The organism is Paenibacillus sp. Y859 (assembly GCF_056786405.1).
Genome location: NZ_JBXCIZ010000013.1, coordinates 57672 through 115342 on the forward strand (window position 1 = coordinate 57672; position 57671 = coordinate 115342).

General features: G+C 39.1%; 55 protein-coding genes, 3 pseudogenes and 1 other annotated feature (2 of these 59 cut by a window edge). Of the genes and pseudogenes, 13 read left to right on the forward strand and 45 right to left on the reverse strand.

The window, feature by feature from the left end:
* The 9 genes from argC to AC1TO8_RS19990 all read right to left on the reverse strand — a co-directional run.
* Positions 1-717: the 5' portion of an N-acetyl-gamma-glutamyl-phosphate reductase gene (gene argC / locus AC1TO8_RS19950; protein ID WP_482057374.1), read on the reverse strand. Its footprint begins 237 nt before the window's first position; 717 of the gene's 954 nt are visible here — the first part of the coding sequence; the start codon lies at positions 715-717; its stop codon lies off the left edge, out of view.
* Positions 718-826: 109 nt separating this feature from the next.
* Positions 827-2467 carry a methionine--tRNA ligase gene (gene metG, locus AC1TO8_RS19955; protein WP_482057375.1) on the reverse strand — a complete coding sequence of 547 codons (1641 nt, stop codon included), beginning with the start codon at positions 2465-2467 and terminating at the stop codon, positions 827-829.
* A gap of 41 nt (positions 2468-2508) precedes the next feature.
* Positions 2509-2770, reverse strand: a binding site (T-box leader).
* A gap of 219 nt (positions 2771-2989) precedes the next feature.
* Entirely contained in the window at positions 2990-3811 is an 822-nt protein-coding gene (locus AC1TO8_RS19960) for an alpha/beta fold hydrolase (RefSeq protein WP_482057376.1), read from the reverse strand.
* A gap of 25 nt (positions 3812-3836) precedes the next feature.
* Positions 3837-4808 (reverse strand): hypothetical protein, encoded by a 972-nt coding sequence (locus tag AC1TO8_RS19965; RefSeq protein ID WP_482057377.1) that lies wholly within the window; start codon positions 4806-4808, stop codon positions 3837-3839.
* A 61-nt stretch (positions 4809-4869) separates the two neighbouring features.
* Positions 4870-5316, reverse strand: a complete 447-nt coding sequence (locus AC1TO8_RS19970) for a DinB family protein (RefSeq protein ID WP_482057378.1) — start codon at positions 5314-5316, stop codon at positions 4870-4872.
* A 107-nt stretch (positions 5317-5423) separates the two neighbouring features.
* On the reverse strand, positions 5424-6224 hold the full coding sequence (locus tag AC1TO8_RS19975; RefSeq protein ID WP_482057379.1) for a hypothetical protein: 801 nt from the start codon (positions 6222-6224) through the stop codon (positions 5424-5426).
* An 87-nt stretch (positions 6225-6311) separates the two neighbouring features.
* Positions 6312-6530, reverse strand: coding sequence for a hypothetical protein (locus tag AC1TO8_RS19980; RefSeq protein WP_482057380.1), 219 nt, complete (start codon positions 6528-6530; stop codon positions 6312-6314).
* Positions 6531-6575: 45 nt separating this feature from the next.
* Positions 6576-7481 carry an NAD(P)/FAD-dependent oxidoreductase gene (locus AC1TO8_RS19985; protein WP_482057381.1) on the reverse strand — a complete coding sequence of 302 codons (906 nt, stop codon included), beginning with the start codon at positions 7479-7481 and terminating at the stop codon, positions 6576-6578.
* A gap of 89 nt (positions 7482-7570) precedes the next feature.
* Positions 7571-7969: an RrF2 family transcriptional regulator gene (locus tag AC1TO8_RS19990; RefSeq protein WP_482057382.1), complete on the reverse strand. Its 399-nt coding sequence runs from the start codon at positions 7967-7969 to the stop codon at positions 7571-7573.
* A gap of 129 nt (positions 7970-8098) precedes the next feature.
* On the opposite strand from AC1TO8_RS19990, the pseudogene AC1TO8_RS19995 reads away from it, so the two are divergent.
* Positions 8099-8599, forward strand: a pseudogene (locus AC1TO8_RS19995) (EamA/RhaT family transporter); the annotation flags it as partial.
* Between the two features lie 217 nt (positions 8600-8816).
* On the opposite strand, the gene AC1TO8_RS20000 reads toward AC1TO8_RS19995, so the two are convergent.
* From AC1TO8_RS20000 to AC1TO8_RS20025, 6 genes are all read right to left on the reverse strand, one after another.
* Positions 8817-9758, reverse strand: coding sequence for a stalk domain-containing protein (locus AC1TO8_RS20000; protein ID WP_482057383.1), 942 nt, complete (start codon positions 9756-9758; stop codon positions 8817-8819).
* Between the two features lie 391 nt (positions 9759-10149).
* Positions 10150-12846 carry a hypothetical protein gene (locus AC1TO8_RS20005; RefSeq protein ID WP_482057384.1) on the reverse strand — a complete coding sequence of 899 codons (2697 nt, stop codon included), beginning with the start codon at positions 12844-12846 and terminating at the stop codon, positions 10150-10152.
* Between the two features lie 544 nt (positions 12847-13390).
* Positions 13391-13696 (reverse strand): DUF3889 domain-containing protein, encoded by a 306-nt coding sequence (locus tag AC1TO8_RS20010; protein WP_482057385.1) that lies wholly within the window; start codon positions 13694-13696, stop codon positions 13391-13393.
* 312 nt (positions 13697-14008) lie between these two features.
* Complete coding sequence (locus AC1TO8_RS20015) at positions 14009-14488, reverse strand: GNAT family N-acetyltransferase (protein ID WP_482057386.1); 480 nt, start codon at positions 14486-14488, stop codon at positions 14009-14011.
* 76 nt (positions 14489-14564) lie between these two features.
* Entirely contained in the window at positions 14565-15143 is a 579-nt protein-coding gene (locus AC1TO8_RS20020; protein ID WP_482057387.1) for a DJ-1/PfpI family protein, read from the reverse strand.
* A gap of 168 nt (positions 15144-15311) precedes the next feature.
* Positions 15312-16568, reverse strand: a complete 1257-nt coding sequence (locus AC1TO8_RS20025) for an MFS transporter (RefSeq protein WP_482057388.1) — start codon at positions 16566-16568, stop codon at positions 15312-15314.
* A 226-nt stretch (positions 16569-16794) separates the two neighbouring features.
* Here AC1TO8_RS20025 and AC1TO8_RS20030 point away from each other — a divergent pair, with 226 nt between their 5' ends.
* From AC1TO8_RS20030 to AC1TO8_RS20050, 5 genes are all read left to right on the forward strand, one after another.
* Positions 16795-17289: an RNA polymerase sigma factor gene (locus AC1TO8_RS20030; protein WP_482057389.1), complete on the forward strand. Its 495-nt coding sequence runs from the start codon at positions 16795-16797 to the stop codon at positions 17287-17289.
* Position 17290: 1 nt separating this feature from the next.
* The gene (locus tag AC1TO8_RS20035; protein WP_482057390.1) at positions 17291-18280 is read left to right on the forward strand and encodes an anti sigma factor C-terminal domain-containing protein; all 990 of its coding nucleotides are present in this window, start codon (positions 17291-17293) and stop codon (positions 18278-18280) included.
* Positions 18281-18723: 443 nt separating this feature from the next.
* The gene (locus tag AC1TO8_RS20040) at positions 18724-19899 is read left to right on the forward strand and encodes an MFS transporter (RefSeq protein WP_482057391.1); all 1176 of its coding nucleotides are present in this window, start codon (positions 18724-18726) and stop codon (positions 19897-19899) included.
* Positions 19900-20051: 152 nt separating this feature from the next.
* Positions 20052-20426, forward strand: a complete 375-nt coding sequence (locus AC1TO8_RS20045; RefSeq protein WP_482057392.1) for a DUF3992 domain-containing protein — start codon at positions 20052-20054, stop codon at positions 20424-20426.
* A gap of 53 nt (positions 20427-20479) precedes the next feature.
* Positions 20480-20809 (forward strand): DUF3992 domain-containing protein, encoded by a 330-nt coding sequence (locus tag AC1TO8_RS20050; RefSeq protein WP_482057393.1) that lies wholly within the window; start codon positions 20480-20482, stop codon positions 20807-20809.
* A 107-nt stretch (positions 20810-20916) separates the two neighbouring features.
* Here the strand turns inward: AC1TO8_RS20050 and AC1TO8_RS20055 are convergent, their stop codons facing one another.
* Together AC1TO8_RS20055 and AC1TO8_RS20060 are read right to left on the reverse strand one after the other, a co-directional pair.
* Complete coding sequence (locus AC1TO8_RS20055) at positions 20917-21450, reverse strand: S-Ena type endospore appendage (protein ID WP_482057432.1); 534 nt, start codon at positions 21448-21450, stop codon at positions 20917-20919.
* Between the two features lie 222 nt (positions 21451-21672).
* Complete coding sequence (locus AC1TO8_RS20060) at positions 21673-23160, reverse strand: hypothetical protein (RefSeq protein ID WP_482057394.1); 1488 nt, start codon at positions 23158-23160, stop codon at positions 21673-21675.
* 423 nt (positions 23161-23583) lie between these two features.
* Between AC1TO8_RS20060 and AC1TO8_RS20065 the strand changes: the two genes are divergently transcribed.
* Positions 23584-25392, forward strand: a complete 1809-nt coding sequence (locus AC1TO8_RS20065; RefSeq protein WP_482057395.1) for an LTA synthase family protein — start codon at positions 23584-23586, stop codon at positions 25390-25392.
* A gap of 122 nt (positions 25393-25514) precedes the next feature.
* Here AC1TO8_RS20065 and AC1TO8_RS20070 read toward each other — a convergent pair whose 3' ends face one another.
* The 4 genes from AC1TO8_RS20070 to AC1TO8_RS20085 all read right to left on the reverse strand — a co-directional run bounded on the left by AC1TO8_RS20070 (position 25515) and on the right by AC1TO8_RS20085 (position 29830).
* The gene (locus tag AC1TO8_RS20070) at positions 25515-26639 is read right to left on the reverse strand and encodes a sugar ABC transporter permease (RefSeq protein WP_482057433.1); all 1125 of its coding nucleotides are present in this window, start codon (positions 26637-26639) and stop codon (positions 25515-25517) included.
* Positions 26640-26707: 68 nt separating this feature from the next.
* Positions 26708-28228, reverse strand: coding sequence for an ATP-binding cassette domain-containing protein (locus tag AC1TO8_RS20075; protein ID WP_482057396.1), 1521 nt, complete (start codon positions 28226-28228; stop codon positions 26708-26710).
* A gap of 96 nt (positions 28229-28324) precedes the next feature.
* On the reverse strand, positions 28325-29422 hold the full coding sequence (locus tag AC1TO8_RS20080; protein WP_482057397.1) for a sugar ABC transporter substrate-binding protein: 1098 nt from the start codon (positions 29420-29422) through the stop codon (positions 28325-28327).
* A gap of 201 nt (positions 29423-29623) precedes the next feature.
* Positions 29624-29830, reverse strand: a complete 207-nt coding sequence (locus tag AC1TO8_RS20085) for a PepSY domain-containing protein (RefSeq protein WP_482057398.1) — start codon at positions 29828-29830, stop codon at positions 29624-29626.
* 186 nt (positions 29831-30016) lie between these two features.
* Between AC1TO8_RS20085 and AC1TO8_RS20090 the strand changes: the two genes are divergently transcribed.
* A complete protein-coding gene (locus tag AC1TO8_RS20090) occupies positions 30017-30412 on the forward strand; it encodes a DUF2871 domain-containing protein (RefSeq protein ID WP_482057399.1) in 396 nt (131 codons plus the stop codon).
* Positions 30413-30498: 86 nt separating this feature from the next.
* Here AC1TO8_RS20090 and AC1TO8_RS20095 read toward each other — a convergent pair whose 3' ends face one another.
* Positions 30499-31476 (reverse strand): ring-cleaving dioxygenase, encoded by a 978-nt coding sequence (locus tag AC1TO8_RS20095; protein WP_482057434.1) that lies wholly within the window; start codon positions 31474-31476, stop codon positions 30499-30501.
* 234 nt (positions 31477-31710) lie between these two features.
* Here AC1TO8_RS20095 and AC1TO8_RS20100 point away from each other — a divergent pair, with 234 nt between their 5' ends.
* Together AC1TO8_RS20100 and AC1TO8_RS20105 are read left to right on the forward strand one after the other, a co-directional pair.
* Positions 31711-32190, forward strand: a complete 480-nt coding sequence (locus AC1TO8_RS20100; protein WP_482057400.1) for an RNA polymerase sigma factor — start codon at positions 31711-31713, stop codon at positions 32188-32190.
* 4 nt (positions 32191-32194) lie between these two features.
* A complete protein-coding gene (locus tag AC1TO8_RS20105; RefSeq protein WP_482057401.1) occupies positions 32195-32899 on the forward strand; it encodes a zf-HC2 domain-containing protein in 705 nt (234 codons plus the stop codon).
* 92 nt (positions 32900-32991) lie between these two features.
* Here the strand turns inward: AC1TO8_RS20105 and AC1TO8_RS20110 are convergent, their stop codons facing one another.
* Complete coding sequence (locus tag AC1TO8_RS20110) at positions 32992-33681, reverse strand: Crp/Fnr family transcriptional regulator (protein WP_482057402.1); 690 nt, start codon at positions 33679-33681, stop codon at positions 32992-32994.
* Between the two features lie 327 nt (positions 33682-34008).
* Here AC1TO8_RS20110 and AC1TO8_RS20115 point away from each other — a divergent pair.
* Positions 34009-34440, forward strand: a pseudogene (locus AC1TO8_RS20115) (VOC family protein).
* A gap of 186 nt (positions 34441-34626) precedes the next feature.
* On the forward strand, positions 34627-35427 hold the full coding sequence (locus tag AC1TO8_RS20120) for a lipase family protein (RefSeq protein WP_482057403.1): 801 nt from the start codon (positions 34627-34629) through the stop codon (positions 35425-35427).
* A 95-nt stretch (positions 35428-35522) separates the two neighbouring features.
* On the opposite strand, the gene AC1TO8_RS20125 is transcribed toward AC1TO8_RS20120, so the two are convergent.
* The 18 genes from AC1TO8_RS20125 to AC1TO8_RS20210 form a co-directional block, all read right to left on the reverse strand.
* Entirely contained in the window at positions 35523-36035 is a 513-nt protein-coding gene (locus AC1TO8_RS20125) for a nucleoside deaminase (RefSeq protein WP_482057404.1), read from the reverse strand.
* 516 nt (positions 36036-36551) lie between these two features.
* The gene (locus AC1TO8_RS20130) at positions 36552-37949 is read right to left on the reverse strand and encodes a HAMP domain-containing sensor histidine kinase (protein WP_482057405.1); all 1398 of its coding nucleotides are present in this window, start codon (positions 37947-37949) and stop codon (positions 36552-36554) included.
* Positions 37936-38628 (reverse strand): response regulator transcription factor, encoded by a 693-nt coding sequence (locus tag AC1TO8_RS20135; protein ID WP_482057435.1) that lies wholly within the window; start codon positions 38626-38628, stop codon positions 37936-37938. The genes AC1TO8_RS20130 and AC1TO8_RS20135 overlap by 14 nt, the downstream gene beginning before the upstream one ends.
* Positions 38629-38715: 87 nt before the next feature.
* Positions 38716-40731 (reverse strand): serine hydrolase domain-containing protein, encoded by a 2016-nt coding sequence (locus AC1TO8_RS20140; RefSeq protein WP_482057406.1) that lies wholly within the window; start codon positions 40729-40731, stop codon positions 38716-38718.
* A 244-nt stretch (positions 40732-40975) separates the two neighbouring features.
* Complete coding sequence (locus AC1TO8_RS20145) at positions 40976-42007, reverse strand: serine hydrolase domain-containing protein (protein ID WP_482057407.1); 1032 nt, start codon at positions 42005-42007, stop codon at positions 40976-40978.
* Positions 42008-42197: 190 nt separating this feature from the next.
* Positions 42198-42434, reverse strand: coding sequence for a RidA family protein (locus AC1TO8_RS20150; protein ID WP_482057436.1), 237 nt, complete (start codon positions 42432-42434; stop codon positions 42198-42200).
* 320 nt (positions 42435-42754) lie between these two features.
* On the reverse strand, positions 42755-43255 hold the full coding sequence (locus AC1TO8_RS20155; RefSeq protein WP_482057408.1) for a GNAT family N-acetyltransferase: 501 nt from the start codon (positions 43253-43255) through the stop codon (positions 42755-42757).
* 857 nt (positions 43256-44112) lie between these two features.
* Complete coding sequence (locus AC1TO8_RS20160) at positions 44113-44652, reverse strand: ATP-binding protein (protein ID WP_482057409.1); 540 nt, start codon at positions 44650-44652, stop codon at positions 44113-44115.
* Positions 44653-45008: 356 nt separating this feature from the next.
* Positions 45009-45827 (reverse strand): inositol monophosphatase family protein, encoded by an 819-nt coding sequence (locus AC1TO8_RS20165; RefSeq protein WP_482057410.1) that lies wholly within the window; start codon positions 45825-45827, stop codon positions 45009-45011.
* 161 nt (positions 45828-45988) lie between these two features.
* Positions 45989-46426 (reverse strand): nuclear transport factor 2 family protein, encoded by a 438-nt coding sequence (locus tag AC1TO8_RS20170; RefSeq protein WP_482057411.1) that lies wholly within the window; start codon positions 46424-46426, stop codon positions 45989-45991.
* A 244-nt stretch (positions 46427-46670) separates the two neighbouring features.
* Positions 46671-47000 carry a YobA family protein gene (locus AC1TO8_RS20175; protein WP_482057412.1) on the reverse strand — a complete coding sequence of 110 codons (330 nt, stop codon included), beginning with the start codon at positions 46998-47000 and terminating at the stop codon, positions 46671-46673.
* Between the two features lie 343 nt (positions 47001-47343).
* Positions 47344-47973, reverse strand: coding sequence for a glycoside hydrolase family protein (locus AC1TO8_RS20180; RefSeq protein ID WP_482057413.1), 630 nt, complete (start codon positions 47971-47973; stop codon positions 47344-47346).
* 7 nt (positions 47974-47980) lie between these two features.
* A complete protein-coding gene (locus AC1TO8_RS20185; RefSeq protein WP_482057414.1) occupies positions 47981-48277 on the reverse strand; it encodes a phage holin, LLH family in 297 nt (98 codons plus the stop codon).
* A 24-nt stretch (positions 48278-48301) separates the two neighbouring features.
* Complete coding sequence (locus tag AC1TO8_RS20190) at positions 48302-48439, reverse strand: hypothetical protein (RefSeq protein WP_482057415.1); 138 nt, start codon at positions 48437-48439, stop codon at positions 48302-48304.
* A gap of 950 nt (positions 48440-49389) precedes the next feature.
* Positions 49390-51195 carry a serine hydrolase domain-containing protein gene (locus tag AC1TO8_RS20195; RefSeq protein WP_482057416.1) on the reverse strand — a complete coding sequence of 602 codons (1806 nt, stop codon included), beginning with the start codon at positions 51193-51195 and terminating at the stop codon, positions 49390-49392.
* 3 nt (positions 51196-51198) lie between these two features.
* Positions 51199-51339, reverse strand: a complete 141-nt coding sequence (locus tag AC1TO8_RS20200; RefSeq protein ID WP_482057417.1) for a hypothetical protein — start codon at positions 51337-51339, stop codon at positions 51199-51201.
* Between the two features lie 419 nt (positions 51340-51758).
* Positions 51759-52283: a GNAT family N-acetyltransferase gene (locus AC1TO8_RS20205; protein WP_482057418.1), complete on the reverse strand. Its 525-nt coding sequence runs from the start codon at positions 52281-52283 to the stop codon at positions 51759-51761.
* A gap of 431 nt (positions 52284-52714) precedes the next feature.
* Positions 52715-53455, reverse strand: coding sequence for a cyclase family protein (locus AC1TO8_RS20210; RefSeq protein ID WP_482057419.1), 741 nt, complete (start codon positions 53453-53455; stop codon positions 52715-52717).
* A gap of 185 nt (positions 53456-53640) precedes the next feature.
* On the opposite strand from AC1TO8_RS20210, the pseudogene AC1TO8_RS20215 reads away from it, so the two are divergent.
* Positions 53641-54132 (forward strand): annotated as a pseudogene (locus AC1TO8_RS20215) (transposase); the annotation flags it as partial.
* Positions 54133-54496: 364 nt separating this feature from the next.
* Here the strand turns inward: AC1TO8_RS20215 and AC1TO8_RS20220 are convergent.
* From AC1TO8_RS20220 to AC1TO8_RS20235, 4 genes are all read right to left on the reverse strand, one after another.
* Complete coding sequence (locus AC1TO8_RS20220; protein WP_482057420.1) at positions 54497-54865, reverse strand: VOC family protein; 369 nt, start codon at positions 54863-54865, stop codon at positions 54497-54499.
* A 239-nt stretch (positions 54866-55104) separates the two neighbouring features.
* Positions 55105-56154 (reverse strand): acyltransferase family protein, encoded by a 1050-nt coding sequence (locus tag AC1TO8_RS20225; protein ID WP_482057421.1) that lies wholly within the window; start codon positions 56152-56154, stop codon positions 55105-55107.
* A 255-nt stretch (positions 56155-56409) separates the two neighbouring features.
* Positions 56410-56808 (reverse strand): ribonuclease E inhibitor RraB, encoded by a 399-nt coding sequence (locus AC1TO8_RS20230; RefSeq protein ID WP_482057422.1) that lies wholly within the window; start codon positions 56806-56808, stop codon positions 56410-56412.
* Positions 56809-57012: 204 nt separating this feature from the next.
* On the reverse strand, positions 57013-57671 hold the 3' portion of the coding sequence (locus AC1TO8_RS20235; RefSeq protein ID WP_482057423.1) for a methyltransferase domain-containing protein. 118 nt of this gene lie beyond the right edge of the window; only the last 659 of its 777 coding nucleotides appear in the window; the start codon falls outside the window, past its right edge; the stop codon is at positions 57013-57015.

The window sequence follows — 57671 nt, forward strand, 5'->3', positions numbered from 1 at the left end:
ATGATAATAATCTGTGAGGATAGCATGAATTTCCTGAAGGCTAGGTTGATTAATAAGTAGACGAGTAACCAAAGGAACTGTCACAACCATGCCATTGTAAAAATCGCAAACAGTCGGAAGGAACACAGGCTGAAACTCAAGATCCGTAAATTTCATCATTTCAGGTAAATGCTTATGATCCATGTTTAAACTATAGTGCTGTGGGTTCCTTATGATGTCGTTTACATCACTAAAACTGCCTGTTTCATGCTGTGCAATTAATGCCTTTCCCCCGCCACTATAACCCGTTAATGAGTGGCAACAAACCGGATAATCACGTGGAAGGATTCCCCTTTGGACAAGTGGGTTAATTCCAAGCACAAATGCAGTAGCATGGCAACCTGGCACTGACACACGAGCAGCGTTAGCTATCTCGCCCCTTTGTAAAGCCGATAGTTCTGGCAACCCATAGGCCCACGCATCATTGGTACGAAAAGCCGTACTGCTATCAATAACCCGGGTATTAGGATTTATGATGAGTGTTATGGCCTCTAGAGCACTCTGGTCTGGTAGACACAAGAATACAATATCTGCTTCATTCATTAACTTTATTCGGATCTCCGGATCCTTCTTATACTCCTCAGAAATCGATAGAAGTTCCACATCGATTCGTTGGTTAAGTCTTTCATGTATTTTTAATCCCGTCGTCCCGTACTGGCCATCTACAAATACTTTCATAGCATATACCTCCGTACACATAATGTATAATTATACATTATTACGTTTTTATATACAATTGGTTATTTCCTATGGCCACCCCAAGGATGGCCAGTCTTCCTCGAGTGGGCTACAGCTTTTGTTTCTCCAACAAACTTGTTTCTTCTTCAATTCGACTAAGATCAATACGCTCGAACAATAACTTTAGGTTTTGGATTTTTCGGTTAGCTGGAACTGAAGTCCACCTCCAAACGGGTTGTTCCAGTGTTAGAAACTTTCTTATTTCTTCACAAGAGAACGGAATAAACGGGTCAAGTAAATTGGACAGATTAGCTATAATTTGCACACATGTATTTAGTGAATATCCACACTCTTCTCGGTTTTCCTTCAACTGTACCCATGGCTTTTGTTCATCAAAGTATTTGTTTGCTCGGCGAACGTAAGTGAAAATCAGCTCAATGGCTTCCTTTAGATGACCTTTTTCAATTAAGGCTCCAGACTCAACATATAAATCCTCAATTGTTCTCTTCCATTCTTCACTAAAATTACCTTCTGGAACGCATCCTTCAAAAGACTTGTCGATAAAAGCCAACGTACGATTAACAAAATTTCCAAATGCGCCAAGCAATTCCCCATTGTGGCTATGGATGAACTCCCTCCATGAGAAATCAGTATCCCGGTTCTCAGGACCGTTTGCTATTAAAAAATAACGAATGGAATCCGGTTGATAGCGACTCATAATGTCCGGTACCCATACAGCCCAATGATTACTTGTCGAAAACTTCTTCCCTTCTAAGGTCATGTATTCACATGATATTATTCGATCAGGCAAATGGAGATCCCTTACACCTAAGAGTAGTGCTGGCCAAATTACTGTATGGAAAGGGATATTATCTTTACCATGTACATAATAAGCAGTTATTTCCTCCTTCCCCTCCAACCAGAAGGATTCCCAGCTACCACCTGTCTCTGCAGCCCACTGTTTACTCGCCGATAAGTAGCCGCTGACAGCTTCGATCCAAACGTAGATTTTTTTATCTTCGAACCCTTCAACTGGAACATCTACACCCCAAGTTAAGTCTCTAGTTACAGCACGATCTTGAAGTCCCTCTTTTAAGTATCGTTCAGTTAACTGCACAGCATTTCCCTTCCATCCTTGAGCTTTTGTTGCATACTCGGTTAATTCAGCTTGGAATCGTGAGAGCGCAAGGTAATAATGCTCTGTTGGACGCTCAATCGGGGGATTCCCACAAATCTTGCAAGTCTTGTCAGATAGGTCTGCAGGATCTAACAATGTTGAACAATAGTCACATTGATCACCTCGGGCGCGGTTCCCACAAACAGGACAAATCCCCTCAACGTATCGGTCCGGTAAAAATCGTTGATCTGTTTCACAATAGGTCTGCTGTATTTCTTTCTTGTACAAATATCCATTTTCCAATAAAATCAAAAACAATTCTTTAACGACATGATGATGAAATTCTTGGTCCGTACGCGTGTACAAATCATAAGTAAACCCTAGCTGCTTAAAGCACTCGGCAAATTCCTGATGAAATCGATCTGCAATATCCCCTGGAGTGACACCCTCTTGAATAGCCTGAACGGCGACAGGTGTACCGTGGCAATCACTTCCTGATACATACAATACATGGTCTCCCTTTGAACGAAAATAACGTGCTAGCACATCTCCTGGTAATAAACTTGCTAAACGTCCCAAATGCAATGAACCATTCGCATAAGGCCAAGCTCCGCCAATAAAAATATTTGCCATGATAACTCCTCCTTTTTTGACAAACAAAAAAGCCCTCATCCCGAAGGGACGAGAGCTGTGCTCACGTGTTACCACCCAATTTTATTAATGCCTTACGACATTAACCTTTTCAGGTACGACGCATTCGCGTTTATACCCTAGCACAATAACGGGTGCGGGTTCCGGCGCAGCCTACAACCACATGAGGGTTCGATGCGCAGCTCAGAGACCATATTCCCAAAGTTATTCTTTACCCCTTTTCAGCAACCGGGGCTCTCTGTATAAAGACATCACCATGGTACTCTTTCTCGTCTTAGCTTTTATTCTGAATATTCAAGTTATTGGAGATTATACTGGGAATAATTTCCTAAGTCAAGACTATTTAATGAAGAAGAAATCATTACCCAGAATCGCCTGATTAATCTCCTTGAAGATCCCTCTAAGCGATCAAGGGCGAATACTCGCAGTCGAAATGTGTTGTTAGCCGAAGTCATTGACTTGCCTGAGCTACCTTCAACCAGTACACAACCTGTCAGTCCATTTCTAGAGGACCCTATTTAACCATTCTTTTACGGTCTCTGTAAACAGTGTATCCTGTTCAATTTGCAGATTATGACCAGCTCTATCAAATAAAACAAAGGATGACCTAGGATACATTTCAATAATATTCCATAATGCTTGGTACCCAACAATTGAATCTTGCCTTCCAGTCAACATAAGTGTAGGTTTCATGTACGGCTTTTCAAGGGCATCCACGTTAAAACTAAAAGCAACATGCTGCCCTAGATAGTTTTCCAAGAATGATTGGTCGGCAATTTTTAGACCTGGAAGGATTTCTTCATTAAACCTCTCCCATACCCGTTTGTTTTGTACTGCATTTATCCCCTCACTTACGAAATAATTTCTATCCTCTAGAGTTAGACTGTTCAAAAGAATTTCATCTTTATCAAACACCTGAAAATATGCTCCATTATCTTTTTGTGTTTCTTGTTCTGCGAGAGGACAGATTAACAGAAGTCCATCCACAATCGAAGGACGTTTATTAATTATTCCTCTAGCTAAGTAGCCCCCATAGGATTCTCCTGCTATAACAAATTTCTGATTCGGTATGATGTCATCAATAAAGCCAAGAACCAAATCAAGCATTTGATCAGAACCAGTAATCCATTGTTCTCCTTTGGTCTTCCCCATTCCAGGTAAATCAAAATAAATACGTTTCCACGGTGTATTCATCATTTGGAAGACCGGTTCCATGCACCCTTTCATCAGTCTGTGATCCGGGCCCCATCCATGAATCATTACAATCGGCATACCTTCACCATAAACTTCATAATAAATGTTTACATCCCTAACTGTACACTGCATATCTCTATATCTCCTTTGTGTGTTTTCATAATATCCCCCCATTAACTTGGATTTCAATCGGCTGTATAGAGAGCCTACTGTTTTCAAGTTCAAGAATATGTCCCACCATATTCGCTTCTAGATACGCTTCGTTCCCAACACCTTCTATAAATGCACCGTTAACATCCAGTGTGGTAGTTCTAACTGTAAGTTTTTGCTTCCCTAATTTAGTTACTTTAAATTTATCCTCAACCTTGAACGTTTGACCTGGTTTTAATACAGTTCCATAACCCAAGTCAACATAAGCTCGGCTTTCATTACTACCTGTAAAGGAAAAACGAATGATGGGTCCTCCATGAGAAAATGTAACTGTTTCATCACCAATATACTTTAAAATTCCTTTTACTTTTAGTATCCCGCCATTTCTGATCACAGTAGGTGTTGTCACTTCAAGAACAAAATCTGAAGCTTCGACACTTCTAGTTACTACATTTTCTACTTCCGCACCTTCTAGTTGTATTTCTAAATTCTTTGTTATTTGATCTTGTCGGTATCTTACAGTAATCAATTTACTTTCCATGTCGAAAAAATCTTTGGGTAATATCTTAGTTTGTTTTTCTATACCATTTTTCTTTAATAGCATTGATTCAACTGCTACACATACACCCGTACTCGATGCCAATTTACCATTAGAAATAAGAAGCCCACAATCAAAAACCAGATCTAAAGACTTCCCTGTTTTATTAGTAAATACAATATTGGTCTTATAATTTGTTTTATCTGCGTCAATTTCTGCAAGTATACTCACTCTTAAAGCTTCATCTTCAATGGAACCTTTTAGTGTGCTCGGAACTTCCTCTACTATTATTTCTTCCGAATGTCTCTTTTCTATAGGAGGCGAGGCGATGAAATCTTCTTTAGTATTCAATTCTAATCCATTGTTGTTATCCTGAAGCGAAGTACAACCTGTTAGGGAAATAATGACTATGATTACTCCCAATAAAGACATTCTTCTCATCCAAATCACCTCAACGTTTAGACGAAGAAAACAAGGAAAATGTTCCAAAAAATTTATACATCTATCTCACAAAAGTTATATAATCAATGTTAACTGGTTCAAAACCATTTGCTCGAATTCGTGAGTTAATCTGCCCTCGATGATACTGACCATGAAGTGCTACATGTGTTAGAATATCTCGGGTGGAAGGCTTAAACTCTTGACCTTTACTGTTTGTGTATGATATTAAGTTATCTAGGTCAGCTTTTTCCACTTCAGCGAGAAGTGTTTTGAAGTTATCTTCATTTTGTTGGATAAGCTTTGCACAGGCTTCTAGATCACCATCCGACCAGATGGGCATTTGTGAACTGTCCTTTCCATTAATTCTAGTAATCCATATTTGTTCTGCATATAAAATATGGGAAAATAAACGTACCTGTTGGTCCTCAACTTCATTATTTTGCAAGGTTTCTAGTATGCGTTGATTAGCCCAATTTAGATGTTCATACATCTTTTGGATTGTTTTCAATGGTTCCGCCTCCTACATGATCTATCACTTGTTTTGTATCCATTCTATAAAAAGGAGTTCTTCCCCTTCTTTTACTCAAATATCATTTTCCGTTGGTTTAAGCATTTCTAGCGCATCTCCCTGTTTACCGCGATCATCTGCAACACCTTTCGGTCGTCACCCTTCAGTTTGACCTTACCGGCAAGTAGTTGTGAGGAACCGTCCCCATCTAGAAATATGGCCTCATCCAAATTTCCTACGGCAACATTTCTCTTAATAGCAGTACGAAATTGCTCCGCTGTACATTTGGTAGAAGTGACGACTAGGTAGATTTCTCCAAAGACATCGTAGGCCATTGCACTGCGAAGCCGCTCATCGTCGGGAAACGGTAGCCCTTCTTCTTTGACCGCTGCGTAATACCACCCGCTTTCGTCCTTTAAATTCATACTGACTCCGCCCTGTGCCCAGAAATTTGTCGCATCTGTCATCTGTAGATCGTCGACGCTTGCTTCTCGTTGTACGTCGATCATCCCTGTGATCCGATCATATACGATGGTTCCTCGGGCGTATTTGACGTTAAACCAGCCTGAACCGTATTTGTTAGGGCTTCCGTTTGCGGGCATGCCATCCATAACTGCGATGCTCAACAACTGATTTTCCCAAAAGAATCCACCATTGATTCCGTTCGTTCCCGATCGCACAACATTATCTTTTATGCTATAAAGCGAAATACTACTCGGTTCCGTACGCAGCATATGTAGAACAACCCCATTATCAGCGGTTATTTGAGAGTACTTAACGGCTTCTGGAATACCGTCTTTATTTAAGAGCCATCCAGATACGACCCCAAAAATTAGAATGAAAGCACATAAGTAAATTGGAAAAGAACGCCTTATAACAGCTAACCTTTCATTCCCTTTTCCTTTCAAATCCGTTCGTCCCCCCTAATTGTTAAGCACTTTTATATTTACGCTAATATTGGGTAATTGTTCCGTTAGTTAAACTTTTAAAGCAAATCATTCCGCATGGAAAATCCATCCTGCCAACAGCCCCTCGTTTTTTTCAAGTAGGAGAAAAAGCTTCGTAATGTCGCCGCTTACCCTCTCGTACAATTCCGCTAATTCTTGTCCGACATCTATCCAGAAGCTTTTCCTTACATTTAACCGGTCTTGAAGTTCGGAATCATTCACGTCTCCGTACGCGCTTATTTGATGGTCCCCACGCAGAGAGTTCATTGCCCCTTCCCGCACCGATCACGATCAAGGATGCAACTTTTTCGCCTAATATTTGTTCCAAACCTCTTCGTTCAGTTCATTGTTAATGCCCACAGCGGCCAATGAACCCATAGAAGCTGCTATAATGGCTTGATGAAGTTGTGATGCTGCATCTCCGGCACTAAAGACACCTGGAACGTTCGTTTTGCCGAAATTATCGACGATGACAGTTCCTGCTTCTGTGATCTCGCAACCTATTGCTTGCGGCAAGTCTGATCCGGAATTAAGCTTCGGTCTGAAAAATATCCCAGTACATGTGATTCTTGTACCGTCCTTCAGAACAACTTGCTGCACCATACCGTCGTTAGATTCAACAGACTCAATCGGTGAGTCAAATACAGGAATATGATGTTGACTTAATTCGTCACGTTGTCCATCCGTCAATTCGTCAGGTCCATGGGTACAGATTGTAATATGGTTCGTCCATCCAGATATCGTTTTGGCCATGTGCAGTGCATCCGCTCCCTTGATAATTAAGACAAGCGGCTGATCTCTTAGTTCCCAGCCATCACAATACGGGCAGATAAAGGCGCTTTTACCATATACATCTGCCAACCCCTTAATATCCACCGGGAGGTCCTTCATCCCTACTGTAAAGAGGAGCTTTTTGCTTCGATAGCTCTGTCCCTGTAAAGTCGTAATTTGAAAATCACCATCGGTTCCCGTAATCGATATGACAGCATCCTCCACAAAGGTAACGGATGGATATGAACTAATCTGTTCCTTTGCAATTCGTCTAAATTCGCTTGGACTTATATGATCTCTAGTAAGAAATCCGTGGGTCTCGCGAGTAAGCCTATTACGCGGACGTCCTTCGTCAATTACAACTACCTTTTTTCTTGCCCTGCCTAGCACAAGAGCAGCATTTAGACCTGCCGGTCCTCCGCCGATAATAACACAATCGTGAGTCATCCTGATTCACCCTTTCGCTTTTCAATATTAATATTAAAGATATAATAGACTCGTTATATCTCTAATGATTTCAAAAAAAGAACGGATCTTCACTCCGTCTTTAATAATTTCGGTAAATCTGCTATTTTCTTATTTTCCAGATACTGCTCCATCTGTCGCTCAGCGTCGATAACAACCTGCTGGATCACACATTCGCTTCCATGATTCAGGCTACATTCGAATAAGGAAGCGGTTCCCTCGATCGCATGGATAATATCCAGAAAAGAGATATCTTCCTGCTTCCGTCTGAGCCAGTATCCCCCGTTTGCACCGGACGCAGATTGAATCAATCCAGCCTTGACAAGTTTGGTCATCATCTTGGACAGATAGGTCTTCGAAACGCCTAGCTTTTCAGCAAGCAATTGAACACCAACAGGCTTATCGGGCGATGCCGTCACAAGAAAGAGCATCGCATGAAGCGCATAGTCTGTCGCTTGGGAATATTTCATTTAGCACCTCCATTAACGACTTCATGGATCTATAATAACTCCAATATTTCTAAAAAGCAAGCATGTATTCTTGTACAAGCGCTCATTGACCCAATAAACAAGCAGCGTTGTCATTGCGCTATCCCGCCCATTGCTAGAGTCTTAGCGGGAGTGCTTCTCCTCATCTTCCGGCAACAACGGCCTGTCCGAAGCGACATCGTTCCGCTATTGTTAGTAGCACTCTGCGTGGTAGTAGGTTTCCCACTGCTGTCAGCCTTGGCGCTTCAGTATGTCACATATTCGCACGTCGATGATTCGTTAATGCTGGCTTCTATCATCGTGTGCGGTTACGGTTATGCGGAAGGGGCACGACTCTCAAAGAGGCTAGGGGGCTGGCAGGTGATCTCTTGGGCACTCGACCTTTCTCTTCCCGTTATGTCAGTACTCTCGTTTTACTACTGGCCAGTTTCGTGGGCCGGTATCAGTGGTTCCGCACTCTGGAGCCTTGCTTATGTCTCCCTGTTCAGTATGCTCATCGGCCTGCTACTTTCGGCTTTCGTTCTGCACGAGTCGATAGGTTGGCCTATCTTTATAGTAAATGTAGGTGTCGCACTGTGCGTGGCGATCGCACGACGACTTGCATCACATTAGTTTTCAACGTCAGCTCCGATTCATAGAGCTATCATAAGATTGAAGGCATCTTTCAGACTTGCTTAACATTTCAGGTTAGTTCAAGACTAAGTGCGTAGTTTCGTCCCAATGCGACAGAAAAAGTCAACAATGAATTTGTTGCCTGACTCCTGTAATTTCTTATTCACCAATCGTGTCACGTTAGATCTCTCCGTAACGACACCTCAGAAAACCTCAGCTAATTTTTAATCTTAAAAGTAGTTTTTATTGTGTTTATGTAGTCCCACATAGAAGCATATTCTGCCTTCAGCTTCTCATCGCTTTCATTATAATTTACATCTGATGGAGTGCTTAATGAGAAGATTTTGTCATCCTTTTCTCCGATCTTAGATATTTGAATATTCTGTTTAGCTATTAGCCCGTCTGTACTCCATTTATCTTTAGACCATATATGGATAGTAAATAATACTCCCCCCCAACCTGCTTCTTTATTTGCTATGTCAATAAAATAAATAACATCTGTACCTTCAACTACATCATATTTCCCTTCCCAACTTGTAGGGAGTTTAAGAGTGATATTGTATTTCGTATTTTCGTAAAGCATGCTTGGGGCTTCAGGAATAATATGATTATTTACAGATCCGATATGAAGGTTGACTGTCGAATACGTTCTGAAATCCCCCAAACCTTCCAAAACGAAGGTTTGGGATTCGACTCCAAAATCATTTCCTTTTATGGCAACATCGCCAATTTTTTCACTTTTATCATTGTAAAAAGATAAGTTTGCTCCAATCATATTTTTCGAGCTCCCTACACCGTCCATTCTTAATTGACCCGTCACTTTTGTGTTATTACCCACTTTAGTTAATATTAAATTACCAACAGATATATCTTTGAAGTCTGGATCCGTTAAGTCTAAGTTTCTATTTTTGACAAAAATCTTTTGTGAATCCGAATCATATTCGATGGTTCCGCCCATATTTTCAGCTATAAAGCGAATGGGTACATACGCATGTCCATCTACATTCAGAACCTTGTATTCATTATTTAATGCAATATCGCTACCATTAATTTCAAATCTTGCTGGAAATAATAACGCTTGAATAGTACCCGAAGCAAAAGCAACCGATGAACAGGCAAAAAGTAACACGCAAGTTAGTCCCAATATAAATTTTTTCAAAAGAACACCTCTTTTTCATTATTTATATCTATAGACGTCATGCGTTTCAATTAGTTTCCTAATATAGTGAAATTCCCCAATTGTTCAGCCTGGGAGCTTAATAACTCTGGATTTATATCAAATCAATATATCTTGCATCTCCACCAAATAATTCGTCTGCAATTAAATTGCCATCATACCGATAAAGGTAAACGTCAAATACAGCCTTATCCCAAATTCAGGTAAGGGGCTAATTGACGCTTACCTTATAAACTTGTCGTGATATTCAAAAATGAAGAAACGCCAAAGGGTAATAGGAGAATCGCTTGGTTATTTTATAGTCTTTGTGTAGTGGGGTTAAAGAAAAATTAAGATCGTTATTCTAATGGCGAAATGTTACATTCTTAGCACCTTACCAACCGTCTCCAAAACAATTGATCGTCCCCCTACCAAGTTCAAGATCATAATATTCTGTAAAGGTGAGATCAATGGTGAGCCTTTCTGGATTGGCGCCGTATGCCTCATGTTCTCCATGGGATAGCACCATTACTTCCCCTTGCAATCTCCCTTCGATTTTAGCCATATGTGCTTCAGGACCTTGCTCAAATTGGTGAATCGTTAATGATGCACTTGGCGGAACATTCAAACTAACTAGTTCACCGTTAACTAACATATCCCAAGGAACCCCTTCACCAAATATAACCATCTGATGTTCGCGAGCTACAAACTTTGTTAAGTTGCGATCTATCATTGCCCCGTCCACTTCGACATGAAAAGTTCCCGTTTCGCTAGGTTGTGGCCCATCACCAATAAAGTTGATTGTTACGGAATCGCTTGAATCATTAGATGGATCCGAAAAAATAAATGTCATGCTTTCCAATAAACCCCCGACCTTTTCATCTTTCCAAGTAATAAAACTACTCTCCCCAAGCACTTGTTGTCCTCCAATCGTAATGCCATGGAAACAATAACAATCACCTACCAGCACTTTGGCTTCACCCTTAATCGTAGGTTCCTCCACACTCGTTGCGGTCACAATGATCGGTTCGCTTATATTGCTTTCAGGTGCAGTAAACAGGCCAGACGATGTGATACTGCCATTGCTTGCACTCCAAATCACATCCTGATTAGCAATGCCATGTATGGTCGCTGTGAATAGTTGATTTTCTCCGGGTCCGATGCAGCAAGTTTCCGGCAATATTTCAATCTGGACTTGATCACTGTGCAGGTATCCGTAGGCTTCCCTTGGCGGCGCATTAGGCAAAGCCCTCAGACCAGTCTCGGAAACACTTATTGCCGTTACCCTCACTGGGAAATCATTCGGATCGGAAGAAGTATGAATCGTCAATACAGAAGTTCCATCAGGTTCAATATCGACGTAATATGTGTGAGCACCGAAATCTTCCACTTCCCACAGGATCTCATTGTCGATTGCATTTTTGACTTTAGCTATGAAAATAGCAGCTTCACCAGGCTCAATTCTTTGTTCACTTGGAGTGACCGTTACTTCGATCGGCAACACGTTAATGACTGTATCCTTGGAAAAAAACATTCCATTCGTCTGATAAGCACGGCGGCCAAAACGATCTCCGCGCGGTGCTATTTCCAGCGTAGCTTCGCCTGTAGATCGAACTTGATAATTATAGTGTTCCTGCATATAAACAGGAGCCTGTTCTTCATTAATAATACGCGCAGTGCTCCACGTCTCATCGGAAATATCTGTAGGTCCAAACTTACATGGCGGTATTTCCAACACACCTGATCGGTCTGCTTCTGGGCCATACAATTCATTAGTTAGCGCTCCATATAATCCCCCGCTTACCAGATTCCAAGTCGCCTTTGTCCCTCCGAAATCATCCAGATTATACCTCTTCAGCATTCCATCTGTCACTCTTCCGCTTAATTGATTTAACAATATTTCAAATGCGGACTTATCTCCGCTCCACCCCCTGCTTCGTGCGGTTACCATTGCCTGTTCCCAATGACCGTTCAGCTTTACTTCATCCTCAAAAAACTCTGCGGGATCAACGATAACAGATAACTCTACAAATTCACTCGGTAAAATCCCTTCAAACAATTCATATTGCAACTTCATGCCCGTAATAAGCAAACCAGATGCTCCAGAAGCCTGAATTCCTTGGATGTTTCCCGCGGCGGTCGACAATACGCCAGCCATACCGAATAACGTGGCGGAGCTATCCAGCAATCTTGTATCACTGCCAAAAATCTCATTTCTAATTTGAAAGTTCATCAGGTCGTTAAGAGTGTCCGCATCAGGGATATGCCAGGCGGTATTGCAAGCAGAACGGCTCGTTTCCATACTGCTGACATATACCAACCCTTTTCCTGAAAGCTTAGAAACCCGAGGCGTTTCATTAATAGATATAGTCTCCATTTCCTTCAGGTCTTCAATATTTCGCGCCAAAATAGAGTGTATTTCGCTTCGTTTCACGAGACCATCTAGGACTTCCCAAGTCTCACCAGACAATTCAGTAAAATCTTCCGCTTCATTATTAGCAATGCGCTTAATGGAATTGACATTTTCCTCCCCTTGTACAATATGGTCAATCGCACGCAATGCAGTAGAAAATGGATTTTCTACTTGATCGACAGAACTAGACAATGACTTCGAATTCATTCCGAGTATGCGGGCTTGCTCCTGCCCCAATTCACCAAGTAATTCCGCGGCTTCGCGATAAGCCCCCGGTGCTTTAGGCAAAGGATCTATTGTAAATGGAATGGCCTCACATTGATTATCACTTTTGTCCAATAAAATCATCTTTACCTCTCCGCCACTGCTTTTAAGCGATGGATGAACGGGTACATAAAAACTTCCATCCACTCCTTCCAATCCCCTATCTACAGTCACGAGCAAGCTTTCTGTATCTTCCGCACCAGTTACAATTAACGAAGTTATTTCTTCAAAAAAAGAGGGTATCGCAGAAATTTCAACCCTGTCCATTGGTAAGCCTGAATTCACAGAAAATTGAACGTCTGTACAGTTAAATTCCTCGCTTACTTTTTTTTCGGCCTGACAGGCGGTAAGCAACAACGAAAGAAACACGAGAGAAATTACCATTACATTTTTGCTGCTTCGGAATCGAATCATAAACAAACTCCTCCTTATTAACTAATAGTCATTATAAAACAAGAAGGTAAAGAGTAGGTAAAGTATCAAATCTAGTATATAGAATATGTGCGATTTATGGATGGTAAAGAAAAAGTTAGTAAATTGCTCATTATGGTTCCGCGTTAAATGTTTGCCCTGAATGATGAACATTGAAAGTCTAATGGTTACCACAGGCGTTATTTGCACTAAAATGTGACGATGAAAGTTCTAACGGCCGCGACAGCGGCTATTTGCGTGATATGACCTGTTATTCGAGTGAAATGCTGATATAAGCATCATGGCACCCAACGAAAAATAGACTGCGAAATGACAATAAGGCATCCCAGCCGTTTTCACCAAAATAATTCGCCGTTACTTGTGGTACGGTTCACCGCGCTTGATCTTAAACTATTTTACTGGTAATCCTGACAAGCTATTAGCTGGTATAGCTGAGCGGATTTCCAGCAATGCAAAACAAGCGATGGATCGGTTCCACCGCTGTTCAATCGTGTCCCTTTAGAATTATAAGCGAGATTTATTAATTCTACCGATTAGATTCAGAAAACTGAATCGATTGGATCATTTCAGTTGACGGGTCAAATTGAATTGATACAAAAACCCCAAACTCGTTACCTTCTTTGCTTCTAATCCATAGTTTGAATTTCTCTTCAGACTTTTTTGGTGTTAAATTAGTACGACCAATGTGCTTATAATCAATTATGTCTGCTTTGTAATGTTTTTGTGTTTCCTCTACTGCAATTTCACCCCATTTTGCGTATTCAGGTGCAGCTTCTACTGAAACAGTAGAAATAATTAGAAGAGTTAATAGTGATATTATCATTTTTTTCATAATAACCACCCATCTGGAGAAGTTTTCAATAATATCTCCTACATTATCCAGATATATTCTTAATCAAACCTGCCCGTAGCGGAATGAAGGGCTTCCTTTTTGCAGACTTATGACTTCTATGACTCCGCTACGAACTCCTTTACTTTTGATGCAAAAATATCCCAACTCGTATCATAGTTGACATGAATTATCTAATAATAAAATCCCCAAAACAAAACATTTACACATAGATCCAAATAAGATCCAGAGGACGAGAAAATAACATCCCCAGTTTCCTCTGGCTTTATTAAACTATCGCGTCCCTATACTTTTTTAAGCCATTTTTTTTGTAAATGTAACTCTATGGTAATCCTTCTGAAAGAAATCATTTTCATGGTTAACCATGTCGAATCCTATATTACGATAGAAAGTTATAGTATCTTCATTACCGAGATGACCTAATGTATACAGAATAACCTTCTTCTCGTTAACTTTTTTTACTTCGTTGCAAATCGTGTTGATTAAAGCCTTACCAATACCTTGTCGCTGACAGTCATTTTTCACAGCTACACCAACTATTTCATAAAGGCTTTCTGCGTCATTGAAGATGTATCCAGCATGACCAACAATATTACCACTTTCGTTATATGCTACATAAAACTGACTTTTATTATTTTCAATTGAGGAACCAATAAAGCTACTCCATCGTATCGGATACTTCTCTATAATGAAATTTGGAAATTGGAGCGGATGTTCCTTCATTATATTTACTACTTCTTTTTGGTCCTGGAGTTCAAATGGCCTAATATTCATATTTTCATACCACCTAAATTTTTAATTTTTTATGTACTATTTCAATTATTCCCTTTGTGCTCGATCCTTCGGTTAATCAGCTAAACTTTCCAGTCTGATAGTAAGGGTAATCCATTTTTGTTTGGATTTTTTGTACGAATTCGATATTAGTTAAGTATTCGATTATAAAAAGACCCAGATCAATGGACGAAGAGACACCACCACCTGTAAATATAGTTCCATCCCTTACTATTCTAGATTTAACTACTTCAGAGCAATAGGGTACAAGCAACTCATATGCAGATGGATTTGTTGTAGCTTTTTTACCACTTAAAAATCCACATGCACCTAAAAGAAGTGCTCCCGTACATACGGAAACTTTATATTTCACGTCTTTAGCTGTCTGTAACCATAACAGAAAGTCCTCATCATTTCGTAATTGTCTTGTCGTCATACCACCTGGGACAAATATCAAATCGTATTGGGAAAGATCCACGCGAACATTTTTTAATTTAATTGTCATCCCGCGATCATCGATAATCTCCTCTTTTATGCCACAAAAATCCCATGATACATTCTCTACAGCATTTAAAATCCCAAGCCAAGTTATAGCTTCAGTAAAACCTGTTAAATCAAGCGTTGTCATTCCATCAAATAATATAAATGCCATCTTCATAAACCAACACCTGCCTTTATGTATTTTATAAACAAAAAGCACTTGATCATAGATCAACTCTTGGTTATAGACGTAAATGGAATGACTTGGTTACGACAAACTGTTCGTTAACGAACAAACTGTCGATCCATTGGATTCGGTAATGATAAACAGATGTTTATTGAGCTATTATGTCTCGTTTGCAGCTTCCTTCAATTCCGGCTTCCCCGCTTCGATTAACACCTTATTTCGACCTAAGAAAATAGCTACTATGATTATGAGTAACCCCGTTCCAATAAGCAACCATTCAATTTCGATGTAATCTGCAAGTGGTCCAAAGATGAGCATTCCCATGGGCATCATTGAAGTTGAAATCATTCCAAGTACACCAAAAATTCTCCCTAAATAGTTCTCATCCACTTTCTCCTGAACTAGAACAGTCGTTGGCGTATTGAAAATGGGCATCGCCACTCCGAAGATCGCCATGAATATCAAATAGATCCAGAAGACCGGAACAATACCGAGTAATAACGTACAGGCTCCCATTACAATGCTGGCGAGTGTCATCGTTTGTACTCTATTTTTAAAGCCTCCCCATGTAGCGATGATTCCTCCGCCGATCATCATGCCAATTGAAAACGCAATTTCGATTACTGTTAACCGCCAAACATCACCGCCGAAACTACGTGTAACTTGCAATGGGGTTAAGAACGCAGCAGGTGCCATCAAGACAAAGAAAAAGGCGAAGAAAAAAAACAGTTTCTTCAAAAATTCATGATTTTTAATATAAGTTAGACCTTGTTTAAAATCATTGAGATAGCTTAATTGTTGTTTCTCGGAAGCCTTCTTATGTAGCGGTATTTTTAACAATGTAAGTAATGTTACAATTGCAATCGCTGCGGTAATAACATCGATGAAGAATATTATTTCAATGGAAGTCAATGTCAATAGTGCCGCACTAACCATCGGTGACACGAACATGATGATAGCTTGTAAACTTCCATTGGTTCCGTTCACCTTCGTCAGTTTGTCACTTGGCACGATTTGCGGCAAAATAGCACCGACAGCTGGTGTCTGAATACCTGCTCCAACTGCACGAATTGCAGCCATTAGAAAGAGCAACCAAGTCGCATTATAACCCAACAAAAAAATAACAGCGAGTATCAAAGTTGCAATAGCAGTCAGTGCATCTGCTGCAATAATAAGCAACTTCCTATTATAGCGATCCGCCCATACCCCTGCGATAGGAGATAAAATAAAAGTAGGTATAAACCCACAAATGATATACAACGTCATCATGACACCTGACTGTGTAGTAAGCGTGATATACCACATAATCGCATATTGCACTAAGGACGACCCAAACAGTGATATCGTTTGACTTCCTAAAAAGAGAGTAATATTCCTTTTCCAATGGTGTACTGGATTTTTATTCGTTGACGACATCTAGTTACGATCTTCTCCCCTCTGGTTCTGCTAAGAATATATTAACATTTCCCTCTTGATACGGAAATAGCCTAGAACATCCCAAATAAGAATCCTTTTTACTCCCTCTCTCAACCGTCCCTTATGTTCCGTATACTCCTTAATCAAGGCATTCATACTGGACATGTTTTAATATGCTGTAAACTTATTATAGAGTTGTGCGTTGTATATGTGGGGGAGGGCAGACATGGCCAAAGAAACTATGAATGAATTTCTTCAACAGGTCGGAACCGTATTGTATAAATACTTGAGGAAACGCGGACTTACCCATGAGGATGCTGAAGATATCACGCAAGATACTTGTTATAAATTCTTATTGTATAAAGATGGAATTCAATCAGATAAAGTCATGAGTTGGTTATTCCGTGTAGCTACGAATCAATTTTATGATCTGAAGAGAAAAGATACGCGACATCCCACAATAGATGTCGATGATGTCCCTCTCTTTTCCTTGACTGATATTCCAGAAATCAGCATCCTTCAAAAGGAAAAGTCAAAGAGTATCAGAGATACTCTTGAAACACTTTCTGAATTTCACCAAGAATTGTTAATTCTGAAATTCGAGTTGGAGTTATCATACAAAAATATATCATCTTTACTAAATAAGAATGAGAATACACTGAAAACTCATGTAGCTCGCGCCAAGGAAAGATTCATAAGAAACTTCAAGGAGGACCTTTAATATGGAAGAGGATCTAAATCATTTTTCGTTTGATGAGAAGCAGGCAAACAAATTAATGAAGAAAGCAAAACTATGGTCTACATTAAAAATGATTGGAATTACAGTTATCGTAACCCCCATTCTCTTGGTGTTTTTATGGTATGGGTTCAGGACGTGGTCCCTCAATCAAGCACAAAAAACAATGAACGAAATTGTTATGTTTAATGAAATTAGTGCACCAAATGTTCATATTAGTCATCAAATATACGACAATAATTGGTTTGGAGGTACAATAAAAACGAAAACTTTTAAATGGATTGGGAATGCCCCTTATATTTGGGAGTCCGTCGAAAGGAAATACACATTATGGGGTCGCTCTTCACGAATATATGGTTCGTTTGGAGCCATCCCGTTAGATCTACCGGCAGAATCGAATCAATTTAACCGATATAATGCTGATACAGCTGATAGAGAAATGATCTTTTTCCACCCTGAGGTTTCGTATGATACCTATAAAGACAGTATTAGCGATCTGAATCAAGTTGACGATAATACGATGGTGGAGCTGGGATTATCATTTGATAAAGCATATTCGTATGATGAGATCCAAAGGGTACTTCCTTCTGAGGTGCAATCCGTCTGGTGGTGGGTCGACACCTATACAAAAGATTATTTAAAATATATGCAGCAGGTAAAGCTCCTATTTTCTGCGGATAGTACGCTTATTTATGGATTTCATGCAGAACAATTTGAAGTAACCGGCGGCATAGATACTTTTATTACAAGTGTTGAACAATTACGTGGCAGTCGAAGTCATAGTTTCCAATGGGCTGCAGACGAAATTCATAAAGGTTTAGCAGGGGATAATAACATGTTAGAACAAAGTGATGTGAAAATCATTGGTGCCGTTATAACAGGAACATCCAAACAATTAGAAGTGTTACAGGGGCAGCCCTTCATAAGAGCCTCTACTTTCGGAGTGATCTCTGACAAAAAAGTCATACCTAATTAAATTCCTCTGCATAAAGAAAACATAATCAACAATAAGAAAGGATTCCTTTCTTATTGTTGATTTATTCGTATATACAGTCATATTTGAACTGCAACTGGGCGCAATAAGCTCACTTCTCGAACAAAGAAAAGCTTCCGATAGTCTCATACATCGGTGAAGTGTTCATATGAGTTCTCATGAGTGTAAAGCGATCTGCTTCCCACTCTATTCCTATTGGAGCAGACTGGAGGGCACTGGAACAAAATTCATGGTCTCCTACAAATCTTCGGGCAAGAGTAATATGTATCTATCCTTTCCCCAACAATAAACTGCAATTCGAAATTTGGGTACCTCCTTAAAAAATGTTATGTATCCACTATTAATTTCAACATAAGGCTGTTATTTCGCGACAATATTTCGTATAATGCAAGATTATAACTATTCCTTCTAAGGTGTGTGTCCTAATGAATAACAGTCAGTCTGTGAAAACCAATTTACGTTACTTCTTATTTTTCTATGTATTTATTTACGCTGGGAATGCCGTCTATGGGACGTTTCTACCTCTTTATTTCCAGGATATTGGCTATTCTGCCTTGCAAATTGGTACTCTACTCAGTCTAGGTCCTTTCGTCGCTATACTAGCTCAGCCACTCTGGGGCGCACTCGGAGATCGTGCCAAAACAAAAAATTCCATTTTACTTTTCTTATTGGCTGGCTGTGGAATTACGATCCTGTTATATCCATTGTCGAACCAGTTTACATATCTATTGCTCATGATTAGTATCTTCACTTTTTTCCAGACTTCCATATTTGCTATAGGTGATACGATTACGCTTGAGGCAATAGACAAACATAAAATAGGTAAGTTCGGACATATTCGTATGGGTGGCACATTCGGGTTCGCTGTCATGTCACTTGTGTTCGGGATTATTTCCAAGGATCATATCAGCTCGATATTTATCGTATACTCTAGCATTATCGTTGTCGCATTCCTACTCGTTCTGAAGTTCCCAGCTGTTGAAGGACATCAAGCACATGGACATAAAGTATCTATTACAGTTCTTTTTAAGAATCGAATGTTGATGATCTATTTCGGATTCAACTTCATACTACAAATTACTCTAGGTTACTATTATGCCTTCTTCCCTATGTATTTCAGAGAGCTTGGCGGAGACAACGTATTGCTAGGCTGGTCCATGGTTATTTCATCATTAAGTGAAGTACCATTCTTATTATTTGCAGATAAAATTTTCAAGCGCGTGAAGATTCCCTATATATTATTAGCCGCGGCTGCATTTACAGCGTTACGTTGGTTTCTCTTTTCGATCATCGATGCGCCTATTTGGGTGCTACCCGTTCAGGCTTTGCATGGCCTCATCTTCATCGTGCTTACTGTGACTATGGCTACCTACATTAACAAAGAAGTACCCAAGGAGCTAAAAGCAAGTGGTCAGACGCTGAATGGTCTTATGAATCTAGGTGTAGCACGTATTATTGGGAGCTTCGTCGGCGGAATCGCAACAACTAGCTTTGGTATTCGTAATGTATTTATGTATAATTCAATCGTCGCATTGGTTAGTATGATTGCATTCGTTCTGTTCTTTTTGAGAACACACTATCGAACTTCAAGGATGAAATGATAGACAATATTCACATCGGAAAATCCGAAACATACCATAAACCCACCATTTTAAAAATGAATAATAACATGTCCAGCAGGCTGATGTCCAAGCAAGCAGCCTCCAATGTGCATTATATAGTTTGAAATCATATATCTAGGAGGTATATAACTATGGCATGTTGCAGTAGTAGTGGGTCAACTTTAAGTTGTTGTCCAGAAAAGAACTTTGTTCAAGATAAAGTGTGTACACCGTGGAGTGGTACAGTTGTAGCCGCTGATGTCTTAATTACCGTCTACACCAATAACATAAACCAGAACATTGTTGGAACAGGATACTTGCAATATGACATCGGCCCAGCAGACATACAATTAGATTTTCTTGATAGTGCAGGTGCACCGATTAATACTGCACCTTTCATTATTGCACCGGGAACAAGTCTCGCCTTTACGTACCGCCGCTTCAATGCTATACAGATAACATTACCAGCCGCTACAGCAGGGACCTACCAAGGTGAATTCTGCATCACTACCCGGTACCCAGTCTAGTATGAAGGATTGAGCTCATTGGACTGTTTCAATACCTTAGGAGGGATAAACATATGTGTGTAACACCACTCAGCTGTTGCCCAGACAAGATCATTGTCCAAGATAAAGTATGTACGAATTGGCAACTAGCAGCTGCAGCCACCCAAATCCTGTATACCGACAATGTATCACCGTCCATCAGCGGTACAGGATATATTAAGTATGAAGTCGGAACTCCTGTCCTAACAGTAAACATATCCAATAATGGGACTGTTATCAAAACATTTATAATCCCAGCAGGAGGCAGCTCAACATTTACTGTCGCTCGTTTTGATACCATTTCAATAACTTCAACAGCGGCAGCACAAGGGGAATTTTGTATCACAGTACGTTATAACTTATAGAACAAGCTATAACGGCTACGACGTCTTTCTGAAGGATCTAATGTAACTCAAACTTTTATATCTTTTAAAGTAGAGTGGTTCTTCTATATACTGAAGAACCACCTTTCTTATTGTTCATTTACAGCTAAAGTTTGATTAGGTAATTGCAGAGTAGTTGAAATCGTATACTTAGCTTCAATAAATGTAGATTTACTTCCCTGGGTAGGAACTACTATAGATTTAATACCTTGACCTACATAATTATTCGTATTTCCCGGTGGTATATACAGTTTTCTCCTGTTTGCACCAATGATCTCTACTTCTAAATTATCCGTACTTACTGGATTAGAATAGACGCTAAGCTGTGCCACCGTCATATTGGAGTTCACATCATTCTCCCATATTTGGAATCCCATCTGATTCCCTTCAATAGATATATTTCCGCAACATTCTTTTTCCACAATGAGATTAGAAGGTCGTTTCCAAGGGACTACAGGGTCTACACAATGACAGATTGGTAATACTCTTTGTTTTGATCGTTTCCTTCGACAATATCTCGGTGGGGATGGGAAGATGGGAGTATATCTACTCTTTCTACGCCTTTGATGTTTAGAACATCTTTTCTTTTTCAACCATTTGGCCTTCCGTTGATTTCTCTGCATATTGGATGAATATACAATTAGAATAGTCATTAATAATAACACTTCTTTTCTTGAACACCGCCTCCTTCTCAGCTCCTCACTCCTTTCTATCCAACAGTCTATTCAGCGTTATACCTATAGTAAATGTTTCATTCAAGTACTTGGTTAAACATTATCCGCATTTATTTCGAGTATCGATTGAGCATTTAGTTCAATCTCAATAATTGCTCCCCACAGCAACGTTCAAGTTAATTCATGCACCGACCAAACAACTCCATTCGTAGCTCCGTTTCCTATGTTAAGTGCGATTGTCAACCCGTTCGCATTATAGAAAAGTCCAATAATATCTCCTGCTGATAAGCTCACCTCTCCCGCCAAAGTTACTGTACCATTCCCTAAAACTGCTCTTAGCGTTAAAAGAGTAATACTTACATTTAGAATAGGAAGGAGTCCATTTATCAAATTGGTAACTGTAGGCGATGTTCTCTGTACTAGAAAAAAGGGATTAACTCCCGCCCCTAGAGAAATACCAATTGCCGCAGTAGTGGAATAATTTATTGTTGCTGCAATTGAATACCTTCCTGTAAACGGAATTGTATAATTCCCCGTAGCCTGATTAAAATTAGGGTTACCATAATAGGGATTAGCTATAGACCAATTTATAAGTTGCCCACTCGCGGACAACGTCAAATTAGATAAAAATGCCGAAAATCCTTGTGCAGCAAAGTTCGGCCCTGTTGCTCCTGTTACACCCGTTACTCCTGTCACGCCCGTTGCGCCTGTCACTCCTGTTGCTCCCGTTACCCCTGTTGCACCCGTCGCTCCCGTTACTCCTGTTACACCCGTTACTCCTGTCACTCCTGTTGCTCCTGTTGCTCCTGTCGCTCCTGTTACTCCTGTCGCTCCTGTTACTCCTGTCACTCCTGTTACTCCTGTCACGCCCGTTGCGCCTGTCACTCCTGTTGCACCCGTTGCTCCTGTCGCTCCCGTTGCACCCGTTGCTCCTGTCGCTCCCGTTGCACCCGTTGCTCCTGTCGCTCCCGTTGCACCCGTTGCGCCTGTCACTCCTGTTGCTCCTGTTTCACCTGTTGCTCCTGTTGCTCCCGTTACTCCTGTTGCTCCCGTTACTCCTGTTGCGCCTGTTTCACCTGTTGCTCCTGTCACACCTGTTGCTCCTGTTTCACCTGTCACTCCTGTTGCACCCGTCGCTCCCGTTGCTCCTGTTGCACCCGTTGCGCCTGTTGCACCCGTTGCGCCTGTTGCTCCTGTTGCTCCTGTTGCTCCTGTTGCTCCTGTTGCGCCTGTTTCGCCTGTTGCGCCTGTTTCGCCTGTTGCGCCTGTTTCGCCTGTTGATCCTGTTGCTCCTGTTGCTCCTGTTGCTCCTGTTGCTCCTGTTGCGCCTGTTGCTCCTGTTGCTCCTGTTGCTCCTGTTGCACCCGTCGCTCCCGTTACTCCTGTTGCTCCTGTTGCACCCGTTACTCCTGTTGCGCCTGTTTCACCTGTTGCTCCTGTTGCTCCTGTTACTCCTGTTGCACCCGTTGCTCCCGTTGCACCCGTTGCACCCGTTGCACCCGTCGCTCCCGTTGCTCCTGTTGCTCCTGTTGCGCCTGTCGCTCCCGTTGCGCCTGTTGCTCCTGTCACACCAGTCTTACGTGATGTCCCATTGCAGCTTAAAGTGCCGGAGCATGAACAATCTGAAATTGATCTATATCGCGTATTGTCATAGTTCATATAATAGACCCTCCTCAACACTTAAGATTAGCATTGTGTGGTAATTAGTGGGATTATCCAGATATCCGAATCGCAACATCTCTATATAACTATTAAATGTATTCCTCAACGATCATGATTGTACTTACGCCTCTTATTCATGAAAGCGATCCGATATACAAGAGGGACTTAGGCTTCCACACCAAAATATGACTACACTCCTCTCAGGGGTCACCATAATCAAACCTATTGAATCGATAATTCCGGGTTCACCTGAATCTGATATTTCACTAAACATAGTACTCATTCCATTACGTCTAGTTGATTTCCAGCATATCTAGTACTAGAATAAAGTAATCTTAACGAAAAGGATGCGCGGTATTAATGTCGTTTAATCTATCACGAATAACTAGTAAAAAGTCCATACTATTTTTCTCTCTTATTATGTTAGTAAAGAGTTATTTCACTTGGTATTTCCTATTCGAGGATGGACCCTCATGGAGTATACTTCTGAAAGAACTCCCTTTTGTTTTACTCGTATTTTGTTTAATTGAATGGTTCGCATCGAAGAAGAAAATTGCAATCTATATGTTCGTCGATCTATTCATTACCACCCTATTCTTTTCCTTGATTCTATATCACAATCATTTTGGTATTATCGCTACCTCTCAAGTATTAGATCAAGCCAAACAAATAGGTGCTGTGAAAAAAAGTGTCTTCTCAGTGATTCAACCACAATATATGCTTATGTTTATGGACATCATTATCATTAGTTTTGTTATGCTGAAACGTCAGAAGGCGCTACATTGGAAAAGATCCATGTCCGTTAAAGCGAACCGTAAAGTCATTACTATTTTATTCTGTCTATCCATTCTCTTATGTTCTTTGAGTATTTTCCCTAATCGTGCAAGTATGAATGAGACTATAAAAGCTGAACAAATGGGGATTCTCAATTATGAAGCATACTCATTACTGGCTACTAAAGATGTTGAACCTATTGATATTCGTAACATTACGCAATCAGTTATTGATCATAAGAAGGGAATTCAATCCCCTGTTGATCCGATCTTGTTCGGAGCTGCTGAAGGTAAGAACCTTATTATGATTCAAATGGAGTCTTTTCAGAACTTCTTAGTAAATCTATCGATTGATGGACAAGAAATAACACCCAATATGAATCAATTAGCGGGAAGCAGTTACTATTTCCCTCATTTCTACCAGCAGGTTGGACAAGGAAATACCTCTGACGCTGAATTTATAGTAAATACTTCATTCTATGTACCACCGGATGGTGCAGCTACACAAATATATGCCCCTAAGGAGCTCCCGAGCTTACCGAAGATATTACAAGGGCAAGGCTATGACACCGCGACATTTCATACTAATGAAGTTGATTTTTGGAACCGTGGGGAACTGTACAGTGCCTTGGGATTTGATCGATACTATGATAAAGCTTACTTTGGTCTTGATGATACCTTATTCTACGGTGCATCTGATGAAGTGCTTTATGAGGAGACTGCTGCCGAACTTGCAAGAATGGATCAGGATGACCAACCATTCTATTCGCATGTCATCTCCATGTCAGCTCACAATCCATTCACTATTCCGGAGGATAAATACCATATGACACTCCCAGAGCGATTCGAAGGAACGTTCGTTGGTGAATATATGCGCGCTCAGAATTATGCTGATTATGCCCTTGGCCTCTTTATTGAAGAACTTAAACATAATGGTGTATGGGATAACAGCTTAGTCGTATTGTATGGAGATCATCGGGGACTTCCTATCTTTTCCCTGGATGAAGTTGATCAAGTATTAATGGAAGAGATGCTTGGCCATCCATATTCAGAACGCGAGTTGATTAATATTCCGTTGATCATTTCATCAAATGGGGTTACGAATGCAACGGTGATGGAACAATTAGGCGGTCAGGTTGATATTATGCCCACTGTGTTGAATTTATTAGGTATTTCACTTGATGATCATATTCACTTTGGACAAGATATATTGAATCAAACATCTTATAATTTACTACCCCAACGTTATTATTTACCAACGGGTTCATTCGTGAACAACGAAGAATTATTCTTATCCGGCAGCGGTTTTGATGACGGACAGCATCATACCTTATATAAAGACGGCGACGAAAGATCACATGCTACAGAGTATGAATTCAATCGTGCCCTTGAACTTCTACAATTATCTGATAGCTACGTCATTCAATTGCCTGACAGAGATGTTCTAGAGGATTGAAGTATGGTTTCCTACTCCAGAACCAGCATCTGTAATAATGGATAATACAATATAGGCACGCAAAAATACGCCAGAGAGCTGTTACTAAGCACTTTGGCGTATTATTAATAATGACTGGGTATTTACTTTTTTGATCTCTGTTTACGTGTCATAACATCGAATATGACAGCCCCAGCCAATACACCACCGCGGATCATATATTGGTACGATATTCCAACCCCGAGTAAATTCATACCACTAGAAAGGGATGCCATGACAATGGCCCCGATAATGGAACCCGTGACTTTACCTACTCCACCAGCAGCGGATACACCGCCAACGTAAGCAGCTGCAATCGCATCAAGTTCGAATAACGTACCTGCAGTCGTTGTAGCCGATGCCATGCGAGCAGTGAACAGGATACCTGAGAGCGCTGATAGCAATCCCATTGATCCAAACACAATATACGTAATTTTCTTAACGCTAATCCCACTTAAATTTGCGGCCTCTGGATTACTTCCGACAGCATAAATATGCCGTCCAATAACAGTTGATGTCGTCAAAAAATGATATATGACAACAACGAACAATACAATAATGACCGTCCAAGAGAATCCATTATAACCCGCTAGAATCCAAGTGATGTATCCAATAATAGCAGAGATGAATATGACCTTTATTGCAAACATACTTTTAGAAATGACTTCAAAATTGTATTTCAGTTTGTTGTTACGCTTTGAGACTTCAAAGTAGATAAATAGAACGATAATTAGTGCGCCAACAATTAGAGACAGCAAATTCAATTGACCTATCTTTGCAATCGCCGGGATGAATCCATTACCAATTGCGTTGAAATGCTCATCCTTTACGATGATTGTTCCTGTTTTTTCAGTTACTCGTAGTAAAGCTCCTCTAAAAATCAACATACCCGCTAAAGATGCCACAAATGAAGGAATCCCCATTTGAGCAACTAAGAAACCGTTGAACATACCCACGACAATTCCTAGCACCAATATGATTGGAATCGTTATGAGAAATGGAACCCCTAGCTGTGTTAGAAGGATAGCTGCAATAGCGCCCATGAATCCTGCAGCAAATCCAACGGATAAATCGATATGCCGAATGACAATAACTAGCGTCATCCCAACGGCTAATACAGCAATATATCCCGTAGCATCAATCAAGTTACTAATATTTCGAGATGACATAAACAGTCCGTCCGTCAAGATCGAGAAAGTCAGCATGATGACAAATAAAGCAATATACATCCCATAATCCCGAATGTTGACTCCTATTAACGATTTAGCTTCCTTAAGTATTTTCACCGGTTTTCCTCCTATTGCGTTGCAAGCTTCATAATTTTTTCTTGATCCGCATCTTCAATGGACAATTCTCCTTTTATTCGCCCCTCGGCCATGACATAGATGCGGTCACTCATTCCTAATACTTCACTAAGCTCAGATGAAATCATAATAATACTCATACCTTCGCTAATCAGCTTATTCATAATGGTATAAATTTCAAATTTAGCACCCACATCAATTCCTCGCGTAGGTTCGTCCAGAATAAGCAATCTTGGATTAACGAATAACCATTTGCCCAAAGATACTTTCTGCTGATTCCCTCCACTTAAATTACCGACCAGTTGTTCCACTGAAGGAGCCTTGATGTTTAATGACTCTTGGTATGCGTTGGATATCTTCACTTCTTCATTCATATTAATAATCCCTTTAGACGAAATACCCTCTAGGTTGGCAACCGTTATATTTTGTTTTATATCCTGAATCAAGAATAAGCCGTCACCTTTGCGATCTTCCGTCACATAAGCGATTCCAGCCTTGATCGCCTCTTTTGGGTTCTTGAATGACTTTTTTGCATCGTCCATTAATAATTCTCCACTTAATTTATAAGCTTTCGGATTACCAAATATACTTAGGGCCAATTCTGTACGTCCTGAGCCCATCAGCCCAGCAATACCGACGATTTCCCCTTTTTTCACATGGAGATTAACGTTCTTTACGACTTCTCGACCTAGATTAGGATCAAATGCTGACCAATTTTGGATCTCAAGCACGTTGCCACCGAATTGTTTATCCGTTCCTTTTGGATAGATATCATCAATTTCACGTCCGACCATATTTTTAATAATGATATTTTCAGAGATTTCATTCTTTGAAGCATCTAACGTACAAATGGTTCGACCATCTCTAAGAACAGTGATTTGATCCGCAATTGCGATGACTTCTTTCAGCTTATGAGAGATCATAATACAAGTTATTCCTTGAGCTTTCAGTTCTCTTAGCAGTTCGAGAAGGTTTTCACTATCATTTTCGTTAAGCGCGGCTGTCGGTTCATCTAGAATGAGTAGTTTCACATCTTTACTCAACGCTTTAGCGATCTCCACAAGTTGCTGCTGACCTACACCTAGATCCTTGATCAGAACTTCAGGGTTAATATCTAACTTCACTTTGTGAAGCAATTCTTTTGCCTTCACAATCGTTTGATTCCAATTAACCAATGCGCCTTTTTTCACTTCGTTCCCTGCGAAAATATTCTCATATACAGGAAGGTCAGGAAACAACGCAAGCTCTTGATAAATAATTGCAATACCTGTTTTTACACTATCGCTAATTCTTGAGAAGCTTTGAACCTTGCCTTCATATACGATATCTCCAGAGTAATTTCCGTAAGGATATACGCCACTAAGGACTTTCATTAAAGTTGATTTCCCAGCACCATTCTCACCAATCAAACAATGAATTTCGCCTTTATTCACCTTGAAATTAACATTGGATAGCGCTTTTACGCCGGTAAATTCCTTTGAAATATTATCCATTTCTAAAATGTATGGATTCATAATTAGATTACGCTCCTTAACAAAACAAGTCGTAGAATAACGGTTGAGTGATAGACATATCTATCACTCAACCGTCCAAACTATGTTTATATGCGATTATAGACCCGTGAATTCTTTTTCTTCGTAATACTTGGAATCAATGAGTGCGGCTTTAACGTTGTCCTTGTCGACTACGATAACATCGGTTTGTTTCGCTTGCACTTCAACTTTTCCGTTATCATAAACGCCAGTTGTCTCAGGCGTTTTACCTTCCAAAATGGAGACTGCCATTCCAATTGAATCTTTAACTAGACTACGAACATCTTTGAATACTGTCATCGATTGTTTATCATCAATAATGTATTGAACTGATGCTTTTTCAGCATCTTGCCCTGACACTACATAGTGAGTAACAGCGGTATCTGAACCGAATACGTCTGCGATCGCACGGGCAGTTCCATCATTTGGAGCCAGAATGGCAACATCACCTTTTTGATCGGCTGAGGCGGCTGTTAAGTGTGTTTGGGCCTTGTTTTTAGCATCACCCGGCTCCCAGTTTGTGGTAACCTGGCTAATAATTTTACTTTGTTGTTCACGGGACAACTCGGCAGTATCTTGCAACATAATAGCTTCGCTGGAGTTAGCGACTTTGAATGTGCCGTCAGCGATTTTAGGTTGCAGAACGGACCAAGCACCTTCAAAGAACAAGAATGCGTTGTTATCAGATGCTGCACCAGCATACAAGTATAATGGCTGACCGTTACCTTTTGCATGATCTACTAAGTATTGACCTTGCGCTTTACCAACTGCAACGCTATCAAAAGTAACATAGTAGTTAATAGCATCTGTGTTCGTGATCAGGCGGTCATAGGAAATGACCTTAATACCTGCATCTTTAGCTGCTTTTACAGCACTCGCGGCGGCATCACCATCTTGAGGGCAAATGATTAGTACTTTGATTCCTTTAGCAATCAGAGCATCTACATTTTCCTTTTCCTTGGCAGAAGATCCTTGGCTGAATAATATTTCTGATGTGTATTTCGTATCCTTCAGAGCATCTTTAAATCTTTGCTCATCTTGAACCCATCTAGGCTCATCTTTCGTTGGCAATACGATCCCCACTTCAACCTTACTACTGTTACCACATGCTGAGACGACTGCTACTAGCATCATTACGACAAGCAAGAATGGAATAACCTTTAAAGCCTTTTTCATTTAGAGACACGCCCCTTTTCTTGGTTAATACTGTTATTACATACATGATGTTATCATCTGATACATCGTCAAAGAATAGAAAATTCTCCTATCATTATTGAAAATTCTCATATGTACCTTCATCGAAAATATACGGCCACAAAGACGGCAAAAAACCAAGTTAACCGCTACTGGTTAACCTGGTTTTAATCTAAATAATATTTAATCAATATCATCTTCTTCAATTTTTAATACTCTTCCATTCTTCGCCATTACCTCTACTTCAAACACTAATACTCCATGTTCTAAAACCATATCGACATGAAGAATTTGTCCGGGCACATGTTTCAGGGCGATTTCTTGTGCTTGTTGCTTAGTAACTCTTTGTCTATATATGGGTGTTGTGTTATTGTAAATACTTCCATACATTAATGTTATCCTCCTTATTCAAAAACCTAGTCCATTATCCATATGTATTTGGCAGGTTATATGTGCAACTTCAAAAATAGGTTATTGACTAACTATATTTTTGTAATGTTCCATTCATATTGCGTTCATACTTGCTTGCTATACTTGGGTTATCCATTCAAGACAATTTTAAAGGAGCGATTAATTTTGAAAAAGCTATATTATACTTCCTTTTTCTATGTAGTTCTTGGTTTATTAGCTGGCATTGCTTATCGCGAAATTACAAAACACAATGATTTCAGTGGAGAAACTGTATTTGTTGCACTTCATACCCACATTCTAGTGTTAGGTTTCTTCTTTTTTATCATTACACTAATCCTAGCCAAGATATTTCATGTGCACGAAGCTAAATCCTTTGGTCCGTGGTACATTGTCTATAATATTGGTTTACTGATGACGATTGGCGCCATGGCTACTCGCGGCATACTGCAAATTAACGGTGATGATATCAGCTTCTTGCCACATATCGCTGGACTGGGTCATACCATTCTAGGTGCAGGTCTCATTTGGTTACTTATTCTACTTGGTAAACGGATTAAGTAAACTTAAAGTTACCTATCATTTCACGCAAGTAAAAGGAGGGGATTTATCCCCTCCTTACTTCTATTCCTAATAGATTTTATTCTCCTTTATTGTTTATCGAATTCTATCGTGCTTCTAACTGTGTCAATCGGACGAACCAATTGCTCGATTTGCTCCCGCTTCGATTCTAAGAATGGAGGTAACGATAATTTCTCCCCGAGCGTTTCATAAGGCTCGTCTCCCATAAATCCTGGACCATCCGTTGCGAACTCAAATAGAATTTGTGGTGCAACTCGCGCGTACAATGACTCGAAAAAGTGACGGTCAACATAACCCGAAGTTTGAAATCCGAAATTCTCCAACCGCGAAGTCCATTCATCTAACACCGAACGGTCTTCCACGCGGAATGCCGTATGATGAACTGTTCCAAATCCTTGTCGAGCTTGAGGAAGAACGGCATTATGCTCCACAACGACTTGCGCACCATTCCCACCTTCGCCTACTTCAAATAAATGATATGATCCTGATGTATCGATTTCTTTGAATAATAGAACTTTCTCCAATATTTCTTTAAGGTTATCGAAATTAGCGATCCGAATATGGATAGGTCCTAACCCAGTAATAGCATATTCTAATGGGACAGGTCCTTTTTTCCATGGCGTACCTGCAGCAACACCTGTATTATTTTCATCTGAAATCAATTGATATTGTTGATCATCGAAATCTACAAAGGAAAGCGTCTTGGTGCCGAATTGTTCTTTCAATCCAGTATGTTTCACTTCAAGTCGATCAAAACGTTGCACCCAATAATCTAACGCTGCATCACTCGGTACTCGGAAAGATGTTTTTGAAATCTCATTCGTACCATGTACGCCTTTGGCAATACCCGGGAAATCGAAGAAAGTCATATCTGTACCTGCACTACCTTCGTCATCTGCAAAAAATAAATGATATGTTTGAATATCATCTTGGTTCACGGTTTTCTTAACTAAACGCATTCCTAGAACATATGTGAAAAATTCATAGTTCTTCTCTGCACTACTTGTAATTGCGGTTACGTGATGTATTCCTTTTAATTCAGTCACTTTTAAATCAGTCATTATTAATTCCTCCAATGGATTCTCAATTTGTTATTGATATATTGTGTGGCGATTTCAATCAAATTACTAATTACCTCTAATTTATAACTCTCAACTTAAAGATATTGTATCATGAAAAACATCTCATGTCACTATGTAACAATAATTATTTATATTTTGTGTGGAAAAGTTGTAACGAATGTTCCTAAAGAATGTCTTATATATAAGGGAGGTGGGAATATGACGGATTTCGAGCATATATACGATCACTATTTTAAAGATATATACAGGTTTGTGTTGTCGTTAAGCAGAGATCCTACCGTCGCTGAAGAGATTACACAGGAAACATTTTTTAAAGCTTTGAAAAGTATTCATCAATTTAAAGGTAACTGTAAAATCAATGTATGGCTTTGCCAAATCGCCAAAAATACATACTTCTCCTATCTCGATAAACAAAAGCGGTTTACAACCCATGATACAACTGAAACAGCAAGCGAGAACTGTATCGAAGAATCGCTATTGATTAAAGAAGAAGCTTACCGTATACATCAGGTGCTACATGGCTTAGAGGAACCTTATAAAGAAGTGTTTACTTTAAGAGTTTTTGGAGAACTGTCCTTCGCTCAAATAAGCCAGATATTTGGAAAAACAGAAAGTTGGTCAAGAGTTACATTCCATCGAGCTAAACGAAAAGTGCAAGACCGACTAAAGGAGGAATAGTATCATGAGGAATATATCGTGTGAAATTATTACCGATTTGTTGCCATTGTATTATGACAAAGTGTGTAGTAATGAAAGTACCGCAATGGTTGAAGAACATCTTGCAAAATGCCCTAATTGCCAATTAGAATTAGACTCAATCAAAGTAAATATCAACTTGCCTGAAGAAGTTGTTGAACAGAATTATAATGATAGTAATGCTTTAAAAGGTATAGCCGTATCATGGCATCGCACCAAATTTAAGGCGTTTATCAAAGGCTTAATCGGTGCATCACTACTGTCCGTTGTCATAATTGGTGGTATGGTGCTATTTCAATGGGATGTAATGAAAGTATCTTCTAACGTTGTTGAAATTTCCGAAGTAAGCAAATTATCAGATGGTAGAATCACTTATCATTTTAAATTAACAGATGGTTATGGCTTAGATCGCGCAAAATTTGTTATGGATGAGAACGGAAATTTTTATATAACGCCTTTACGCCCACTCATCAAAACAAAGTCGAAATTCGATATGGATCTTCAAAATACGTATAACACGTTTGGTGAAATGGAAAATCACTTATATCGAGAAAAATATGGTGATGACACAGAGATTAAAGCATTATATATCGGAACGTCAGATGACAATGTTCTAATTTGGGAGAAAGGAATGGATTTGCCAGCAGCAAGTGATTCAATTGAAGCCAACTTCGATAAACATGATGAGTGATTAAGTTCATAGAGTGTTCCTAAGATACAAACGGAGGTTTCCCTCTGCACGGCAAGCATACCAACGGCGTTCACTATTGGTATGTTTGCCTTTCATATACCTCCGGTCAACTGTTCGAACTTTGCAATATCGCAAATGAAAATCTTCTTTTTATCAATTTTAATCATATTCCGATTTTGTAGTTCCAGCATAATCTTCGTTACTGTTTCCCGAACCGTACCTGTCATATCAGCAATTTGTTGATGCGTCAGCTTAAGATCAATCCATATTCCATCTTCATGGCGGACCCCATGATTTTCAATTAAGCGAAGTAGCCCTCTAGTAACACGTGTACGAGCATCAAGTATCGTTAAATCTGTAATTAATTCATTAGCTTTCCTTAGACGTTCTAACGCTGTTTGCATTATTTTCAATGAAATTTGCGGATTATTATTCATAAGCCAATTAAAGTCATGCCGCTTCAAAACATAGAGCGTCGTATCCTCCATTGTTTTTGCCGAAGCAGATCGCCGTAGTTCATTTTCTAAAACAGCCATTTCTCCAAAGAAATCGCCCTCTGTAAATATAGCTAGGATGATTTCTCTAGCTTCATTCTCTCTATATATTTTAACGACGCCAGATTGAATAATATAAAGCTCATCACCATCGCCATCCTCTAAAAATACAGTGACCCCCTTGTCATATGTTCGTGTTATGACATATGAGGAGACCTTCTGCAATTCCTCCACCTCTAGTTGTTTGAAAAAGGGGAATTCTCGTAAAAAAACTAGCATTTCTTCCATATCATAAACCGCCTTATTATTCATTTTTATTATGATCAGAGTGCTGAATTCCCAAGAATAATCGAACTCTTAATTAAAATAGAAGGATTTTTCACTTCATTATACTTAACTAACTCGTTAAGTATAACTCTTCGACAAGATTTATACCCCTTTATTTCTAAAATCTAATAAATTTATGTAGCTCAAGCTGATGTTAAGGGAAATAGTATTATTTCAAATTAATTATTTTGATGGGAAGTATATTGGATTGTTTAAAATTGAATGATATAATTATGAAGGAAACACATTAGTACATAATTAACATTTACAAACGAAGGAGTGAAGCGTATGTCTATTGATGTATACTTTAATTTCAATGGAAACTGTCGTGAAGCCGTGGAGTTTTACGCACACGTATTTGGGACCTAACAACCGCAGATTATGTCCTTTGGAGAAGCCCCACCTAACCCAGAATATCCTCTTCCAGAAGAAGCAAAAGATCTAGTCATGCACACACGGCTGAACATTCAAGGAAGCAATGTTATGTTCTCTGATGTTTTTCCAGGAATGCCATTTGTCCAGGGAAATAACATCTCCCTTGCCATCGTCAGCAAGAGCATCGATGAAGTGAAGTCTTTATTTGCTAGTATGAAAGAAGGCGGAACTGTTGTTATGGTTCTTCAAGAAACATTCTGGAGTAAATGTTATGGTCAAGTAACGGATAAGTTTGGAATAGAGTGGCAGTTTAACTATGACGATGGAGAATCAAACAAGCATTAAAATATATCCTTTTCTATAAACACAAAAGATATGGAACTTTCCTCGTAGGGAAATGCTCCATATCTTTTCTTTATGTATTTGTTCCTTTAGCGACACTTACGGAAATCAGCATAGATAACATTAGATTTACACTAAATAGGAATCTCTCCTTCATCCCATTAATATAGTTTAGGATAGAGGGGTGGGATGCACGTGGGTAATGATCATGAGCAATGGGCGATCTTTCTAGCTGCGATTTGCGTACAGACCTATGCACAATTTACAAATACGGACGGTTCGTTTGTCGTTCCATCAGACTACTCAGTCAGTGCTACTTTTGAAGCCAAATCCTTCAGCAATGCATGGGAACGATTCGGCTTTATTCTGGAATCTTCACAAGAGATTATTATCGCCTTTCGTGGAACCAGTTCGACAACCAATTGGGTATCGAACATCCTCGCCTCACAAAAGAACTTCAAATATATTAAGGAAGACTGTCTTACACATCGCGGCTTCACAGATATCTATTCTTCAGCTCGTAGTGGAATTATCTCCGCACTCTCTAGGTTATCTTCCGACAAGACATTATTCATTACAGGTCACAGTCTCGGTGGAGCACTTGCGACATTATGTGCTATTGATGTTGCAGCCAATACCACTTACAACTCACCCAACCTGTTTACATATGGAGCCCCACGTGTAGGCGATCCAGACTTTACAAGAGCCTTCTCACAATATGTTCAGAACAGCTACCGTGTTGCCAATCTTTTTGACGTCGTAACACATGCTCCACCATTCATCTACAAGCTACCCAAACGTGAGAAAAAATACTACTACAGTCATATCCAGACCCTTTCATCACTGTCTTTCCAGAATGGATCTGTGAGTGATAATCACATGATCGGAAGCTATTTCACAGAGCTCTCCAAGCTCCAACCACCATTTGCCAAGCAGTTACGTTTAACAAACCCTGGATTCTGTCCAGTCACTGTAATTAAATCACAATAATACCCAATCATCGAAATACAACCAATCTATACGGAGAAATACTTTGTATATAATCCATGTTGCTTGAAAACATTGATTCCGTCTTTTCCAATTAATTATCTAGCGAGTTCTTTATGCCATTCTGTATCATGATATCCTCTGCCGCTATAAAATTTAGCCATCATTTTCCTCTGTTTCTGCTCTAAATCAGGATAAGGATTCGCAATATACGAAATAGAACTATAGTATTTGATAAAATGTGGACCTTCCTTAACCTTACTTAAAGCTCCAAACTCATGATCTGATGCAGCCCAAATTACTTTCTTAATGTTAGATAATAATATAGTTCCTGTACACATTGGACATGGCTCACAAGTAGAATATAGTGTTAGATTATTTTCAAGAAAAGTCCTAGTCTTTACATCAAGAAGTTTACTCGATGCTTTTCTTATTACATCTACTTCGGCATGTGCCGTTGCATCACCATTTGAGAATACTTTATTTCGTCCTCGAGCAACAATATTTCCGAGCTCATCAACTAATATTGCACCTATTGGAAATGTTCCCTCTTCTTCTGATTTTCTTGCTTCTTTAAACGCTTCCAATAAGTATTTATACATATCCTCCATAGGTCACCTCTTCTAGTTCATTGCAAAATTAATGATCATCCCATTCTTCAACAATTCTTAATCTACCAACATCCAAAAATTTTGGTCTTGATTTACTTCACCATTTTCAGTGTTCTTGACTGTCTTGAGGATCTTGCTATTGTAATTAACTGAATTCATGAAATACCCCCTTCCGTATTCTCTAGTATTTTATTGTAATATCCGATTTTGTGAGAGTTTCACATAACGTTTGCGCATTGCCTCTACATCGGTAATGAAAATAATGAGGAAATGATATAAGCAATAAGAACAAAGATTATGGCTTTTCTAATTTCAATTTCTTTCATTGTCTTATTTGTTCGTATCAATTGTATATCGCTCCCATTTCGTCTGGCCAGATATCGAGTCCTATAACGTTGTGTATTTCAGACGTCCAAATGACTTAAGGACCGTAGATCCAGGTGGCTCCGCCACTTAGCCAGTTGGATGTGTCGCCTGATTCTACATTCTTGAAGCCCCTTACAAATCCCATGTTATTTAAAAGTCCTTAGTCACACATGGCAAGCTAATCTTGAATATAGTCGAGTATCGCTCGTCTTCTCTCAACTCAATGGTACCTTGATGAAGCATCACTATTTTCTTACATATGGCAAGTCCTACACCCGTACTTCCTTTTGCCGAATCCGTACCCCGAATAAATTCATCGAATATATTCTCTCTTATTTCATCCTGAATGCCAACTCCATTATCCCCAATCCAAATCACTATGCGTCCATCTTTCTTCTCACATGACGCACTAAGTACCGTGCCTGCTGGATTATATTTGAGAGCATTTCCAATCAGGTTCGCTACAACACGATTCATATGCATTTTATCCAGCTTAGCAAGCAGCCGTTCTTCTGGGATTTGCGCGTCCAGAATAAACCCTTTATTCTCCACTTCAGGATAACATTCTGCCACCAACTGTCGAAACCATTCGGTTATGTTCACCTGTTCCATATTTAGTATGAGTTGATGATCATCGAACTTCGCAAGTTCAAACAAATCTTGAATCAAGTTAGCCATGTACGACGATTTTTGGTTAATATACTGAATATACTTCTGCTTCTGGCTATCCTCTAAATCCTGATTGTCCATCAACAGAAGTGAAAATCCTAAAATCGAAGTAATCGGTGTTTTCAGATCATGTGATAAGTGCAGCAGCATGTTCCGCTTGTTATTCTCGGCTGCTTCTTTCTCGTCTGACGTGCGCTGTAATCTTTCGGCCATTTTATTAAAAGCCTCGCGAATTTCTTCAAATTCCTGCTCTGCAGAGAAATCTAGACGCTTCGTATAATTAAACTTTTCCATTTCCTTAATTCCCTCAACGATTTGAAGAAGTGGTTTTTTAAATTGTCGAACCGAATACCATGAATACATATAAATTGCACAGAACAAAAAGATGATGAGTACTGCTCCAAGAATAGCTAAGGTAACATAAGCACTATATAACTCCAACCGTTCTGGAATTTTCCACAACAACACATACGATTCGCCCTGTGGCCCCTGAACATCGTATACATGGTAGAATAACCCATCATCATTTCGGTAAAAATCCATCTTTGTATAGAGTTGATCTCTGCTATAAGTGACGATGTCATCCTCTTTTTTTCCTTTAGTAAATATCACGTTTCCAGATTCATCCACAATTTCAATCCATCCGCCGAATTCGTCCAGCCATCGCTCTTGGATATTGTCAAAAGGATATCGGTAGATGTCCTCACCCTGAATTCGAGTCAACTCTGACGAGTTGTCAAAAAACTTATTCACCAAAAAATCTGCTCCAAATACGGATAAAACAATGGTAATCAGCATCAACGCACTGATTACCATATAATTTCTAAATAGCATCCGTTTCAATTTCCTTCGTTCCTGAACACTTTCAGCCTTTTTCAAAACGGTATCCCAACCCCCTAATTGTAATCAGATATGTAGGTTTTCGCGGGTTTTCTTCGATTTTTTCTCTGATTTTGCTAATATACACCATAATTAAGTTCTCATCTCCAACATACTCCTCGCCCCATACCTGCTCGTAAATTTGCGCTTTTGTAAGCACTCTGCCCGCTTGCCTCATTAGAAGCGCAAGAATTCTGATTTCGTACGAAGTCATCTCTTTCTCAATCCCAGATTTATATATCCTCCAGCTATCCTCATCCAACTTGATGTCACCGATCTCAATAATAGCTTGATCCTTTTTCTCTGGCGTGACCAATGCATCGATCCGTCTGAATAATGCTTGCACTCTACTGACAACTTCGAGCGGATTAAATGGCTTATTCACATAGTCATCCGCACCAAGCTGCAATCCATATATTCTATCCATATCATCTGACTTTGCAGAAATGAATAACAATGGAATTTGCGAGTCCATCCGTAACTTCTTAAGCAACTCGAATCCATCCATACCCGGCATCATAATGTCAGCGATGATCAGATCAATCTGTTGTTGTTGCAGCACAACCAACGCCTCAATCCCATTGCCAGCTTCGAACGTCCTGTATCCATGATTCTTTAAATAGACGATTAGTAATTCACGAATTTCAGCTTCATCATCGATAATAAGTACTGTCTTGATCTCTCTCACCCCTGCCTGTGCAATTCGGACTCTATGTGTGAGTGCTCACGAAGTCAACTAGATGACTTCGTGAACACCTATTAGAACTTAGAATAAATTATTTGTGAACTTTGAAAATAAAGCAGCTGCTTCTTGTCTTAGCATCGGTAGCTTAGACTTATAATCCACAGCGTCGTCTTTGCTCATGGTAACTTCTGGTCCATGTAATGATTTCGCCACTACATACTGAACTCCCTCCTTCGCCCATGAATCCGTTTCGCCAGCTAACTGTACTTCCTGCAGTTCTGCCTGTAATTTCCCGTGGGCCAGACGCCATATAATCGCTGCCGCTTCCTGCCTTGTTAATATCGCTTGTGGGTTAAATTTACCATCCTCTCCACCTTGAATGACTGCTAATTCGAAGGCTGTTTGAATTTCTCTCATATACGGACTATCCAGCGTATCTTTGAACACAGGTGTCTTCTTGGAAGGAGCAACGCCCATCCAGTTAATAAACCAACCGACAAACTCTTCACGTGAAATGGCCTTCTCCGGGTGGAAGAAAGGTTCGTTACTTTCGCTAATGACTTTGAGTTGACGCATATGATAAATATAATCAGCATAAGGACCGCTCTCGTCTACATCTTGATAATGATCAAGATTAGGGATATCAACCAATTTTTCTGCCCAGCTGTCTGGCTTCATATCATAATAAAATGCTTGTATTTCACCCTTATCATTCAACTTAAATGCGGCTCGGACACCCTGTTCATCCTGAAATAGAAGTGGCTCTATTTCATACAACACATGTTCTCCATACGGATCTTGTACAATCAATGTGCCATTTTCTGCACGAATACGGGACGTCCACAGACGGAGTCGCAGATCACCATAGATTCCTTCAAATTTAGTTAGTGACTCTTTCGCCGGCTGTAAAGGTTGTTCAGTTCCTTCTTCATTAGGATAATAATGATCCATGAACTCTTCGAATAAAGGAACACGGAAATCAAAATCTTTGTTAACAGCTACATAGACACCCACTTGTTCATCAGGCATCAACCACATGCCCGCATGGAAACCTTCATAGTCCCCACCCTTTTCAATGACATTACGTCCATTATAAATTTGCTGGTTGGCGTGTTCGAAGCTTAAAGTCATATTCAGCAGTTTCGGATGAATCGAGAGCTGAGGGCTATGCATTTCTTGTATCGTATCTTTTTTCAGAATGGTTGCATCTCCAAGCTTACCTCCACCAAGTTGAGCCATCATAAATTTCGCCATGTCGGAACCTGTTGACAGCATGCCACCTGCAGGTAACTCGGTTGGAAGTGTCGCATAGGTGGGAATCACTTTGCCATATGGATCATAAGTGGTTGCCAGTTGCTCTAACATCGGAGGCGTCAAGCGAAATTCACTGTTTACCATACCCAGTGGTTTAAATATATTCTCCTGCACGTAACTGCCAAAAGGCTGACCGGATACTTGCTCAACTGCATACCCTTGGATCGTAAAGCCCAAATTGTCATATCTATAATTCTCTCCTGGATTCCGAACGACTACGGGCGTGTTATCCTTAACATACTGCTTCAAAGGAACTTCTTCCTTCAGGTCATAGGTTAACAATTCGGAGCCATCTCCATAATCAAACCCCGTAGAATTCATCAATAAATGTTTCATCGTTAGTGGAACGTCAGTCTGATTAGGTATTTGAACATCACCTAAGTAATGGTTTAGATCTTTGTTTAAATCTAACTTTCCTTGCTCAGCCAACTGCAGTACAGCTGTAGCCGTAATGACTTTAGATATCGAAGCGATTCGAAACACTGTTCGATCCGGATCTACAGGTAATTTTTTCTCTACATTTGCATAACCGTATCCTTTCTTTAATAGAACTTGATCTCCTTTTACAACCACGAATGCTGCTCCTGCCATCTCATTCTTAATTTCCGGCCTATTAAAGAATGAATCTGCGAATGCTTCCACTTCTTGACGATCCTGTGGGCCCACGGCGGCGGATGCTCCTGATACAGGTAGAGACGAAGTACCTCCATATACAGACCCAGCGATCATTGAAATCATAACTACACTTGCCATTTTGTTGCGAAAACTTAGTAACTTGTTCATAAGATTTACACTCTCCTTGACTTCTTTGTGGAATAACTTCAGCTTACCTCAGGAAACTTAATCCACTTACTACACAACCTTAATGTAATGTGAAATCTACAGTTGCGAGAGAGAGCAATGCCCAACATCAGCAGATGAGGTTCTGGAATGATCAACGCAAAAAAGTCCTGCTCATCAAACTTAGCAGGACTTCCAATACCTAATACTATTAATCACTTCCACAAAATATCTTCAATTAACATGCTTATTTATCCTTGTTTTGTACTCTTTCATCCTCAATACCGTTCATAATATCGAATGCACCTGTCGACTTATTTGAACAGATAACAACTGTCATTAAGTTGTCGGGATAAAATGCAGAGTGAAAGTTAACTCCTGGGTCATAACCCATTACATGATATTTTATAACGTTGTCATTTCTATCTTTCTTGATCCATACCCCATATCCATAGAAATCATCATCGTTCTGAACGTGAGAAGTAAGCAACAGCTGTGAATATGCTTCACTTAGAAGTGAATTATTTATTAGTGCTTCCCATAGCTTTACCATATCGTTTACCGTAACAAAAGCTCCACCATCTGAACCGCCTTTTACTGGCAATGAGTAGATATTTGTTCTCCACGTTCCATCATCATGATCAATATAACCCAGTGCTGTATTTGGAGGAAGAGCATCAAGTTCGAAATATCCTGATTCCTCCATCTCCGCTTTGTTGAAAATATGTTCTTGAACGTATTCGTCAAAGTTAAGTTGGCTTGTCTGTTCAACAATTAGTCCAAGTAGAATATATCCTGCGTTATTATAGTGAAACCTTTCCCCTACTATTGATTTCATAGCGTGATCCTTAAATAAGGGTAAGAAGTCCTTCAAGCTTCTTATTCGATACATTGGGTTGTTAACCCACAATTCTTCAAAATCACTCATAATCTCCTCATCAAAGTAGTCGGGTATTCCAGATGTATGTGTTAGAAGATGATGGATTGTTATTTCTTCATCAAAATTCAGAAAGTTAACATCAAGACATTGTTTTAACTTTGAATCAAAAGAGAGCTTCCCCTGTTCTACAAGCTGACAAATGGCTATGGCAGTAAAAAGCTTACATCCCGAGGCTATTCCATACCGAGTGAACGTATTATTAAGTAATTGTTCAGAACGATTGGAATATCCATTGCTTAATTCTGCAAAAATTTCTTTGTCCTGTTTTACGAGTACTGTCCCGGAGAAATTGTTATCGATTTTTATATCAGTGATACGATTTGTTAGCTTGATGTCCATTACATCCACCCGCCTTTATTTCTATGTTCTAATGTGATAAATAATTGGTCTAATAAAACATAATCATACTTTTCACCAAAGAACTCTCGATTTATTGTTGCTGTTACAATAAAATTGACCATATGGGGAAAGGATTGGTGATCAAGTGAACTACAGCTCAGATATTCAAAACAGTATAGTGTTTATTGAGTCAAATATCATGCTTTATTTTTTTATATGCAATTCCATCAATTTGTACTTTAAGTCCATCCGTACCACCTTTATGTGCAAACTCAGTTGATATCGTTTTTCTTGCTGGATATTGTCCCTTAAACCGACGTCTGAATACCTCCTCCATTACAGGAATGTCCCAAACATCTCTTAATAGCACATCAACCTTAACGACTGACTCAAGTGTTGAATCTACCGACTGGATTATATCCCGAATATTGCGAAACTATATAATTAGCAAAAAGAAGAATTACGAACACTGGCATTGCTTTCATTATGTTACTTGGCGAGTTATATATATAATTCCCCTTAAAGAAGGGTATTAATATAAACATGCCAACAGCCCAGAAATATAAACTGTATCTTACCATGTTAGACGAAAATCTCTTCATAATCCCGGTACTCCCCATTCACCATCGTCACCTCGACGTTGAAATAGCCTGATTCTAATTCTCAGCCCCCCTTTTGGCGACCAAGGAGCGAATGCGACGATGCTGAACAACATTGTTATGCGTAGTTACCGTCTTCTTGAGCTACTTACTTTTTTCTCAATATAAGATACATTAAATTGTCCTTCAATTGGTGTTGATTAATAAATCCCATCTTCTCTAGAAGCCTTTGTGATTTGATATTTTCAAGTTCAGTGGTCGCTTCAATGTAATCAAGTTTCATTAATTTAAATCCAATTGGGATAATTTCATTTATCGCTTCTTGCATCAATCCTTTACCCCAGTAATTCGGGGATAGATCAAAACCAATTTCAGCTCTTGATCCATCCTTGTCCGCTGTCCAACAATGAAATCCACATGTACCAATTAGTTTATTATTATCTTTACTAAAGAGCCCGTATCTACAGCCGGAATCATTGATATGAAAAGCAATAATTTCTTCAGCTTCACTTCTATTCTTACATACCTCGATATCCATGAACTTTGTGACATCAGGGTACGAGAAATGTCTGAATACTGATTCAACATCATCTAATGTTAGTTCTCTTATAAAAAGTCTTTTCGTAGTAATGACCGGAAATTCTATCATCAGTAATCGTCATCTCACTTTGCTAATTATATTGTTTAAAACTTAATAGCACTTACGGCACTTACGGCAATTTCTCATAACGTTCTTGTATCTACGAACCTAAGAGGCTTAAGGAAGCGTCAGCGACCGGGTCCAACGGACTTAGCCTTGATGGATTTGCGCAATTGCCGAGTAACTTTGAGTTACTTTCAAAAAACTATATGTTAACTTCATCCCAGTTATAAATAACATATACAAGTTGACATAAGATAATAAACAGATAACTCATGTTTATAGTGAAACAAAATTTAAGTCTTTTTGACTTATTCATATATTCATCCTTGTCAACACTCCCAATTTCGAATCTAGTCTTAATTTTCTTATGTAATCTTAATAATATAAGCAACTCAATTATTCCCATTAAGCTCCATATCAAAGTGAAAACCAATAATAATGCATTTGCAACCGACAATAGCATACCTGTACCTACATCTGAAGTTCTTATAAATCTAAAACATAGATTAGCTATTAATGTTATTGTGAACAAACATAATCCTATAAAACTTAATATTGGAGTATAATAGTATCTCATATCTTTTCCGCCTTTCGGTCAATTTCAGCTAACGTTGCTCATTCCTGACATCTATGCGGCTTAAGGACCTTAGTCCGGGTGGCTCTGCCACTTAACCGGTTGGATGTATCGCCTTGACTCGACTTCTCCGAAAATCCTCTTGGCGACCAAGGAGCTTCAGCGATGGGGCAGAAATACTTGTTATGAGATGTCTCTATCTTCCTTGAGCTTGCTATATTCGTGATCTAATTTTGCTAAAATGATTAGTGATTCATATCTTACTTTATCAGTTCTAAAGCACTTAACATTATTCGTTATTATTCAAATATTCTAAAACAATGTTCACTCTCTCACTAATAGAGTTATTACCTTCTATTCTTAGAATAGGGCAAGTCAAATCCGACATCCACTGCTCATGTAACACCTTACTTCTTACCTCTAATCCACCATCATCGTATAATGAGGCCCACTTCAAAAAAGCCTCTGATTGTTCATACATACTTCCTCCGGGTAAGATATCTTCGCCATATCTGTGTGTTTCTCTTTCCTTTAGTCTTTGAAGTCTAATCTCATTAGGTAGATAGAGAAAAACTACTAAATCAAAATTTGGTTTCAATCCATTACCCCAACCACATATCGCACCTGATAATATCCATTGTTTGTATTGAGTAAGATCTTTTGTTAGTAAATGAAGTCTTTCCAATGCTTCTCTTTGTTCAGTAAATTTCTTGAACCAGAAATAGTCATCACCATCAAAATTGACATGTGGAAGCCGCTTTGATAACTCTTGTCCTAGTGTTGATGCTCCTGACCCAGATGCACCGAAAATATGTATACGATTCTTCATATAACCCTCCATAACATATGGTGAAAATTATTGTTTTTAATTGTTTAATATCTTTATTATGTATTTGCGATGATTTCTATAATGTTGCGCATTTCTGACGTCCAAACGACTTAAGGTCCGTAGGTCCAGGTGGATCAGCCACTTATTCGATTGGATGTGTCGCCTGAATTTCTTAATAATCCTTTTTTTTGCTTCTAGCGGTTTCGCCTAACGTTCGCACATCTGAGACGCGCCTCGGCCTTAGATAGCTCTTATCTTATCGCGGGGCGTGTCTTGTCTGAGCTACTCCTAAGATTATAAACCTAACAACCAAGGGGCGAATGCCCCGTAGCGCAGATACTCTCTGTTAGATGATGTCAATTGACCTCTTCGATTAAACCCAATCCCTCTTTGACTATTCTTAAAAAATATTCTTTATGTTCTGGATGACATGCAATTAAATATGGCTCTTCATTCATTCCATTAAAGGGGTTACCTTCAAAATCTATGACAATCCCTCCTGCTTCTTTAACCATCAATATCCCAGAGTATAAATCATCTCCCTCGGAGTTATATAATACAATTCCATCTATATCTCCTTTAGCCAACATGCACCATTGCAACGTTGGAGCCCATAATCTTATCATTCTTTTAAAATGAAGGTCTAAATGCTGGCGTAATCTGACAGCTTTCTCATGGTTCTGTACCTTATGACCTTGAATCCAAGCAATTGTACCTTTTTTTATCTCCTCTTTCTTCTTAACTTGCAACTGTTCATTATTGCAGAATGATCCTTCTTCTTTACTGGCTATATAGAGTCGGTTTACTAGCGGTTCATAAACGACGCCTAAAACCGGTTCTGATCTATACATCAATGTTATCGATGTTGAAAAAATCGGTAGACCAATCGCAAAATTATTCGTTCCATCCAATGGGTCAATCATCCATAGCCAATCACTTGTTTTACCGTTATTGCCACTCTCTTCACTATCGATTTGATGTTCTGGAAACACATCGATGATTTCATCCAAAATAATTTTCTCTGCTTTATGATCAACATCAGTAACAATATCACCATAAATATCCTTTTCCTGTAGATCAATACCTTTATCAAAGTACTCTTTTGCTACTTGACCAGCTTTCAATATTGCTCTAACTGAGAGTTTCCTTGCAACTCGAATGATATCCTCTTCCATGATTCACCTCAATAATAAATTTCACAACTGATTTCACCTAACGTTTGGGATTCCTGACGTTCAAGCAGCTTAAGTGACCAAAGGAAAAGTGTCGCCTGAATAAGCATCTTCGATATCCCTCTTGGCGATCAACGACCTAGCGACGAAGTAGAAATGCAATGTTATCTGCTGTCAAGATCATCCTTGAATTCCCTTCTAATTTCTTTAGTTCCAATGCTTCTGTATGGAAATAATTTCTTTTGTTTCATTTCGTATTCATTTAGTTCAGTTATTAAAGATTCTTTAAAATAAACTATACTTGACCCATCCCATTCATATTCTTTAGTATCATAAATACACTTGAATTCCCATTCTACAAATGCTAAACTACGTGTTTCATCAAAACCTATTTCTTTGATTGTCCAGTACTCAACCTTATTGTCACTATTATTCCATTGAGTAAACCAGTTTACTAATTCGTCTTTTCCTTCCATAACCGCACCAGTACATTCCCTAATAATTGCCGTATCATGTATAACATTACTAAACATTCCAATGTCCTTCTTAATCCATGATTCGAAATAATCAATAACTATTTTAGTTGCTTGATTTCTATTCAAAATAACCTCTCCCCTTGAAATACTGAAAAAACATTCATTGCCTTGATTGCAGATAACGTTGAGTGTTTCTGACGTCCAAGCGGCTTAAGACCACAGGTCCGGGTGGCTTTGCCACTTAGCTGATTGAATGTGTCGCCTGACTCCACTTCTATGAGATCCCTCTTCGCGACCAAGAAGCATTAGCGACGATGCTGAAAAACATTGTTATGTGACGCCTATCCCCTCGTTGAAACACCTCCAAACATTATTCCTTTACTATCTTTATTTCTTTGGCATCTGCTTGTGAGGGGTATGATAAGTCGATTCCACCCTTAATTTTATAATGTATTTTTTGACCAGGTTTTAAATTTCTTGTATTGGTTCTTAACCATATTGCTTCTCCGACATACTCACCCATAATATCCTTCCAAGTCTTGTTCATATATTTCTTGTCAACCACTAAAATACGATTTTCTGTTACTTCTATAATGAATCCTCCACCTTCATTTGGAGACCGGTTTATTGCAGACCCTTCCTTGGAACTGCAACCAGAAAGTAACATCACCATCATAGCAAATACCATAATTCTCTTCATTGGGTCACTCCCTTGAGAATTTACATAGCATAGGTTTCACATAACGTTTGGCATCTGCGACGCGACCTGACTTAGATAGCTCTTAAGGTATAACGTATGTTTAGTTCGACTTTAAACCGTGAATTCCTTTATCTATATGGTTTCGGGTACTCAGGAGAGTTGTGAAGTGTGCTCAAGTGGTTATCTTTTGTGGGCAAGTTGTGGGCAGGTACAACCTAAAGAAAAAAAATACCCCGCCGACCAATTAAGGTTAGTGGAGTATTTTTACCGATGTTTTCGGATTGCACGCTCTGTGCTTCCGTTCCTAAGTGCCAATTTATTTCTCAATGGGCTCCTATTAAATTTACTTTGTGATCGATGCTGTCTTACTATTATTATCCCAAGCCGTCTTCACCCCCATGGCATCCCCTACCGCCCGTAATGGCACATATGTTTTACCGTCCACTAGGAAACCGTCCTCGATCTTCAAATCGTATACAGTTACATTTACTTTGTCCATTTTTATCGCTTCTTTCTCAACATTAATAGGGATGTCAGCTTTATTAAATAACTCTAGCTCCGCTTTACGTCTTCGTACCAACCCTGCTAGCACATTACCGCCAGCCTTGTCATACTTAATGATGTTTAGCGCTATCTGCGCAACTGTCCGACCTTTACACAGCGTTCGCAAATTGCCTGCGCCACAGTTGTAACAAAAGCTAGTTAAAGCGTCAAATTGATTTTGCGTGAGTTGCGCTGTTAGCGGGACGTACGATGCATTGTTTACATATGCCTCGTATTTGGAAAGGTCACTGACAAGCATCTTATCCGCTTGCGCTTGTGTGATTGTCATGCCTTGTTTTACGTCAGCCCCGTAGTGCCCCCATCCGATAGTCCAATACTGCTCAGAAGCAACGGGTTTGTAAGCCGTTAAACGGCAACCCTCAAACGATTTAATAAGAGATATTCCTGATTGCGATATTTTACGACTCATTTATTCATCACCGCTCCTTTATTAAATCATGTACAGCAGACTCTATTAATGCGTTGATAGCATCTAGCTCAATCGTGTAACCTTGCTCGGTCAAGAAGTGCAATACATATTGTTTCTTTTCTTCGCCACGTCCAGGACCGCTATATATCTTTTCCACAACTGCTACTGCAATCTTCGTCCATGCGGAAATTTGTACACATTGCTCCTGAGTTGTCTTACTCTTAATATATGGAACTATGAAAGTAGTGATCACGGCAGCTACAAGAATAATAGCCGCCTGTGTGATAGGTGTTAAATCAATCATGGTCTTTCCTCCTCGTATGGTACGTCAATTTCGAGATTCTTCTTGCTGTGCTATTTTTTGTACATTTTCATTTTTGGCCTTCCAGTAATAGAATCCGAGTGCGGTGGAAACAGGTGCGCCAATAAAAGCTAGCAACACACCCAACTCGCCACTCGATCGCAATACAATTACAACTCCGATAAGAGCTATGACTCCCCTCCATTCTGTATATAAAAATAGCCTCCATAGTTATGAGGTCGAAATAAAAAGCACCTCGTTTGAGGTGCTCGTTGTGTCGCATTATCGTCTTTTCAGGCAATAAAAAGAACGCCACAACAGGCGCTCTTCCCAGTTATTCAATTTCCAAAATCACCTTATCATCGAGAACGAGGATAGATATATTGTCATCCTCTACTTAAGCGCCCTCGCACGAGATAACCACTGGTTTCTTGGGGTCTATTTTTGGTAGATGCTCAATTCTAAGCGTACACCAGAACCCCACCTATGTAAGGCGCCAGACCGTTCGGGTATCACCTGAAGGACTTTTCGTAATTTGTTTTAAATGTCAGATCATCTTTAATACTAGAATCCCATTTTGTTGCAGCATCCTTCATAAGATGAGCCGTAAAGGATTGTCTCCATACATGACAATTGACATCCTTAATAATTTTGGCTTCAGCTAGTGCTTTGAGCTAATCGTCTGATTAACATGAGCGTGGGAATGACTCCTTTTTAGCATTGAAAGTGTAAATTACTGCACTGCCAAATATATAGTTACTCGTATGCGCAGACTCAAGAGTATAGGTGTAAAAACGTTCCACTTATGATATGTCTCGCTCTTTACCACCGCACCTTTCCAGACAGACACCGAGCTCTTTTTTTTCAAAAACAGCAAAGTAACTTCCCCGTAAATTTCTTCCTTTTAATATAACAGCCATTCACATATATGGACAATGATATATAAAAAGGCCCTAAGATGATTGCTCATATTAAAGCCCTATACTTCGGTGGAGAAATACTCTCCCTTATCGAATTTAACAACTACCCTTTCCTCACTTATACAAGTGCCGGTGCCGATCAAAGCACCTCGCCAGCTCATTAATATGTTTAGCTTAGGACATATCTACAACACTCTAAACATACAAATTCCATCCCACAATAAAAGCAGCCAATATAAAAGCCGAGGTGCCAGACATGATGTACATAACCTTTTGCTTTTTGCTGTAACTGCTCTTCCACAGTTTGTAAATAAGCAAGCCAAGATACGCCACTGCTAGAACCACATATAGCAGGTTAAACATTAAATTGATGCGTAACGAAGAATAAGCGGGATAACTTTGAAACCTTAACCTCGTGTGTATGATGTAAAGATTAAGAAGGAGTAAGATGCCTGCAAAATTAATTACAAGATGATATTTGTCAAAATTGGTTGGAGGATTTCCTCGTTTATTTCGTTTGTAAAGAAGCATCTGGATTAAATAGCCGATCAAAGCACTTAAACTGAAAATGATACCTAGCGCAACAGGAATAAGAGATATCTTAATTAAGTTTACCTTTAAATTCGATACAGGCAAGGAATCATAGTAAGGAGTGATGGAAATTTTCTCAACAACACCATTATTCTCGACAACATTATAAAAACTACTTAACTCAGCTTTTGTGTATTTTTTTATGTCAAGTGCCGTAAATAAGTTAGTAAATCTAGAGGCTGCCCGTCGTGCGGATTGAAAATATCCACTTCCCTCAGAAGTAATTGAATTAGAATACATGCTACTACCAAAAATTTCCTTTATAAGTCCATAATAATAAATTTCTTCATAAGACTGGTTGGTCATCACCACCATCCCAAATTTAGATGCTGGATCAAAGACAAGTTTACTTGAAAATCCCTTCAAATTCCCCTCGTGCATCAGTGTAGGTGCCCAGTATTCCATCTCAACGAACCCATGCGCAAACCGCGGAATAGAAGTCCCGTCATAATATAAACTTGTTGACAACATTTCGGTTAACGTATCTCTGTTCGCAAATAATAAATTACTATCATCCACAGGCATCAACGCTGTAAGAAACTTGGCTAAATCTGCTGCTGTCCCAATGGCTGCCCCTGCAGGATAAAAGGTTACGTATACTCTGTTCTGAGGGATCAGTTTTAAATCTTTTGTATACCCTTCAATCTCATTCCTTCTTCGTACTACGTCTGGATGATCTTGCCCCGTTGGATGAATCGAGGTGTCGTTCATATTAAGCGGTTTAAATATATGTTGATTGACATATTCATAAAAAGGTTGGCCGCTTATCAATTCCACGATGTAACCGGCTAGACCAACGCCATAGTTTGAATAACCCACTATGCTATTCGGTTGATATATCTGTTTCGGCTCATTTGTACGCAAAGTTTCTCCTAATTCTAACGTTTCATTCTCGGAGTAATAATACACCTCGGCCACTGTTTGATCTTCCCAACCCGCATTGTGATGCATCAGGTTCATTAGGGTAATCGGATCATCGTATTTCAGCTTTTTAAAAAATCCCTCTGGTAGATATTCTTTGATATCCGTCTCCAAATCAAGCTTTCCTTGTTCGACAAGCTGCATTACACTAGTATAGACCAACAGTTTAGAGATTGAAGCCCATTCAAAAACAGTAGATGTATCCGCCTTTCGCTGATTCTCAATATCCGCCAAACCATATGCCTTATTCACAATGGTTTCACCATCTTTAATAGCCACAACAGAAACGGCAGCGGTATACTTCTCATACGAGGCAACATAAGAATCAATCGTTTCCTCTAACTTGGATAAGGGAATCCTAGACGGTGTAGTCTCAACCTGTTCTTCTTCAGCGTGGGCAGGTACTGCTATTGCCATAATGATAAATATGAATGACAGAACACAAGCTATTACTTTGTTTACAGTGTGATAACTACGATCTTTCTGCATTAGCTACTCTCCTTCAACATCAAATAATAAGATCAGATCTAACTCATCTGATGGTAAGCGCCATTCTCTCTCATGCGTCCAATCAACTAAGTAGTCTTTGTTCATTAAGTTATAATCTACGATTCTCCACCACTCTGAAAGCAAACGGCATTACGATCGCCTGCAATAAATCCGCTTTCTGCAGAACTTCCTATTATTTTTCTTTCATTAATTACTTTCATCAATCTATCTATCGCGTTTAATGTGATTTTTCCGTTTTTATCCACCTCTACTTTAGTTAAATGTTATAAATATCCACTTAGATCAGATCTACTCTTTACTAGTTAATTCCATTCTTCATGTGTATAGGCCATGAAATCAACTCTCTTTTTTGAATTACATTGATTTCAGCTAACCTTCCTCTATTCACGAGGTCCGACGAATGTCGGATGTGTCCGCAGCGTGAATATTATGTGTTGGTATGTTGTCGGGGCCTTCTTCGAGTTTCCCTAAATAATTGATATCCTCTTATATATTTTTGATATGTTTCATATTTTCTAGCTCTTTAATATCTATTGATATTTTCAATAATATTCATCTTCTATTATTGAAAATAAATAAGAATCATGGAATTTCCCTTTGTGCCACATATGTTCCCTTAGATGACCTTCTTGTTTCATACCGATTCTTATCAAAACATTGGCCGATGCTATATTTCCGGGACGGCATGTCGCAAACACTCTATGCACTTTGAAGTTTTCAAATCCGAGCATTAACATTGCTTTTGATGCTTCTGTAGCATAACCACTACCCCAAAATTCGGGGTTAAAACAATAGCCTATTTCAGCATTATTTTCTTTGATATAAATTCCACATCCACCTATTAATATATTTGTCTCTTTAAGTATTACTCCGAATTCATAATCGGTTCGGTCGATAGATTGTTTCTTTGTGATTTGCTGCTCTATATATGCTTTTGTCTCAGCTTTGCTATTCGGTCCCCACATCATATATTCAGTTACTACATGATTTGATGCGTATTTATGTACATCTACCCAGTCTTCCATATTAAAGTCACGAATGATTAGTCTTTGGGTTTCTACTTGCATTTGACATCTCCCCTCATTCATAAAAAATAGTTCTTTGGGTTTTATCCTTTTCCAATTTTATGAAATAATTTTCTAAAATAAAGATATCACCTACCTAAAAATTGGTAGTGTTTTTTATTGATTTTATGAGATTTTGAGTTTTTATATTGGGTTTGCCCCGATTGCATATAACGTTTGGCATTCCTGATGTTCAAGCGGCTTAAGTGACCGTAGGGAACGGGTCTTCAGACTTAGCTAGTTGAATGTGTCACCTGAATACGCTTCACTGAAATCCCTCTTGGCGACCGAGGAGCTTAAGCGACGCAGTTGGAATGCCCTGTTATAGGATGTCAGCGTTTTCTATGAAATCTCCCTCAACTATATCTATCTTTAACTATCGTGTCCCGTTAACGCAATGACTTGAGGTACGGTCCCCGTATTATTTAATGAGTCTAGGCCAACAAAATAGGACGAATAGGAGATCCAGAACCATTTTTGATTTTCAATGGAAGTGCCATAAAAATCCCCATTGCGGGAGCTTGGCTCATTCCACTAAATCCCTCCATAATTAAAATATTGTTCGGTAAAAAGTACTCTACATGACCTGGAGCACTTAGAATTTCCCCATTTAACATACAAATATCTACACCTGGTGTATCTGCCCCAATTGCTTTAATTCCTGCCTCATGAAAATATTTGCATACTTCACTGGTTAAACCAGGCTCATTTTTACCCCACCATTCTCTTTCATTACCGCTACAGTCCGGCCTGTAATATTTATCCCAACCAAAGTCAATAAGAACAATATCCCCTGCCTGAAGGGAGAATCCATCCCGCTCTTCTACATCTTTAATTATGTCCAATTCAACTGGTTTACCTGCCTCAGGAGCAAAGGTCATAAGATCGTATTTCTTATATGGACCAATTAGACAATCAACAGGTAATTGGTCAATCGTTGCTTGTTCTCCGTGACAATGAACAGGAGCATCAACATGAGATCCCGTGTGCTCTGAAATAATTAAGGTTTGTGCATAATATCCATGGTGGCAAAAATTGCGATGATTCTGCACAATTCCAAGTGAGGGATGATTATGAAATCCAGGCATATTAGTTTCGTATATCGGTGAAACATCATATACTTTTAGTTGATTTAAACAATTCATAAAGTTATGTATAACATCAGTCGATTTCAAAAGGACTTCCTCCAAGTCTGGGTAAATGTACAATACTACTTATCTTTCATTTCAAAAAATATAAAATACTCCTCAGATAATCATTGTTTTGACAATAAATGAACTAGGAACAACTTTAAAACATGCATAAAAAGTACTAACAGCGTATTTTCACAATATTGAAAAAGGCTTATGCAGAGTAGGCACTAATATTTACTGGATCCTCTCTGCCCTACGCAGAGGAATCCTCTTTTCTCGCGCTCGTAGATGCACTCTATGAACTGGATTGGGTCGTCTATTGTAAAAAACCGTTCAAGAATTCCTTTCACGTCGTCAAATATTTAAGTCGATATACGCACAAAACGGCGATTTACAACAACAGATTGATAGCGATGGACGACCAGACCGTAACCTTCCATTTCCGAGATTACAAAGATGATGGCAAAGTGCGAAGATTCATGATGCATGTGCTACCTTCTGGGTTTCAGAAGATTAGGTATTATGGCTTTCTCAGCAATGCCAATCGAAAAACCAAACTACTGAAGTGTTTACGTCTGACTCATATGCCGATTAAACCCAAAATAAAGTTGACGGCGAAGGAACTCATTTTTAAATTAACTGGTGTGGATATTTCGCTTTATCCCTCCTATGGAGGAACTTGGTGTCAGATATTGACGTTGAATCCTGGCGGTGGGTAAGCGCGATGAATAGCATACTTGTCACTACGATGCCTGATCTGGGAAGGGGGAAGGTATGTATTTATCCGTAATGAACACGCTAACCTTATCATTTGGAAATTGGATTCTCTTTTATTGTGCAACATTAAGAGAAGGAAGTATATAACAAAGCCCATAGGCTAGCAAATATTTGCGGCATCGTTCAACATGGATTTGCGCAATTGCCGAGTAACTTTCCTGCTCATATGATCACCATTTTAAATGTCTTCATGCAGTGCTTATGAAGGTCCTTTTTTCGAGCAACTGCGCAACCAATCCAAAGTGTTATCGGATGTTCGAGCCCTCTTCGAAATTGCTATCACTCGTTCTTAATGTTTCCATTCATTCACTGTTTATTACCAACCGCAATCCATCTTCTATCTATATCTTCAAACACAAATTCCTTATTGTTGTAATCTGTCGTTGATAGAGATCGTACAATCTTAACTCCTAATTCACTAAAACCTTTCTCCATTTCCTCTTGGTTATCTGTTATTAAATATGCATCATATCCATATCCATGTATTTCTCGATTAGGTACTATATATTCTTGATTTGATTTTGTTAAAACTATCTCTATTCGATCCCTGTATAGACAAATATGTGGTTCCACCGAATTAAGATAACTTACTGCTCTGAAGCCGATGAGTTCATAGAATTCTGCTGTCTTATTCATATCAGAGCTTGGAAAAATTTGAAGACAGTTAGTAAACATATATATTTCACCCTTTTTTATAAAAATTTGCTATTACTATGCCTGAATTTCCGATAACGTTTCCGTGTTCACGACGTCCCTCCCCCTTAGATAGCTCTTATCTTAGGGGGAGGGATGTGTCAGCCTGAACCTTCATCCGTGAAATACCTCTGGCAGACCAAGGGGCGTAAGCCCTGCAGCTGGAAAACATTGTTATCGAAAGTTCTTGCCTTCATTGAATCACACTATTGCACCGGTTTCTAAAACATTTTTTTCAAATACGGAATTTTTTTGATTACAAAATGACTAAATAAAAAACTCAGTGAAATTCCCAATACGACTACTAAAAAAAATTTAAAGTATGCAGATACCGGCAAAGGTTCAACGATATATTGTAAAACAACAACGATGGGAACATGAAAAATATATACAGGAAAAGCATTCGATGACAACATCATCATCGTTACATTAGATTTATTGGCTTTTAGTTGAAACAAGTATATTAATCCAATACATAGTCCTGAACATAAGAATGTTTCAGTAAAAGAATACCCTAGACTTCCCCAATTCAAGCCACCCGCTTGAAAATATGTTATTCTACCTGCATACATCATCAATGCAATTACTCCCCCTACTAATAGCCACGTAAGTCCAATATATTTAGGTATTCTCTCAAACCAATTATTCCTCGCTGCAACAAGTCCAAAAATGAAAAAGAACACATATTGTGGAACATGGGCAAATTCAGTTTGAATAACTCCAAGAAATCCAATCCAATGACCGATAGGATACTTAATACGGATAAAAAACGTCAACAAGCTTACAAAGATGGTCAAAAGTATGATGACGATTTGATTAGGAAATGGTTTGGGAACGTATTCAGTTCGATCTTTCAGGTATTTTCCGCTAAGCGACTGAATGATTGCGTAAATCACAACATAAATCAATAGATGTTGGAGAAACCATAAGTGACCGAAATTAATCTCAGGCCATGAAAACGGTATAAGTAATAAAAAACCAATAGCCAGCGGAATACCCAATCGAATAAACCGCTCTCTGAGAAATGGACCAATTCTTTTCCTCTCTAGAGAAAGTGGGACTAAATACGCCGAAATCAAAAAGAATAGGCTCATAAAAAAAGCTGCATTTACAGCAAAAAAGAAACCTAATCCAGGTGAGTTATTTGTTGTAAAATACCACCACCATCCGGCACCTGCATAAGGTTGACCCGCATGATGTGCAACGACAAGCATAATTAAAAACACTTTTAAATTGTCTAAAAAATATAATCGTTTTTTTGAATGTATCAAATTAATATCACCTCGGTTGTATTATCTTTGTTTAATATGATGTAAGAATTCCCAATAACGTTTGCCATTCCTGACGTTCAAGCGGCTTAAGTGACCACAGGGAACGGGTCGTCAGACTAAGCCGGTTGAATGTGTCGCCTGAATATACCCCTTGAAAATCCTTCTAGCGATCAAGGGCGCATGCCCGCAGTAGGAATGCAGTGTTTAGCTGATGTCGAGGCCCTCTTCGAATCAAATTCATAATAAGTCTTTAATTCAAGGTGCTACCATGAGACCCCAACCGTCTAGATAGCCATTATATTTTTGAGCTACATTATCAATCTTATATTGTTCTTCAGTAAGTAAATCAATCTCCAGTAACATCTCTTTTGAACATTCAGTAGTCCATGCATTCCCAGCGAAGTTTTTATAAATATTACACTGATAATTCTGGCTTGTTAAGACTGATGATACTTTGTTTCCGTTTTTTTTATTATTAACAGAAATATGAAAATCGACTAATTGTTCCTTAGATAAATCTACACCTGAGTTTTTTATATTCTCAAGAGTCATTAAATCAGCTTCTATATTTATCGTAGTAGTATAACTCGTATTCTCTGAACAACCAGTTATGAATAATGTTGTGAATATCATAAGAAATATTAGATACTTCATTTTCGAATGACTCCCTCAGATGTTATTAGTTATTATTATATTGCCTCGATTTCAGCTAACGTATATACATTCCTGACGTTGATTCCCCTTAGATAGCTCTTATCTTAGGGAAATCAATGTGTTGTCTGAATTCACTTCCTCGAAACGCCTCAGGTAACCAAGGGGCGAATGCCCCGCAGTAGGAATGTTATGTTTAAGCGAAGTTCATTGCTTCTCTGCGATCCATACAGTCCATCTGTCTTCTTCTTTTATTTGTTTAGTGTGTCCTATTTTATTTTCTATGAATTTAACCAGATCTATTAATTCATCTTCTGATAGTTCGTGCAATATTGATCGTCCAGTTCTATTCAATAAATCTTGCTTAAGTTGTTCGAAATCATTATATGTTCTTCTTGTTTCCCAGTACTGTAATTCTATTATCATATTGAATCCTGTTTGTTTTAAGGCTGTTGAAACTTTACGACTCGAATATCTCCTACTGATTTCTTTTTCAAGTAATTTAGGATGCTTTTCAAAAAAATATCCTCTGATATGTGTATCACTTCCTAGGAGAGCACAATCTTCAGGAGTGCGCTCTTGAATTATAAATCTTCCATTTGGTTTCAGTACTCTATTGGCTTCTTGGAAACACATTTCAAGATCAGCGATGTGATGAATTAATGCTCGTTCTAACAAAACATCGAATTGTTTCTCCTTTAAATTTGTTTCTAAAGCACTCCCCTGCACAAAAGTGATATTATTAAAATCTTTACAATTTCCTGCCGCACCCTTTAACATTTCCGCAGAAAAATCCATTGCAGTAACATGTGTTGCACCTGATAAAGCAAATACTTTAGAGTAGATTCCTCCACCACATCCAAGGT

What these genes read in the sequence shown, in the direction of transcription:
- metG (WP_482057375.1), bottom strand. Translation starts at nt 2,467, where the DNA reads ATGGCAAATATTTTTATTGGCGGAGCTTGGCCTTATGCGAATGGTTCA.
- AC1TO8_RS19960 (WP_482057376.1), bottom strand. Translation starts at nt 3,811, where the DNA reads ATGCAGTGTACAGTTAGGGATGTAAACATTTATTATGAAGTTTATGGT.
- AC1TO8_RS19965 (WP_482057377.1), bottom strand. Translation starts at nt 4,808, where the DNA reads ATGAGAAGAATGTCTTTATTGGGAGTAATCATAGTCATTATTTCCCTA.
- AC1TO8_RS19980 (WP_482057380.1), bottom strand. Translation starts at nt 6,530, where the DNA reads ATGAACTCTCTGCGTGGGGACCATCAAATAAGCGCGTACGGAGACGTG.
- AC1TO8_RS19985 (WP_482057381.1), bottom strand. Translation starts at nt 7,481, where the DNA reads ATGACTCACGATTGTGTTATTATCGGCGGAGGACCGGCAGGTCTAAAT.
- AC1TO8_RS19990 (WP_482057382.1), bottom strand. Translation starts at nt 7,969, where the DNA reads ATGAAATATTCCCAAGCGACAGACTATGCGCTTCATGCGATGCTCTTT.
- AC1TO8_RS20005 (WP_482057384.1), bottom strand. Translation starts at nt 12,846, where the DNA reads ATGATTCGATTCCGAAGCAGCAAAAATGTAATGGTAATTTCTCTCGTG.
- AC1TO8_RS20010 (WP_482057385.1), bottom strand. Translation starts at nt 13,696, where the DNA reads ATGAAAAAAATGATAATATCACTATTAACTCTTCTAATTATTTCTACT.
- AC1TO8_RS20015 (WP_482057386.1), bottom strand. Translation starts at nt 14,488, where the DNA reads ATGAATATTAGGCCATTTGAACTCCAGGACCAAAAAGAAGTAGTAAAT.
- AC1TO8_RS20020 (WP_482057387.1), bottom strand. Translation starts at nt 15,143, where the DNA reads ATGAAGATGGCATTTATATTATTTGATGGAATGACAACGCTTGATTTA.
- AC1TO8_RS20025 (WP_482057388.1), bottom strand. Translation starts at nt 16,568, where the DNA reads ATGTCGTCAACGAATAAAAATCCAGTACACCATTGGAAAAGGAATATT.
- AC1TO8_RS20030 (WP_482057389.1), top strand. Translation starts at nt 16,795, where the DNA reads ATGGCCAAAGAAACTATGAATGAATTTCTTCAACAGGTCGGAACCGTA.
- AC1TO8_RS20035 (WP_482057390.1), top strand. Translation starts at nt 17,291, where the DNA reads ATGGAAGAGGATCTAAATCATTTTTCGTTTGATGAGAAGCAGGCAAAC.
- AC1TO8_RS20040 (WP_482057391.1), top strand. Translation starts at nt 18,724, where the DNA reads ATGAATAACAGTCAGTCTGTGAAAACCAATTTACGTTACTTCTTATTT.
- AC1TO8_RS20045 (WP_482057392.1), top strand. Translation starts at nt 20,052, where the DNA reads ATGGCATGTTGCAGTAGTAGTGGGTCAACTTTAAGTTGTTGTCCAGAA.
- AC1TO8_RS20050 (WP_482057393.1), top strand. Translation starts at nt 20,480, where the DNA reads ATGTGTGTAACACCACTCAGCTGTTGCCCAGACAAGATCATTGTCCAA.
- AC1TO8_RS20055 (WP_482057432.1), bottom strand. Translation starts at nt 21,450, where the DNA reads ATGCAGAGAAATCAACGGAAGGCCAAATGGTTGAAAAAGAAAAGATGT.
- AC1TO8_RS20060 (WP_482057394.1), bottom strand. Translation starts at nt 23,160, where the DNA reads ATGAACTATGACAATACGCGATATAGATCAATTTCAGATTGTTCATGC.
- AC1TO8_RS20065 (WP_482057395.1), top strand. Translation starts at nt 23,584, where the DNA reads ATGTTAGTAAAGAGTTATTTCACTTGGTATTTCCTATTCGAGGATGGA.
- AC1TO8_RS20070 (WP_482057433.1), bottom strand. Translation starts at nt 26,639, where the DNA reads ATGTATATTGCTTTATTTGTCATCATGCTGACTTTCTCGATCTTGACG.
- AC1TO8_RS20075 (WP_482057396.1), bottom strand. Translation starts at nt 28,228, where the DNA reads ATGAATCCATACATTTTAGAAATGGATAATATTTCAAAGGAATTTACC.
- AC1TO8_RS20080 (WP_482057397.1), bottom strand. Translation starts at nt 29,422, where the DNA reads ATGAAAAAGGCTTTAAAGGTTATTCCATTCTTGCTTGTCGTAATGATG.
- AC1TO8_RS20085 (WP_482057398.1), bottom strand. Translation starts at nt 29,830, where the DNA reads ATGTATGGAAGTATTTACAATAACACAACACCCATATATAGACAAAGA.
- AC1TO8_RS20100 (WP_482057400.1), top strand. Translation starts at nt 31,711, where the DNA reads ATGACGGATTTCGAGCATATATACGATCACTATTTTAAAGATATATAC.
- AC1TO8_RS20105 (WP_482057401.1), top strand. Translation starts at nt 32,195, where the DNA reads ATGAGGAATATATCGTGTGAAATTATTACCGATTTGTTGCCATTGTAT.
- AC1TO8_RS20110 (WP_482057402.1), bottom strand. Translation starts at nt 33,681, where the DNA reads ATGGAAGAAATGCTAGTTTTTTTACGAGAATTCCCCTTTTTCAAACAA.
- AC1TO8_RS20120 (WP_482057403.1), top strand. Translation starts at nt 34,627, where the DNA reads ATGCACGTGGGTAATGATCATGAGCAATGGGCGATCTTTCTAGCTGCG.
- AC1TO8_RS20125 (WP_482057404.1), bottom strand. Translation starts at nt 36,035, where the DNA reads ATGGAGGATATGTATAAATACTTATTGGAAGCGTTTAAAGAAGCAAGA.
- AC1TO8_RS20140 (WP_482057406.1), bottom strand. Translation starts at nt 40,731, where the DNA reads ATGAACAAGTTACTAAGTTTTCGCAACAAAATGGCAAGTGTAGTTATG.
- AC1TO8_RS20145 (WP_482057407.1), bottom strand. Translation starts at nt 42,007, where the DNA reads ATGGACATCAAGCTAACAAATCGTATCACTGATATAAAAATCGATAAC.
- AC1TO8_RS20155 (WP_482057408.1), bottom strand. Translation starts at nt 43,255, where the DNA reads ATGATAGAATTTCCGGTCATTACTACGAAAAGACTTTTTATAAGAGAA.
- AC1TO8_RS20160 (WP_482057409.1), bottom strand. Translation starts at nt 44,652, where the DNA reads ATGAAGAATCGTATACATATTTTCGGTGCATCTGGGTCAGGAGCATCA.
- AC1TO8_RS20165 (WP_482057410.1), bottom strand. Translation starts at nt 45,827, where the DNA reads ATGGAAGAGGATATCATTCGAGTTGCAAGGAAACTCTCAGTTAGAGCA.
- AC1TO8_RS20175 (WP_482057412.1), bottom strand. Translation starts at nt 47,000, where the DNA reads ATGAAGAGAATTATGGTATTTGCTATGATGGTGATGTTACTTTCTGGT.
- AC1TO8_RS20180 (WP_482057413.1), bottom strand. Translation starts at nt 47,973, where the DNA reads ATGAGTCGTAAAATATCGCAATCAGGAATATCTCTTATTAAATCGTTT.
- AC1TO8_RS20185 (WP_482057414.1), bottom strand. Translation starts at nt 48,277, where the DNA reads ATGATTGATTTAACACCTATCACACAGGCGGCTATTATTCTTGTAGCT.
- AC1TO8_RS20195 (WP_482057416.1), bottom strand. Translation starts at nt 51,195, where the DNA reads ATGCAGAAAGATCGTAGTTATCACACTGTAAACAAAGTAATAGCTTGT.
- AC1TO8_RS20205 (WP_482057418.1), bottom strand. Translation starts at nt 52,283, where the DNA reads ATGCAAGTAGAAACCCAAAGACTAATCATTCGTGACTTTAATATGGAA.
- AC1TO8_RS20220 (WP_482057420.1), bottom strand. Translation starts at nt 54,865, where the DNA reads ATGTTTACTAACTGTCTTCAAATTTTTCCAAGCTCTGATATGAATAAG.
- AC1TO8_RS20230 (WP_482057422.1), bottom strand. Translation starts at nt 56,808, where the DNA reads ATGAAGTATCTAATATTTCTTATGATATTCACAACATTATTCATAACT.